Source organism: Pseudoalteromonas sp. 10-33, assembly GCF_001469195.1.
Taxonomy (GTDB): Bacteria; Pseudomonadota; Gammaproteobacteria; order Enterobacterales; family Alteromonadaceae; genus Pseudoalteromonas.
Window position 1 is genome coordinate 57,672 of sequence record NZ_LOFI01000023.1, and the last position, 57,671, is coordinate 115,342.

The window sequence follows — 57,671 nt, forward strand, 5'->3', positions numbered from 1 at the left end:
CAAAGCTGATTGAAGAAGGATATATTTTAATGCATTACCGTTCTAAGCGGCAGCTATGTATGTGTGCTGAAGGGCTGATTTATGGTGCAGCTTCACATTTTGGAGTTAATGTAGTTTTAGACCATGTTGAGTGTATGCACGATGGCTGCGATAAGTGCGTTATTGAAGTCAGATACGAGGCTTCAAATGGCTGAAGACGACTATAACTACAAAAAAGCGTATCTACGTGAAAAAGCAGCGAGAGATCAGCTTGAGGTTTTACTGGAAGACAAAACACGTGAGTTATTTTGCGCCAATCAAGAGTTAAAAGAAAAGCTGAGCATGCTTAAAAGCCAGCAGGTAACCATAATGCAAACCGATAAAATGGCAACACTCGGTACGTTATCGGCAGGCGTAGCACATGAAATAAATAACCCGCTTGCTTATGTAATGAGTAATGTAGAAAGCATTAAGTACTTTAAACCAACGCTTCATTCATTAATGCAGATATCTAAGCAGTTTATAGATAAGTCTATCTCTGCGTCAGAGCTTGAAGCACAATTGGTTAAGCTCGACCAAGAATCGAATATAGATTTTATTTTAGAAGATTTAGATGAACTGCTCGGTGACACTCATGAGGGGCTTCAACGCATTGCTGCAATAGTAAATAATTTACTTAATTTTGCCAGACCCAAAAATAACTTATTGGCTATGGCTGATATTACTGAGTCATTAAATGGTGCCATTAAGTTACTCGCCAATCAGCTAAAAAGTTGTCAGGTGGAATGTGATTATGAAGAGCTCCCATTGAGTTATTGTAATTTATCGGCAATTAACCAAGTTTTTGTAAATATATTGTTAAATGCAAAGTATGCGTGTGACTTAGTTGATGGCAAGCAAGGTAAAATAGTCATCAAGTTATTTTCAGACGAAAAAAATATTTATATTGAAATTACTGATAATGGCTGTGGAATGGACGAGCGAACTAAAAGTCATATTTTTGAACCTTTCTATACAACAAAACCAGTAGGAAAGGGAACGGGAATGGGGATGGCCATCGTTTACAACGTGTTAAAAGAGCACAATGGTTCAATTGAGGTAGAAAGCGAACTGGGCGCTGGTACGCTAATGCGCTGTACTATGCCAATTACATTAATGCCAGAATCATCGTTAAATTAATAACGGCGCCATTTAAAACTTAAGCACATTTAAACAACTATACATAAGGGCTATGCGGCAAATGCGTTTAGCTACTTACATTTTAGGCACTAATAATGACATTAAGATTTTTTGTAATAATAGGTACCCTAATTTTGATGTGCTTTGTAACTAGCTTATTGGTTAGTTACCGATACTTTTTTATGTTACCAACCATAAATGAAAACATTAAAGACTACCAAAATAGAGAGCTATTGAGCCTAGAAATAGCATTAAAAAGAGAGTTTGTTTTTTTAAAAACCCTAAATTATGATTATTCGGTTTGGGATGAATCTTACGATTACATGACGAGCTTTAATAAAGACTATATTGAGTCAAATTATGTGGACGATACTTTTAAATCACTCAAAATAGATGGTGTATTTATTTACGACATGAACTTTAAACAAGTTTATGCGCATACTTTTGATTACATTCAAGAGCAACCCTTTGACGTGCCAGAATTTGACCTAAAAACTCGTTTACCTAACCGTACTATCTTACCTTATGAAGAAAATACGTCAGAACGCTTCGGTTTTTTGAGTACAGAGCATGGTCCTGTTATGTTTGCATCGCACGCAATTCAACGAACAAACAAAACAGGAGAACCTGTTGGTAGTATTGTTTTTATTAAAAAAGTAAGGGAATCACAATTTGCTAAAATGGCAGAAATGGCACAAGTAAAGCTAAGCTACACATTAATAAACAAAAACAGCGCAACAAAAAGAGCGGTTGTTCTCAGTGATGGAATTCAAAATGAGGAAATAGCCACAGAGCGCCAAAGAACATTATTAGATATAAATGGTAACCCAATTTTGCTTATGAATATTAAGCATCATCATCAGCGTATCCCCGTTTTATTTGATCATTACTTAATAATTATTTTATTAATGTTTTTTATTGTCTCATTAATTGGCTTTTATATAGTTAACCGCTTTTTTATTACACCGTTAATTAATGGCGCATCAGCAATCAATTTAATGTTGCTTAATAACGATCTTCAACCGCTTCACTTTAAAAATCAGTTTCTAGAAATGCGTGTGCTTATAAATGGTTTTAATTCATTAATAAAAGAGGTTAAAAAGCAAAACGAACAACTAGAAAAAATTAGTAAAATAGACGAGTTAACACAAATTTATAACCGGCGTGCTTTTGAAGAGATTTACACAACGCAGTGGCAAGAGGCCCACAGACAAAAAACAACACTGGGGTTAATGCTAATTGATGTAGATTACTTTAAGTTTTATAACGACTTTTATGGTCACCAAGAGGGTGATAGTGCTTTGCAAGCAGTTTGCCGCGTTTTAAAAGAGACCGCCCAATCAAATAATGGGTCGGCAGCGCGCTATGGAGGTGAAGAGTTTATAATGCTGTTTAATCAGCTATCGGTTGAGCAATTTGAAGCAATATCCCAGCAGCTGCTGTTAAATGTAAAGGCGTTAAACCTACCTCATAAAGGCTCTAAAGTCAGTAATGTTTTAACTGTTAGTGTAGGTTGTGCTTTTGCAACTGTAAAAGCTATGGATAATGAAAAAGTAACCGCTAAGCTATTAATTAAAAACGCAGACGTTATGCTGTACGAAGCCAAAAATACCGGGCGAAATAGAGCTTTAATTAAATCAATTTAATTAAACCGCTACTGCTAAATTGTTATTATTAACGCAAACAGGTTTAATATACATTGCTTTACACTAAACTTCTTTTCCTCCATGTTGCTCGGCTAAATCATCAAGCTCGGCAATAGTATAATCGAAGCCAGTTTCGTCGTAATCGTAGCTTACTTTTACGCTATCTCCCCCATTAAAAAGGCGTGTTTTTACATCGTTCACGGACCAGTTTTTTAATTCATGTAAAAAACGGTTGGCAACTTGGGAAGATTCAAACTGATAGCTAATTTCTGTTTTCATATGTGGTCTCTGGCTGTTTAACCCCCGTAGTTTGTGCATTTTTGAACGTTAGTCAAGTTTCGATTACAAAAAATAAAAGGAAAAAATGTAAATTTTGTGTTTCAATTAATGCATTAAACTAAGTCGGTAATTACCTACTTAAACCAAAATATCATGGCGATTTAACATGCATTATAAATTAGTTTTGATAGCAAGCTCAGTCTTTTTTCTTAGTGCCTGCGGCGGTTCAGGCTCAAGCGATACACCTAAGGTTAATGGTAATAAGCTCCCTATACTAACGTTGTCTGATTTGCCAAGCGATATCAAAAAAAGCCAAACTATTGAGTTAACAGCAACAGCCAGCGATGCTGACGGCAGTATTGCCAGTGTGATTTGGCAGCAAGTTTCGGGGCCTGTTGTATTAAGTGAGCCAGTAAACGCAAGCTCAGTTAGCGTTAAATTGGCTGATGCATTAACTTACATGCCTTCAGAATATGCGTTTAACGTTACCGCGACCGATAACGAAGGGGCCACCACCGTTAAAACGGTTAACTTTTTTGCCCGCAATGGTATGGATGCATTTTCTGCAGCGCGGTTGTTGCATCAAGGAAGCATGGGGCCAACGCTTACAGAAATACAACGTGCGCAAGGGCAAAGTGAGCTGCAATGGCTCGATGCTCAACTAGCACTGCCCATTAACTATCATCGTGACTATATGGTGTTTACTAATGACGATGAAGATTTTAGGTATATAAGCCGAATAGACGCGTGGTGGAAAGCCGTCATGCAAAGCGACGACCAATTGCGCCAGCGCGTCGCTTTTGCGCTGAGTGAAATACTCGTTGTGTCTGATCTTAATAACGATTTACGCTCCCAGCCTGAGGGCATGGTGGCATATTACGATTTACTGCTAACGCATGCATTTGGTAATTTTCGTGATTTACTTGAGGCGGTAACTTTATCGCCAATTATGGGAACTTATCTTAGTCATTTGGGCAACGAAAAGGCCGATGAGACCCTAAATATTCGTCCAGATGAAAACTATGCCCGTGAGGTCATGCAGTTATTTACTATCGGGCTTGATGAGCTAAACCAAGATGGCACTGTAAAATTAGACGCTAACGGTAATACCATTGCAACGTATGGCCAAGCAGAAATAGAAGGCTTTGCTCGTGTGTTTACAGGGTGGACATTTGCAGGCAGCGAAACATTTAAGCGTAAAAGTCGCGATTATGTTGCGCCCATGCAAGCATTTGAAGAGTACCATTCACAAAAGCAAAAAACGCTATTAAACGGCGACGTTATTCCCCAAGGGTATGGTGCGCAAGAGTCGTTACAGCTAGCGCTTGATAATTTATTTAATCATCAAAATGTAGCGCCGTTTATTAGTAAGCAGCTAATACAACGACTTATTACATCAAACCCTACACCGCAATATGTAGAGCGAATTGCCAGCGTGTTTAATGATAATGGCGAAGGCGTAAGAGGGGATTTAGCTACAGTAGTCAAAGCTATTTATTTAGATGATGAAGCTCGCCATTATGGCAGCGTATTAAACTACCAAGGGAAAATAAAAGAACCGCTTCTTAAAACAGTCCAATTTTGGCGAAACTTAAACGCGAAGTCACCCGAAGGTTTTTACAAAACATGGAATTTAGTTGACCGATATGGGCAAGGGCCTATGCAGTCGAGTTCGGTGTTTAACTTTTTTAGACCTGACTACCAGCCTGCTCAGTTGCGAGCAGATGCATTAGTGGCTCCTGAGCTACAAATAGCGGGTGACGCTACCCTTATTGGCACCATGAATGAGCACTTTGCCGATTTAGTGTGGAGTACCGCAGAGGCGCACGCCGATTTAAATCCAAATGGCATTTATGTTTACATCATTAACGATATGAATACCTTGCAAAGCAATGGGATTAACTACTTACTCGATCAATACAGCGTACTGTATTTTGCAGGCTCTATGAGTAGTGACACACGCCAAGCATTATTAGATTTAGATGCCTATTTTGATGACGATCAATATCGCGAACGGGTATCGTATTTACTTTATATGATTGCTATTTCACCTGAATTTAATTTGCAGTATTAGGAGAGGCATAATGAGCATTAATAGAAGGCAATTTTTATCGTTATGTTTAAAAGGCGGTGTATCGGCAGCCGCACTGACTAGTTTGCAATTACAAGCGCTTACCGGCTCTGTTAATGCGGTAGAACTAGGCGACTACAAAGCACTGGTATGCATTTTTTTATATGGCGGTAATGACTCACTTAACATGTTGGTGCCCCTTGAGGGTGAGCAGCGCAGCTTGTATGAGCAAAGCCGACAAAATTTAGCTGTTGCATCGCCAATTACATTAAATACTGCCACCCAGTTTGCTGGTGGTGTGGGTTTGCATCCATCACTGTCGCCTATTCAAAATGTGTTTAATGAATCTAATTTAGCTTTTGTTGGTGGGGTAGGTACCTTACTTGCGCCAACAACTTTCAACGATTACAAAAATAATGCAGTGGCGTTGCCTAAACACTTATTTTCTCATAATGATCAGCAAGCGTCTTGGATGTATGGCCGTGAAAAACAGTCGCTCAATAGCGGCTGGGGTGCACGTTTGTTGGAGCGTTTAAATCAGCAAGAGCAGTTTGCTGCCAATGTGTCGTTAGATGGAACCAACCTGTGGCAAACCGGCAGCCAAACAAAAGCGTTTGCATTAAATAAAAGTGGGATTAGCCGTATAAATGCATTTGGCGGTTATAAACCACGCACAGACCATGTAACTAATATTATGAACCGCATAATGGGCAATACTAAGCATCCACTTAGTGACGCCTATGCAAAAAGTTTCAATTCGGCCATTAACAACACTCAAACCATGAACAACGCGTTAGAAACTGCCCCTGAGCTAGTAACAACATTTAGCGATTCAAGTGTTTCTCAGCAATTGGCTGCAGTGGCAAAAGCCATTAGTGTGCAGTCTACGTTAGCAACACAGCGCCAAGTGTTTTTTGTTTCAATGGGCGGGTTTGACACTCACGATAACCAATTAGATATGCATCCATTATTACTAAACTCATTAGCGCAAAGCTTGAATGAGTTCAATAATGCGATGCAAGAGCTAAATATGGCAGACAAAGTAACGACGTTTACAATGTCTGATTTTGGCAGAACGTTGACTTCAAATGGAGATGGCACCGATCATGGTTGGGCGGGTAATCAACTAGTAATGGGAGGGGCTGTTAAAGGAGGGGATATTTATGGTGATTTTTTAACTCAGCATTTAGATGGACCGCAAGACGTTGGCGGTGGCCGACTTATTCCAAGCGTATCTAACGAGCAATACTTTGCTTCGTTAGCGCAATGGTTTGGTGTTGCACCCTCTGAATTGAGTGATATTTTTCCTAATCTGACCAACTTTGATCGCACAACATTGGACTTTTTTGTGTAATTAGTTGCTAATGGTAAACCAAAATCAAGCACAAGCAGTATAAGTGCTGTTTACAAAATAACAATTACACAAAATGGAGCACACAAATGAAAGTTTTAGTCAGCTTGGTGAGTTTAATCGCCTTTTTACTCGTTGTATTACCTGGCCCTTTATACAAGTCTGGCGTTGTTGATTTAGGCCTTGCCTTTACCGGCTTCAGATACGGCGTATATGTAGGTGGTGCAGCGCTTGTATTGTTACTCGTGCAGCTAATATTTATGCGTAAAACCGCTTCATTCGGTAGTGCTATTATTGCCGTTATATTTTCTGTGGTTGCTATTGCTATGCCGCTTAACATGATGAACAAAGCGAAAAGTGTTCCGCCAATCCATGATATTTCAACCGATTTAGTTAATCCGCCTAAATTTGTTGCTATTGCACCGCTTCGTGCTGATGCACCAAACCCAGTTGAATATGCAGGGGAAGAAACCGCGGTACAACAACGAAAAGCGTACCCAGAACTAACAACACTTAACTTTGCACAAACGCAAAATGATTTATTGGCAGCAACCGAGCAAGCAGTTAAAAATTTAGGCTGGGAGTTAGTAAGCGCTAATAAATCACTTGGTTTAATAGAAGCAACAGACACCACAACCTGGTTTGGCTTTAAAGACGATGTTGTCGTTCGTATTGTCGATGAAGGCAGTGAACGTTTTGTTGATATAAGAAGTAAATCACGCGTTGGTCGCAGCGATTTAGGAAAGAATGCGGAACGTATTAATACCTTAATTGATGAAATAAACGCAGAACTTACTAAGTAGCATTTTTTAAACATTGCTATGTTATTGAGCCCAAATACTATTTGGGCTTTTTTGTGGCTGTTTTTCAGTTTGTATTCACTCCATAGAGTGCATACTCAATGCGTTTTAAATTTTTAAACAACTATGGAGTTATTATGAAAACAGTAGGATATGCAGCACAAAGCCAAGGTTCTGAGCTTACAGAGTTTGCGTTTGAACGCCGTGATTTACGAAATAACGATGTAGAAATTGAAATTTTATACTGCGGTGTGTGCCATTCAGATTTACACGCGGTAAGAAATGATTGGGGGGGTGTAAAATATCCACTGGTCCCTGGCCATGAAATTGTTGGTAAAGTTATTTCGGTCGGCAACGACGTAAAAAAATATAAACAAGGTGATACTGTTGGCGTAGGCTGCATGGTTGACTCATGTAAAAGTTGCGATCAGTGTGACAATAATGAAGAGCAATTTTGCCGAGAGGGCATGGTTGGCACTTATGCAGGTAAAGACAGAGAAACCGGTGAAATGACCCAAGGCGGTTATTCTAAAAGTGTGGTTGTACGAGAAGAGTTCGTGCTTTCAATACCAAAGAGTTTGGACCTTTCACGCGTAGCACCGCTATTGTGTGCAGGTATTACTACGTATTCTCCTCTCCATAAGTGGGGCGTTAAAAAAGGTAGCCGTGTTGCAGTTGTAGGGCTTGGTGGCTTAGGGCATATGGCGGTTAAAAATGCCGTAGCAATGGGTGCCGATGTTACTGTTATTGGTCGAAGCGAATCTAAAAAAGAGGATGCAGTTGAACTTGGTGCCCAGCATTACTTAGTTTCAACAAATGATGACGAAATGAAAGAGTCACAGTCGGCTTTTGATGTGATCATCGATACAGTGCCTGTGAAACACGACCTATCAATTTATACACCGCTATTAGACATAGATGGCGCATTAATTATTGTTGGCCAAGTTGGGCCCGTTGACGAGCTAAATACGGTGCCTTTATTAATGGGGCGACGTCAGGTTGCAGGTTCACTCATTGGTGGCATAGCAGAAACACAGAAAATGCTCGACTTTTGTGGCGAGAACAGTGTATTGCCTGAGTGTGAAATGATCAATATTGACGAAATTAACACCGCTTACGAACGTATGGAAAAATCAGACGTACGTTATCGTTTTGTCATTGATATGGCATCATTAGATTCGTAAACTTTTTTTTGTGTAAATGTAAAAGGGCGGCTTACAAGCCGCTCTTTTGGTATAGTGATTAGTTAACCGTTTTGATAGCTGGCGACTTATTCAGTTGTAAATAGCTAAGTAACCACATTCCTAAGCCACCTAAAAATAATACTGCAGCGACATAGCCTGTTTGATTTGGCGCAGCCCCGTTGGCAATCGCGATTCCACCTACCCACGGGCCAATTGCATTTGCTGTGTTAAATGCACATTGAACTAATGCGCCTATCATTGCATGCCCCTCAGGTGCTACATCCATTAAAAGGCTTTGAATTAACGTAGCTAAACCGACACTGCACCCTATGAAAAAAATAACCACATAAAGCACCCAAATATTATAACTTGCCGTAACATAGGCAAATGCAAAAATAATGGTACACACAAGCGCAAAGCCTGTGGTTTTTATTGCCGACTTGTCAGCGGCTTTCCCTAATACGTAGTTACCCAGTGTACAGCCAATGCCAAACATCACCATTGCCACCGAAATAGTATAAGGCGCTGTTTTTGTTACATCTAAAATTGTGTCGGCAATATAAGTGTATATGCAAAATACACCACCAAAACCAATAATAACAATCCCTAAAATTGACCAAACAAGTTTGTTTTTTAGCACGCCAAATTCATTTAATAAGTTAGAGGGCTTAGCGTTATCTATGTTTGGCACGACTTGATAAACTAAAATAAATGCGATAAAAGCTATCACTGCAGCACCTGCTAAACAGTAACGCCAACTTAAATTTTGGCCTACCAGCGTAACAATGGGCACACCAACAATAGTGGCAATGGTTAGTCCCATAAATACTTTTGACATAAAACTGGCTCGTTTACCTTGCGGCGCAATATCTGATGCAAGCAAAATGGCAGCACCAAAATAGGCACCATGGGGCAGTCCACTCAAAAACCTAAATATGATTAACTGCTCTAACGACGTTGCCAATGCGCTAAGCCCATTAGAAATACACATTAAACTTAAAAAAATCAGTAGTGCTTTTCGTTTTCGCATATTAGCCGTTGTTAGCATTAACACTGGCGCGCCAACCACTACGCCTATAGCATACGCGCTTATAGCATAACCACTTTGAGAAGGCGTTGTGCCAAATGTTTCGCTTATAAGGGGCAACATTGGCATCATCGAAAATTCAGATAAACCTAAAATAAAGGTGCCTAACGCCAGCACAATTAAAATAGCCGTTTTATTTAGCTGATTGGGTATAGATGTAACATCAGGTTTCATAAACCCCCTTTGAATTAGATGTTTAAATATAAAAAAGTAACGCCAAAGCCAAAAATGCAATGGGTTATAAATGCAAAAATTTTATGAGATGAATATAGAAAAACGAGAAGTAATTAGTTTAAGTGAAGCGAGAGGTTAAGTCATTAGGTAGTGTTAAATAAATACGATTTATATTATTTAATGTCAAAGGGTATTACTTTTGAATGTAATAAAAAATGGTGGAGGAATAATAAAAACAGTGGAGGTCATATAAAAAATTTCTTAGTAGGGAGGGGAAATGAGTGCCAGCATTTATGCTGGCACAATTTTATTAGCGTATTATTTTAGACTATCTGCAAAAAATTCAGCCATTTTAGTGTAGAAATCAGTGATGTTTTTAGGTTGATGAAATCCATGCCCCTCATCTCTCACCATTGACTCATATGGATAGCCTATTTTATCAAGCGCTGATGTTAATGCTTCATATTGTTCCATAGGAACCCTTACATCGTCCTCGCCATGGGCAATAAACAGTTTAGCCTTAATTTTATCAACATTAAATGAAGGAGAGCGAGCTTGCATATCTTGCATGTCGGTCCCATGAACCATGTCTAAATACTTTCGACCTGACTCTCTGGTGGGTATATCGCCGCTTTCTTTCATTTCTGGAATTGAATATACACCCACATAACCAATTGCACACTTATAAAGATCTGGCTCTCTAATAACGCCCATTAACGTAGTGTAACCGCCGTAGCTACCACCATAGATACATATTCTGTCTTTATCTATTATTCCCTCATTAATAGCCCAGTGAGTGGCATCGGTAACGTCATCTTGCATTTCACGTCCCCATTTTTTATAACCACTCTTCTGAAATTCGCTGCCATAGCCACCAGAGCCTCTAAAGTTTACTTGAAGCACAGCGTAACCTAATGAAGCCATGTACTGAGTTTCAGGGTTGTATTGCCAAAAATCTCTAGGTCCATGTGGGCCGCCATGCAAGTATACAATTGCAGGTAAGTTTTTATCAGCAGCTCCTTTAGGTATGGTTAAGTAGCCGTTTAGGTCAACGCCATCTCTTGCTTTTATTCTAAAAGGTTCCGTCATAGAAAGACTTTTTTTATCTATCTGAGGAGCGCTTGAGGCAATAAAAGTCGCTTTTTTATTTTTAGTATCGTACAAGTAAAAAGTAGTTGGCGAGTTGTCTGCTTCTACAGAAAACACAGAAAGACCTTTTTCTTTAGAGTGGCTTGTAAATTGTAATCGGTAATTTTTAAATGTGTCACTTAGCTCTTTAAATATTGCATTTTCACCCTTTGCATCAAAGTATTGATATTGAGGGTAATCAGGGTCAAACGTAGCCCCTATAACATCTCTGTTAGGGCCAAATATTGGCGTTGAAATATCAACATTGTCATTTGCCGCTAAAAGAGTCAGTTTTTCATTTTCAAAGTTAAGGCTGTAAATAGCAGTAGTTTTTCTGCCCGAGTCACTCATTAAGAAGGCCTCGTTACCCTCTAGGTTCATACCTAAAAAACCTAGCGCATCTCCTTTTTCAAATTTCAATTTAGCAAGGTTTAAAGACTGCCAATCGCTGTTCACTTTTTTCTTAAAATAAACACTTAAATCGCCTTTGCCAAGCTCTTGATCTTCATCTTCTTCATAATGAAATGCCAATCTAGGGTTACCCGAAATATCGGTAGTTATACCAAATACGTCGTCTTTGGGTTGGCCGCCTACATAATCCATTTTTCCGTTATAAATATTTAATTTATGAACATTAACGGCAAAGTCATCATTAAAGTGACCTTTGGCGACTAGAATGTTTTCTTTATCATTTGGAAGGGTGCTAATGACTTCTAAAACTGACGTGTTTGAAAATAAAATTTCACGTCTTTTAGAGCCATCGTAATTTGCAACAACATAATATGGGCGCCCACCTTTGGTATCTAAAAAGCCGACTGTTTTAGCTACTGACATCATAAATCTTTCGTCATTTAACCAAGTAACATTACGTATTTTTTGATTTTCGCCAAATGCAAATGCGGCTGTTGTTTTCCCTGATTCCCTTTCAAGAATAACCAGCTTTACTTCAGTATCTTCTCTGTAAGTGATTGAATAATATTTACCACTAGGTGAGATTTTAACCTGAACGTATCCGCTTTTATCAAAAAAATCTTCTAACGTATTTTTACTATATGAGTTAAAGCTTAATAACAATAAGCATAAAACTATAAGCCTTGTAATTAACATTTTATATCCTTAATTTTTAGAGTATTTATTAAATACCATAGCTACTTGTTACTTAATATTTAATAACGTTATTCTATTGTTATTTTTATCTTTTTAGAAGTACTGCTGGAAACATTTCACTAGAGATTTGTAACACATTGTAATGTCATTAAAACCAATCTTTATGTAAAGTTTATTTGACTCGGGGCTGTTTTTGTACAAATATAGTAAAGTGAACTTTACTTTTAAAGAGGGTTAAAAAATGCAAACACAATTAACGTTAAAACAGCGCCAAAAAATAAACACCACTAATTTAGCTAAATGGACGCTTATCTGGTTACTGTCGTTGGCGCTGTGTTCGTTTGGACCTGTTTTAATTTGGGAGCATAATAACGTGGTGAGTGGCTTTTTTATTGTCGTAAATGTTGTGGTAGGTATTGCGATGATTATAGCCAATAAGCGCAATTTACAAGGGCTTGATGAGTTACAACAAAAAATACATTTAAGCGCAATGGGCTTTACGCTTGGGGCGGTTGTGGTTGGCGGGCTTGCATATAGTAATCTGCAGCTAAGTGGCATTATCGACGTGCGAGCTGACATACCAGACATAATGTTTTTAATGGGCGCGGTTTATTTAATTAGTGCCTACATACTTAACAAATGCTACAGCTGTGATGAGGGCGACGAATGAAAAACCGCTTAAAAGTACTCAGGGCTGAACGAAATTTAACACAAGCCAAACTAGCAGAATTATTAGATGTATCACGCCAAACTATTAACGCAATAGAAAAAGGCAAGTTTGATCCCAGCTTACCTCTGGCGTTTAAAGCAGCGCGGTTATTTGAATTAAAAATAGAAGATATTTTTGATGATGAATAACGCCGTCGTATTTAAAATAAAATGAGTAAAGTGCGACAATTTGTCGCGCTTTTAATATGGCTACACGAATTATAATTAGTTCAACTATTACAGTGGCATAATTATAAAATGGCAGATTTAAGCACGACTCCAAGCACACATTTATTAACTCCCTTGGCTTTATTTATAAGCAGTATATTTTCTCCTGTAGTTTTTGCAGACGACACCTCCTTAGAAATTATTGAAATTCAGGGACATTCGCAAAATAAACATCTTGCACTTGGCTCAGCAGAGTCATTATTAACCAACTTAGGGGTAGACTTTTCTGCTGCGGGTGGGGTGTCAAACTTACCTATTTTAAATGGCTTGATGGGGGATAGAGTAAAAGTATTAGTAGATGGCGCAGATGTAACCGCTGCTTGCGCTAATCATATGAACCCACCGCTTTCGTATGTTTCTGCTAATCAAATTACCGCTTATCATGTTATTGCGGGTATATCTGCGGTTAGTGCCGGTGGCGATAATATTGCTGGTGTAATAAGCGTTAATTCTATTTCACCACAGTACAGCGACAGTAGTGACCTAGGGTGGCATTCGGGTTATGTATCGGCTCAATACAACAGCGTAAATAATGCACGAAAAGTGGGCGTTGGGGCGCGTATAACAAGTGAAAACTTGAGCTTTAATTACCAAGGTGCATTTAGTGATGCTAAAAGTTACGAAGACGGAAATGGAAATCTAGTATTTGATACTTTATATCGCGTTCAAAACCATGCGCTTTCTGCAGCGATACGAGATGAAAATCAACAGCTTGTTGTTAAGTTAACCCACCAAAAAATACCTTATCAGGGCTTCGCCAATCAGTATATGGATATGACTGATAACACAAGTTTTGGCGCTATTGCACAGTACAAACATGTATTTAAAAGCAGTGAGTTGGAGGCGCAGCTTAACTGGCATGATGTAAAACACGATATGGGTTTTTTTAGCCCAGAAAAAATCGGCATGATGCCAATGAGCACTGATGCGCGAGATATAAGCTCACAATTAAAATGGCGTTTAAACTTAAATAGTAATAGTAGTCTATTACTTGGACAGGCATTTTATGATTACCGAATTGATGATTGGTGGTCTGCTGTTGAAGGTTCCGCCATGATGGGGCCTAACGATTACATTAATATAAATAATGGTCAGCGTAAGCGTATTGCAGCATTTGCAGAGTATGAGAGCCAAATAAATACTAAGTTATGGTTAAATTCAGGTATACGTGTTGAAAATGTAAAAACACGTGCTGACGATGTTCAGCCTTACAATGATGGCATGGCAATGATGAATATGAACGCCATGCCAATGCAGCCGAATAACGCAAATGCCGCTGCTGCTTTTAATGCTATTGAGCACAATAAATCAGATACGGTGGTTGATATAAGTGTTTTACTTAATTACCAACTTACCCCCAATGACGAGTTACAACTGGGTCTTGCTCGTAAAAATAGAGCGCCTAATTTGTATGAGCGATACAGTTGGGGGGTAAGCAATATGGCAACTACCATGATTGGTTGGTACGGCGATGGCAATGGATATATAGGTAATCCAAATTTAGCGGTGGAAACTGCGTATACAGTAAGCTCTACTTATATTAAATCGGCTCAAAACGACGACTGGCGGGTCAGTGCTAACATTTGGTATACCGATACAACCGACTACATTGATGCAGACATCGTCAGGTCGTTTAATCGATTTGGCTTAGAAAATACGACACGCAATATACTTAAATTTACAAATACAGATGCGGTATTGTATGGCGTTAAATTAGATTTAACCGCGAATATACATGAATCTAAAGCACTCGGTAATTGGCAATTAAATGCCAATATTACCAATACGCGCGCAAAGCGAAATGATACAAATCAGCCGCTTTATCAAATAAAACCATTGCACACTAAGCTTGAAATAAGCCAACAACTGGGCCGCTTTGAAAATACCTTATCGTGGCAATGGAATGATACTAAAACACGCGTAGATACCACTCGATTAGAAAACCAAACCGACAGCTATAATATTGTCAATTTAGGCTCAAAAGCGTCATGGGGCGACTTAACGTTAAGTGCACATGTGAGTAATTTATTCGATGAATACTATCAGCTACCGCTTGGTGGAGTGAGCATTGCGCAGCTTAAAAAAGGGGAAAGTACTGGTTTTGAACAGCTCGCAGGGCAGGGGCGCTCGTTTAATATTGGGATGAGTGTCGCATTTTAATGTGATTTTATATCTATACCCAAGAGTCAGTTATTCCTGCTCTTGGTTATCATCGCTTTGAGTTATTGAAATTTGCTGCTCAAGCTTTTCTCGATCAGCTTTTGACACATACGCAGGCTTATTACTTTTATGTAATTTAGCATTAGCGCGTTTGTCTTTCTTTTGAAATTTAGTGACTATTTTTTTACGACGATTCACACAAATCTACCCTAGTTATTTTAAGCCATCTATTATACCGCTATCCAACTTAAAGCTGCCATATAAATATTGTCCTCAATAGTGTGTTAAATTACCGCAAAGCGCTATTTGTAATGTATGTCACACGTTATAATTAAAACTCGTAGTGACTCATTAAATGGATATTGTTTTGAAAAAGTTAGTTTTAGCCAGCTTTGCTTTATGCATGTTTAACACCCAAGCACAGTTAAATAAAGAGATAGATAAGATTGCCGATTACGCAGTAAATACCTACCAAAATGCCCAAGTTCATACGCTAACTAACTTAGTGGCTTTTCCTACGGTAAATACAGACTCAATACCCACACCACTAAACCCTGACTTTATAGCCTTCAAATCGCTGTTAAAAATAAAAGCTGCAGAGCTTGGTTTTGATTACCAAGATTTAGGACATACCGTGTTGATAGGTATGGGTGAGCAAAGTGAAAAAGTCACCGTAGTGACTCATGGCGACGTACAACCTGCAAACGCGAGTAAATGGAAGCAAAGCCCATTTATTATTGATACCTCAGAGCCAGGCAAGTTAGTTGGCCGCGGTACCGAAGACGATAAAGGGGCAATAGCCACTGCGCTTTATGCAATGAAAGCGATTAAAGATAAAGGTATAGAGCTTGATAATCGCATTGAGCTGATGATTTACTTAGCTGAAGAGTCGGATTGGGGCCCATTGACTGAATTCATGAAAACATACGAGCAACCAAAGTATGCAGTAACTATTGATGCATCATACCCAGTAGTGGTTGCTGAAAAAGGGTGGAGTTTAATTTCTCCTACATTTAATGCCATATCTGATCAAAAAGCTGTGTATGTAAGCGACCTTGCTGGTGGTGCATTTAAAAGCCAAATACCAGAAGACGCAAGCTTAGTACTGCATAATGCAAACGACGCACTAGTTAACCAATTAAAAACAAAAGCCAAGCAACTAAATCAAGTTGAATTTAACTTTACTGAACAAAATAACGCCATGATCATTAGTGTAAAGGGTATGTCTGCCCATTCTTCTGAGCCCGAATCTGGCGTGAATGCAATTGCACATTTAGCTGAGCTATTTAATGGAATAGCGCTTGAAAACAACAGCGATGGTCAACTCATTAAGTTTGTAAACCAACTTATTGGATTAGATCTTCACGGTAAGCAATTTGGTGATATTGCCTATAAACATGATTTTATGGGCCCAATGACCGTTTCTCCAACCGTCATTGAGCGCAGTGGGAATAAACTAACGTTAGCCATTAATGCTCGTCGCCCTGTTGGTAAAAATGAAGATGTTTTAAGGCAGCAAATAGAGACGGCCGTTAATCAGTGGCAGGCTAACAATAACGTTACACTCGAGAGTATAGGTACAGTGATAGGCAACCCTATGCTGTTAGATAATGCGCCGCATGCGCAAAAGCTACTTGATATATTTAAGCATTTTACAGGTGACGAACAAGCCGATTTTGTATCAATTGGCGGAGGCACTAACGCAAAACTATTTGATAATGCAGTATCGTTTGGCCCTTCAATGCCGGGTAAACGTTATACAGGCCACTCAGAGCATGAATTTATTACGCTTGAGCAATTGGAGCTTAATTTACGCATGTATACCGCGATGATGATAGAGCTAGGTAATATGTAAGCTATAGATTTTTTAATATAAAAGCCGCCTTGTATCACAGAAGTGACTTCAGCAAGGCGGCTTTTTTGTATTCATCTTAGTCATTATTATCGGTATAACTTGCAGCGAAATAATGGCTATCATTAATAAAGTCATACATCCAGATAAAACACTTCAATCTAGAAGTAAGTGAGCTAGGTTAACCGTTGAAAAAAGGTCAGTAAATAATAGGCTTATAATAAGATAATTAAAATAGATGGTCAGCTATTTACAAATCTTTATAAACCACAGGCTAATTATTATAAAAAACTTAACAAACTCTCTTCAAAATGGTAAAAATTATACTGTATAAATGTATTAATACAGATGGATAGCAGTAATATGGACTTTTTGAATTTAGCACTTACGTTTCCTACCATTATTTTCACGGCCCTGCTTTTGGTTGTAATCCTTTTTTGGGTGATCACTTTATTAGGGTTTGCTGACATTGATATGTTTGAATCTGATTTAGACATAGAGCCCAGTTCATCTAACTCAAATAGCGCTCATTCAGCGTCAAACTTTGGTTTTGGCAGTATTCCTATTACGGTATCAATTAGTTTAGTGGTTATGCTTAGTTGGCTAATTAGTATTTATGCACATAAGTTTTTTGCTTACCTACTTTGTGATGGTGTTTTATTTTATGTTTTTGGCTTAGTGATGCTGGTAGTAAGCGCGATTATTGCTTTACCTATTGCAGTTATTATTTCAAAACCATTACAACGTTTTTTCTCAAGTGTAGAAACTTCTCGCAGTAGCGACTTGTTAGGTCTTGAGTGTGTAGTGGTCACCGGCAAGGTGACGCAAACGTTTGGTCAAGGCAGAGTTAATTTCCAAGGCACTGAGCAACTCATTGAAATAAGATCGCATGACGAACACCCTTTCAGCTCAGGTGATACGGTTGTATTGCTTGAGCATATAAAAGAGCAGCATTGTTATATTGTTACTGCCAAACCTTGGTAACACAACGTCTTTTTTGCTGTAAATAACACATAATAAATTGATAATTACGTTAGGACATAACATGGAATTTTTAGATAACTTACTGCCTATATTAACGTTTGTAGGTATAGCGATAGCGGTCATTTTTGCTATTTTGTTAATTGTTGGCAAGTTCTATCGCAAAGTGGAACAAGGCCAAGCTCTCATTATAAATAAAATGAAAAGTGAGCCAGACGTCACTACTACAGGTGGCATTGTGTACCCTGTTATTCATAAAATGGAAGTGATGGATATTTCAACAAAGCGCATGGTACTTGAACGTAAAGATAAAGGCGGCTTGATTTGTAGAGACAATATACGTGCCGATATCGCCATTACGTTTTATATTCGTGTTAATGAAAACAAAGACGATATTTTACGTGTAGCAAAGCAAGTAGGTTGTGCACGTGCATCAGAGCATGAAACGCTGCAAGAATTATTTGAAGCTAAATTTTCAGAGGCACTTAAAACGGTTGGTAAGCGAATGGATTTTGTTGAGTTATTCACTCACCGAAACGAATTTAGAGACAATATTAAAGAGGTGATAGGGCAAGACTTGTCTGGCTACACACTTGAAGATGTTGCCATTGATTACCTAGAACAAACGTCAATTGAAAAGCTTGATTCACAAAATATCCTTGATGCAGAAGGTATTCGCCGTATTACCGAAATGACAGCAGCGCAAAATGTATTAACCAATCAATTAAAATGTGATGAGCGCGCAAAAGTAGAAATTCAAAACCAAGAAGCCACTGAGAAGTCACTCGAAATAGAACGCCAAAAACAAGATGCAATGTCGCGTCAGGTTCGTGAAATTGAAACCGTTAAAGCGCGTGAACACGCAGAAGCTGAAAAAGTACGCCACGAAGAGCGCTTAAAATCAGAGCAGGCTCGAATTCAATCTGAAGAATTAATTGGAATTAGCGAGCAAAACAAGCAACGAGAGCTTGATATTGCAGAGCAAAACCGACTGCGAGTACTGGGTATTGAAGAAGAAAAAGTTTTACGCTCTCGTGAAATAGAAGTGATTGAACGAGAAAGAGAGACTGAAATTTTACGTATTAACAAAGAAAAAGCACTTGAAGTAGAACGTAAAGAAATTGCTGATGTAGTGCGCGAGCGCGTAATAGTAGAAAAGTCGGTAGCTGAAGAGCAGGAACGTATTAAAGATGTGCAGGTTTTAGCGGGTGCAGAACGTGAAAAAGACGCCATTATTATTCGTGCAAAAGCAGAAGCAGAAGAAGCACTAGTTAAAGATATTGAAGCCGCTAAAGCGCAAGAGCAAGCCGCTGAATTTAAAGCTCGTGAACTTGAAACAATGGCTAATGCAGAGCTACGTATTGCTAACCAGCAAGCTGAGTCTAAAAAGATACTTGCCCAGGCACACCAAGTAGAAACCGCTGCACAGGGCTTAGCTGAAGCTGATGTTATTACTGCTAAAGCACAAGCGAATGCAATGCAAGGTGAAGTGGATGCTAAAGTGTTGCGTCAAAAATTAGAAGCCGAAGCACAAGGTAACCGTGAAATAGGGCTATCTCAAGCGCAAGTACAAACCGCCATGGCTGATGCAAATGAAAAACAAGGTGAAGTTGAAGCCATTAACCTTGAGCGTAAAATGCTTGCAGAGGCCAAAGGCCTTGAAGAAAAACTACAGGCGCTTAATGCGATGGATCAAGATGCCCGTGACTATGAAAGCTTTACACTGCAACTAAACCAGCAAAAAGAATTAGTGCTGGCTAAAATTGAAGCAGGTAAAGATATAGCAGAGCATCAAGCTCAAGTGATGAGCAAAGCACTTGGCGATGCCGATATTAATATTATGGGCGGCGATGGTCAGTTCTTTAACCAGTTTATGAGTGCTATTAGCTTAGGTAAATCGATAGATGGTTTAGTGGATGAGAGCAAAACAGTACAAACTGTATTTAAAGATCACTTAAATGGGGATCGTAATTTAATTGAGGATTTAAAAGGGGTCTTGGCAGGTGCTAACGGCTCAGCTGAAACCATGAAAAACCTTAATATGAGTAAATTACTAAAGCAATTGAGTAACACCACAGCTGCAGAAAAAAGCCAGTTACTGAGTATGCTAGGGGGCAATATGGGCAGCGGCCTTGACGAGAAAATAAAACTCGATCCGCAAGACTAACTCCCTCTCAATCTATAGCCGTAATTTATTTACGGCTTTTTTGATCACTCATACAAAAGTAATACTGCAGGAAAGGTTTAATGACGGACTCAACACAACATGCTTTAGAACAGGGATCGTACGATTTAATTAAGCGTCGTTTAAATAACTTTGGCGCAACACTTAAAACGCAAACAGATAAAGTTAATGCCTCGCGTATTAACGAGTTTGGTAGTACAGAGCTTCAGGTTAAAGGGCGCGTGCGTGCGCGAACTGAGCAAAACTGTACGCCACGCGATATTGTTATTGTGGGCGACAAGGTTATTTTTGCTTACAACGTGTTTTTGGGTCTGAAAAAAGAAACCTCAATTGATGATGTATTTAGTGTGCACAAATTGGTTCAGCAAGAGGACCATTTTGAGATTGAACCCTATCCAGAAAAAACTTTATTTTTAACCGATACTCGTTTTATTAGAGATTTTGAAGAGTTATATACTTATTACAAACAAACTAAGCTGCAGCACCTATATCAGCAAAACGGTAAGTTATTTGCGCTGTTTCAGATTGGTGAAAAGCTCTCTGATGTACGAGTGTTTAGATGGGAAATACACCCAGATAATACCATTCATTATATTGATAATCGCGGTGAACGCGATATAAAGCACGCACACGATTATGATTTTGAATGGCAAGAAACAGACCGCAGTGATCATGTTGAAGGGCGTCACGGTCATATAAATATTGCTGATACCGTATTTGTTGAAACCATTGGTGGCACGCTCACCATAAAAATAGAAAACAGCACCGAAACCGGTGAAGGTATTCATCAAGAACCCGTTGAAGATAAAAACCAATCACTTGCTGATAGCGAGGTTGAATACGCGCAAGTGGGTGACTTGATTTTACTTAAAATTTTGCCATACCGTGAAAAACAGTGGCGCTATTTTATTTTTAACAGCCGCACTTTGCAGGTTATGCGTCAAGATGCCATTGGTAGCGCATGTGTCACGCTGCCAGAGGACCACGGTATCATTTTCCCCGGTGGTTACTATTTGCAGTCGGGACAGGCTCGCTCATTTGAAGAGCAAATTGATGATTTAGAATTTCATCGACAAGTTAAATCGCCCAATGGCGAAGATGTATTGTATGTATTTTATGAGCCAAGCGAAGGACGCTATGCTTTGTTTGCTTACAATATTATTGATAAAAACCTACAAAACCCAATTTACTGTCACGGTTATGGTATTTACAACGATGGCATCGCGTTAACCTTCAAAGCCGATAACGAACAAGCTGAGCGCGTACACCCAATCCAAATATGGCAAAGCCCATTCGTATCAGCTGAGTTTGCCGCCAATGCACCTGCTTTAACGAGTTTTTTTGGAAAAATTGGTAACCCCGATTTAGTACGTGGTATTTCAGATTTATACAGTGTATGCAAAGCGATTAACGAGCAAAGCCCAAGTTTGTTTCACTACGAAGACATGATATCGCTGAGCCGTAATATTTTTGATCGCTACCATTGGCTCAACGAAAGTGAGTTTGCAGAAATAGCGCAAAGCTTACACAGTATTTTTGAGACAGCTGAACAAGTACTTGATGAATTTGAAAAAGTAACTGAAATACAGAACAAAGCTAAGCAAGCACTTGCAGATATAACTAAACAGTACACAGAAGTAACACGAGAGGTTCGCTCCGATAGCTTTAAAGCAGTGTCTGAATTTGTTACGGCAATAGACGCGTTAAAAGTACTAAAAGGGCAAATAATCAGCCTTGAAGATATTAAGTACATAGACACCGATGCACTTAACCAGTTACAAGCTGATGTAGATGAGCATTTGAGCGGTGTAAGCCAGGCTACTGCAGCTTTTTTGCAGCAATCAACAGCACTCGAGCCGTATCATAAAAAGTTAAAAGAGCTCGAAGAGCTGAGCAGGAAAAGTGAAAGCGTAACCGAACTTAAAACCTATGTTGCCGAGCTTGATAAACAAAGTGTGGAACTTGATTTACTTAACCACACAATGCTTGATTTAGACATAGACGATAGCCGTATTCGCACTCAAATTTTAGAAGATATTAGCGGTGTATATGCGTTAGTTAATAGGGCAAAAGCAGGCATAGAAATACGTCAAAAAAGCTTAGGCAGTGTTGAGGCTAAAGCTGAGTTTGCCGCTCGTTTTAAACTATTTTCACAAAGTATTACTAATGCATTAAATAATGCAAAAACCCCTGAGGCGTGTGACGATCAATTATCACGTTTGCTAATACAGCTAGAAGAGCTCGAGTCGCAGTTTAGCGATTTTGATGAATATCTCAGCGAAATAATAGCAAAGCGAGACGACGTTTACGAAAGTTTTGAAGCGCATAAGCAAAGCCTAATTGATGCGCGTCAGCGACGTGCGCTTAATTTAGCAAATGCTGCAGAGCGTATTTTACAGGGCGTTAATCGACGTTCGCAAAGCTTCACTGAGTTAGATGCGTTAAACACCTACTTTGCAGCTGATCCGATGATCAGTAAGTTACGAGCACTTACGCAAGAGTTAAAAGATATTGGCGACGAAATACGTGCCGATGATATTCAGTCAAAACTAAAAGCAAGCAAAGATCAGGGCATTCGCTCATTACGTGATAAACAAGATATATTTACCGATGGCGGTAATACGGTAAGTATAGGTAAACACGCATTTAGTGTTAATAAGCAATTACTTGATTTAACGTTACTGCCTCGCGATGAGCAGCTAATGCTGCATTTAACAGGGACCGATTATTTTGAGCCAATTACCGATGCAAAAAGTATTGAAACATTAGCGCAAAGCCGTCACTTGTGGCAGCAAGCGCTCGTGTCTGAAAACAGCACTATTTATCGAGGTGAATATTTAGCGGCGCAAATTTTATTAGCGTGCGAAAATAGTGAGCATGCACTTACATTTACACAACTGCAGCAAGCTAAAGACAACAGTACGCTTTTAAATGTAGTTCAACAATTTGCAGAGCCCCGTTACCAAGAAGGTTACGAAAAGGGCATACACGATCATGACGCTAGCGCAATAATAGAGTCTTTACTTAATCAAAAAAGCACCCTTGATTTACTCATTTACCCAGTGAGTTGTAGGGTAGTTGCACAGCTTTACAGCGCGCAATTGTCAGCAGAGCAGTTGGCTACTTTTTATCACCAAGCAAAAAATGCATTGTTGATGGAAACGCACTTTGGCGCAATTAACTTTATTAGCGCTTTAACATCTCAACTGAGTGAATATATCAGCGAGTTTTTAAATACGATACCTCGTATGCTTGTGCACTTTAGTGATTTATCAAGTGAGCTCAGCGGAGCATATTTAATTAAGCAATTGGCGCAGCAAAAAAGTGCAGATGAACCCCTGTTTATAGTATCTCAGCAAGCTAAAAATCTCGCCGAGCAGTTTAATAGTGATGCAAATAGTAAGGGGTTTAGTAAAGAGCTAACCCAGGCTAACACCACACTTAATAGCGCAGATGAACGCGGGCTACTTTATTTTAGTTGGCTAAATGCCTATTGTTTACAACACAGTAATATTAGCACTGAAGTTCAAGCTGAAGCAGCGAATTACCTTCATTTAACAGCCACTACTTCTTTCAAATACAATGTTTTAGATGTAAATACTGATAACACTGTTAGTGGATTAATGGGGCAGCATAAGCAAATAAGTGAGCAAACACTTCAAGTTGATTACGCGTCGTTTTATGCACGTACGCGTGAGTATATTACTGGGCAAGTGCCTGCTTTTGAGCAATACCATTCTCTACGTAGTGAAATTTTAGCTGAGCAAAAAGAGCGCTTACAATTAGATGAATTTAAAGCCCGACCTCTGAGCTCATTTGTGCGAAACCAACTTATTAATAAAGTGTACTTTCCAATTATTGGCGATAACTTAGCAAAACAAATTGGCTCAGCCGGTAAAAATAAACGTACCGATTTGATGGGTATGCTATTACTTATATCGCCGCCAGGGTATGGTAAAACCACGTTAGTTGAATATGTGGCTAACCGCTTAGGCTTAACATTTGTAAAAGTGAATTGCCCATCAATAGGGCACGACCAAGTATCGCTAGATCCATCTCAAGCCATTAACGCAACTGCCGAAAAAGAGATTGCTAAAATCAATCAAAGCTTTGAAATGGGCAATAACGTAATGCTTTATTTAGATGATATTCAGCATACAAACCCTGAGTTTTTACAAAAGTTTATTTCACTATGTGATGGCTCGCGCCGAATTGATGGCGTGTGGAATGGCAAAAGTAAAACGTATGATTTACGCGGGAAGAAGTTTGCTGTGGTTATGGCGGGTAACCCCTATACCGAATCGGGTGAGAGCTTTAAAATACCAGATATGCTTGCTAACAGGGCCGATATTTATAACTTAGGTGATACGTTGGCAGGGTGCGAGCAAGAGTTTGCAATGAGCTTTATAGAAAACGCGCTAACGTCTAACTCAGTGCTTGCACCGCTGGCAAACAGAAATATGGACGACTTATACAAATTCGTGCGTATTTGCCAAGGCGAGGATATACCATTAAACGAGCTTGAATATGGCTACTCACAAGCTGAGGCCAACGAGATCAAAGCGGTTATTAATAAGCTAATAACTATCAGAGACACCGTATTAAAAGTCAACGCGCAATATATTGCTTCAGCTGCTCAAGACAACAACTACCGTACAGAGCCGCCGTTTAAGCTGCAGGGTAGCTACCGTAATATGAATAAAATGGCTGAAAAAGTGGTTGCAGCTATGAATGACGAAGAGCTCGAGAGTTTAATTTGCGACCACTACCGAGGTGAAGCGCAAACACTCAGTAAAGGATCTGAAGAAAATTTGCTTAAACTAGGTGAACTGCGTGGTACCGCTACAGTGCAAGAACAAGCGCGTTATGAGCAAATTAAAGGTGACTTTGTTAGGTTAAATAAACTTGATGGTGCTGGTAGCCCGGCAATGATGGCGGTTGAGCAAATGGGATATTTGCATGAGGCGTTAGAGGGCATTGCAAGTAAGCTCAGTAAAGGTAATTTAAGTTATGATTACAATGCATCAATTGGCTCGGTTGGCGAAAGTTTGGCCAATTTAGATAATCGTAAGGGCTTTAATGTACTTAATGAAACACTTCAAAGCTTATTTTACCAAGCGCCAGATAAGAGCAGTGTTGCAGAGCTAATTAGTGTCATTGAGAAAAGTAGCGCACATTCTCAGTTAAGCGAACTCAATAAAACACTAAACGCTAATAATCTTAATCAAACAATTACCATATTTGGGCAGCAGTTAGGTGAAGTGATTGCACAAAATAGCAATCAGGATGAGATTAAAGTTTTAACTGAAACCTTAAACCAGGCAATTGCTAGTAATGATGTAAAACAGCAATTAACCCAATTAGTGCAGGCATGGTCAGGTAAGCAGTAGGTTAGACTTAATAGATTAATGCCGCTTTACAATACGCGGCATTAATCAAGCTTTGTATAAATTTAAGGTGTGCGATTATTCTCTACCTTAAAAATCTAGGTTCACATTAGGTAAGCACTCAAAGCCAGGCTTTGCAAATAAGTAACCTTGCATTAATTCAACCCCCGCGTGTTTAAGCCACACGTATTCTTCTGCTGTTTCTATTCCTTCAGCCAGTGCTGTAATATTTAAATCGCGAAACATGTTTAAGCAATGAGTTACTATTAATTGGCGTTTTGTGTCGTGGTTAATATCGCGTATTAGCGCCATATCTAGCTTAATAATATCTGTTTGAAAGTCAGCAAGTAGATTTAGACCAGAGTAACCTGCGCCGAAGTCATCGGTCGCGGTTTTAAAACCAAGCGATTGGTAATAATCAACAACGCGTTTTATGTGAGCGGTGTCTTCTACTTTTTCTACCTCGGTAAACTCAAACATGATGTTTTGAATAGGAAAATTATACTTTTTAGCTGCCTCTAATGTAGTACGTATGCAGCGCTCAGGCTTATAAATAGCATTGGGTAAAAAGTTGATGCTAAGCATTGATGTAATGCCTAGTTCTGAGGCTAGCTTAATGGCTTTAATACGACAAAGTTGGTCAAACGTATAACGGTTTTCCTCGTTCACTCTTGAGATAATAGAATAAGCAGATTCGCCGTTTAGCCCCCTCACTAATGCCTCGTAGCCAAAAATATGGTTGGTTTGGCAATTTATTATAGGTTGGAAGGCCATTGAAAAATCAAATTCAAGTGTGTTTGCATCCTCACAGTTACTGCAGGTAACTTTTGCGCAATTTGTTGATTTTTCATTCATTTAATTCAGCCTTTGTAACATATACATTAAGGTTAGTTTAAATCCGATTTTAACACAAACAAGTTAAAGTATGAGTTTTTATATTTTAACTAGTTATAAGTGATTAATAAGTAAGCCCTAATTGATGACACTTGTCATAATATTGAGTGACTTTTAACAGCTGTATTTGCTGTGTTTATGTTTAAAAATAACCTCATACATAAAGAGGAGAGTAAACATGAATACAACCACATTTTTCGAAAACCTAAAACGTTATTTAGCTGTATTAACATTATTAACAGCAATAAATTTAATTACATCGCCAAATAATTTATGGGTAGTATGGCCTGCGTTAGGTATGGGGATTGCGCTACTTAACGATTTATTAGATTTAAACAACTCAAAAAGGGTTGGGTAATAAATGCAAAGCCAAGTAAAAACTTACTTGGCTTAGATTACCTACTGTTGAGCATCGGTATTAGTCGGTTATGAGACGCTCTCGAGTGTTGCGTTAAGTGATATTTCGGTATTAAGCAGCTTTGAAATAGGGCAGCCTTTTTTAGTTTGCTCACACAATGCTTGAAATTGCTCGTTAGCAATATCTTTAATACGTGCGTTTACTTCAAGAGCTATATGCGTCACTGCAAAGCCATCGTCTACTTCATCAAGGCTTACCGTTGCTTTTGTATCAATTTTATCGGCCGTAAAACCAGTATCACCTAATGCAAGCGACAGCGCCATGCTAAAACAGGCACTGTGCGCCGCACCTACTAGCTCCTCGGGGTTGGACCCTGGCTCATCTTCAAAGCGGGTATTAAAGCCATACGGTTGTTTATCAAGTGCGCCACTTTGCGTAGAAATACAGCCTTTGCCTGTTTTAATGTCACCAGACCACGTTGAGTTTGCCGTTTTTTTAATCGTCATCATCTTCTCCTTGTTTAAATGTAAGTTTTTCAGATTAGGTAAGCGTTATTTACAAAAAAGCTTAAATAACGGCTGAAAAGCACTGATTTCTGATGATGTTGCAAAATAGACGCCAGTAAATTTCAATTACTCTTTATTTCTTTTACACCGCTCTGAGCAATAAATTACATTGTCCCAATCACGCTGCCACTTTTTACGCCACGAAAATGGCTTGTCGCATACTGGGCATATTTTGTGAGGTAGGTTTAGTTTTTTATGCGCCATAGTTACTTAACCTTAGTGTTATTTTTAGTGGTGTTTTTATTTTTTACTTTGCTTGTGTTTGGTGTGATTGCAACATGCTTTCTAAGTATTTTTCCTATGGCACGTTTAACGTCAGGGCGCTCTCGGTATTGCCATAATCGCTCGCGGGCGTCTTTTGAGGCGAGTGTCAAATCAAGCATAGGCTCGGGGTAATCTTCACCCAGTTTAAAATCGTTAAAAAGCGCTTCCATTGGTGTTTGCTCCCATGGCTCGTGTAAGTATTCAATAGGGAGCTTTTCAAGTTCAGGGCACCACTTTTTTATAAAGGCGCCGGTAGGATCTTGATCTTCAGATTGTTTTATCGGGTTGTAATGACGAATAGTATTAATGCCCGTAACCGATGCTTGCATTTGAATTTGCGGGTAGTGAATACCAGGTTCAAAATCTAAAAAGTAATTCGCCAGTGGCAAACTTGCTTGCTGCCAACTTATATTTAAATGATGCGTTACAAAGCTCACAAGCATAGCGCGCATTCTAAAGTTAATATAACCGGTAGCCTTTAAGCAGCGCATGCATGCATCTATTATAGGCACGCCTGTTTGCCCCTGCGCCCAACGCTCAATATCATGCTTTACATGTTTATCGGTACGATACGGAAATGAATGATAGCCCGGGTTTAATGCTTTAAACTCCATGGTGCATTCGCTTTCAAATTTTTGCATAAAATGGCAATGCCAATGCAAACGAGATACAAAAGCAGCAAGCGGTCGCTTCCAACCTTTTTTATCGGGATGGTTTGAATGATAAGCGTCTATCGCAGTTTGATAAACTTGCCTAAGGCTTATATTTCCCCATGCTAAATATGGCGATAGTCTAGAGCAATGGGTACGGCTTAAGCTAGGGCTAGATATTCCTTTTTGATAGCCTTTACCGCGCTGGGTAAAAAAACTTTGCATAACTTCTCTTGCATGAAGCGGGCCGCCCTGCTGAAAATTGTCATCATCTTGCGTGTAGGTTTTAGGTAATTCTGGATTTTTATAATTTTTAAGTTTGACGGTATTAACATTCTTCCAATTTGGTATAGCAAGCGGAGCCTGCATTGTTTTTTGCCAGCGTTCGTTCCAATTATCACGGTTTTTTTTACCACGAATAACAGCGCCTGTTGGCGATTCTTGCCAGTTAATATAATTATGGTGGCACCAAGCTTTAATTGCTAAGTCGCGTTCAAAGGTATTATTTAGCCCTATTTCTTGGTGGCTAAAAATATGTGATATTTCAAACTGGTTATTGAGCCTATCAAGCAGTGTTTGCATGTTCTCATTAAATATATACACCTTTGCATTAAAGCGCGCTAATTGAGAGTTTAAATCAACAATAGACTGGTATACAAAGCGCCAGTGTCGTTCATTATAATGCGCATCCTCAAGCAGAAGCGGTTCAAAGTTGTAAATTAGTAAGGTAGGTATGCCAGTATCAAACGCACTTTTTAATGGCTGATGATCGCTTAAGCGTAAATCGCGTTTAAACCACACTATATTTATTTTTTCACGCATTTAATTTACGACTCGTCGCTTAAAGTTAGTATATTAGTGTTCACGTTATTTGTGTTTTTTGTTTGCGTATTAACTAGTTGGTATTGGTTGCTAGATAAAACACCATAAAATACAAAACAGTTAAAGTTGTTAATACGTAAAGGTTTTAAATTTCGATTTAGTTTTAATAATAAAAAGGAAAAACATGTTTTTAGATTTAACTAATAATGCCAATCACAATGTGTATTCATATTTAGTGGGTGGTATAAGCCCGCGACCTATTGCATGGATCAGCACGTTAAGTGAGAAGGGAATTGCGAACATTGCCCCTTACTCATTTTTTACCGTAGCAAGCTGTAACCCTCCTGTATTAAGTGTTACTCAGGTAAACCCGCGAGATCAAGCCAACAAAGACACCTTAACTAACTTACTGGCGACTAAAGAGTGTGTAGTCAATATTGTTAGCCATAACTTAGTTGAACAAATGAATCAAAGCTGTGCTAATTATCCAAATGACGTGAGCGAGTTTGATGAAGCAAATATACAACAGGCGCCAAGTTTGTTAGTGAGCCCGCCAAGTGTCGAGGCTTCTAAAGTACGCTATGAATGTACCTTGCGTGAGGTAATTACTGTTTCAGAGAAAGCCGGTGGCGGAAAAATGATGTTATTAGATGTAGTAGGCATTTGTATTGATGATGCAATATTAGTAAACGGTTATATTGATCCTGCTAAGTTAGAGGCTGTAGGGAAAATGGGTGGCGATTATTTTAGTACAACAAAAGATAAATTTGTTCTTAAGCGCCCTCAGTTATAGAATACGGACCTGATTTAAAAACATAAAAATAAAAGGACTTTTGATGCGTAAACTTATTGCTGCTGCATTGATCACGCTTATTAGCTTTAGTACTCTCGCCGCACAAGATAAAAAATTGCCAATAGAAGCCTTTGCGGGCTTAAAAGACTTTAGCCAAATTAAATTATCTCCCAATGGTGAGAACCTTTCCTTTGTTCGAAACCACAAAGGAACCTTAGTGTTAATGGTTAAAAATCTCAAAACAGGAGATACAAAAGCAATTTTAAATGCAGACAACCGCACTGTATTTTTTGATTGGTATAGCTGGGCTAATGATAACGTTATTTTGTTGGGTGCTAGGTTTATTAAGTACCAATTTGGCGGGGCTAAATATACATCTACACTTTTGTACTCGTACAATCTCACAAATAAAGATGGGATTAAATTAGCGTTTAGAGCTGTCCCTTCTCGAGATGAGCGTCAGCCACAATTTGCAGACCGTATAGTGAGTTTTCTACCAGGTCAAGAAGATAAAATTTTGGTACAGGGTGATTTTACGGTGCCAAATAACCCTGCTGTATACGAGCTAGATCTTAATACATTGCGCAAAAGTAAAGTACAAAGACAGCGCAATAACGTAACAGATTGGTTTGCCGACAGGCAAGGTAATGTTCGTATAGCTAAAAAAATGGACGAAACACAATTTACTTATGAATTACTTAACGCTGAGACCGGAGACTGGGACACGTTATTTGATTACGAAGTATTTAGTGAGCAAAGTATTTCTATATTAGGGTTTGATAAAAACCCTAACCTTTTATATATCTCGGCTTTGCACAACGGGCGAGATGCATTGTTTAGACTTAACCTAACTACTAAAGAGCGCGAGTTAATTTACAGCAATGATAAATACGACTTTGATGGTTCTATTTTTTATTCTAGCAAAACAGGTGAGGTTGCAGGGTTTACTGATTCTCACATAGAGGACGGGGTAAACTACTGGGATGCAGATTTAGATAAACTTCACCGTTCTTTAAGAGTATCGCTTCCTAAAGACGACTACGATATTGATATTTTAAGCACCACTAAAGATCAACAAAAATACATACTTTACGTTAGTTCAGCAAAGTCGTCTGGTAGTTATTTATTAGGAGATAGAACAAAAAACCAGGTCAGCGCAATTGCCGATGCCTATCCGCAAATTGATGAAACAGTATACGGCGGTAAAGAACGCATTAGTTACAAAGCGAGAGATGGATTAACCATTGAAGGTTATTTAACGTTGCCTGTAGGGTATAAAAAGGGCGACAAATTACCCACTATAATATTTCCGCATGGTGGTCCAATGGCGCGAGATTACGCTAACTTTGATTATTGGACTGCATTATTGGCTTATCATGGTTACGCTGTATTACAGCCAAACTTTAGAGGTTCAAGCGGATATGGTTATGAGTTTTTAATGCAATCTATTCAGGGTTTTGGTTTAGCCATGCAAGACGATTTACAAGATGGCGCCAATTGGCTTATTGAACAAGGTATTGCACAACCTGAAAAAATTTGTATTGGTGGCGCAAGTTATGGTGGTTATGCAGCGTTAATGGCGGTTGTTAAGCACCCTGAAACATTTAAATGTGCTGCCAGTTTTGCAGGCGTAAGTGATTTAGAACACCTTGTTTTTAAAGCGCGTTACTTTACCAATAAAGAAATAGTCAGAAAGCAGTTTGGTACAGACGACGATATGCTAGAAGCTAACTCTCCTGTAACGTATGCAAAGCAGATTAACCGACCTATATTATTAGTTCATGGCAGTGATGACAGTGTAGTGCCTGTTTACCATAGCCGGGAAATGGAAGATGAATTAGACGATGAAAATAAAGACGTTACTTATATTGAGTTAGACGATGGCGATCATTATTTATCGCATCAAGCACATCGCGTTAAAACGCTGCAGGCTTTTTTAGATTTTTTTGATAAACATTTAAAAAACTAAACAATACAAAGGCGACTTAGGTCGCCTTTTTTGTACAATTTTTTAAGTAGGTGCACATTGTTTGCACGTTTAGTTGTTAAACTTATTTAAATATGGCCAAGTTATAAATGGCGGTTTAATTTTAAAGTGAACGCTTGCTCATGAAAATTCACAATAAACTTTTTTTAATTTTGTTTAGCTTTACCTTTAGCATTATTGCGGGGCTGGTGGTGCTTATACAATGGAGCATAGGACAAGGTGTTATTGATTATGTGAATGCAAAAGAAATAAAAGCACTTGAGCCGCTTGTAGCAAAGCTCGCAAAGCAATATGAAAGCAGTGCCTCGTGGGACGAAGTCATCCATGACAATAAAAGTTTTAGACGCCTTGTTGAAGCCGAGTTACAAAGCAGCCAATTTTCTGAATTTGCAGAGCGCCCAAGTCCTAGAGGCCGGTCAATGAGGCCTCCACCACCTGAACGCGGTCGCTTTGATATGAAAGGCCCTCCCAGACCAAACGATATTGCTCATTACGCGTTACTTGATAAAAATAAGCAACCGATAAGAGGGCGTTATCTCGATGAACTCACTTATATCAATACGCCGATTACTGTTAACAATATAGTTATTGGCTATTTAGCTGTTTCAAAAAGAGATAATTTAGTTGATGGCTACGAGCTTGATTTTTTAGAACAGCAAACCAACTACTTATGGCTTATTGCTATAGCCGCTGCTTTATTTACCTTGTTGTTAACTTTTTTATTATCACGACACTTAGTCGGCCCCGTAAAACAAATTGCAACAGGTATGCACCAGCTAACCCAAGGTAACTTCACCACTAAGCTTACCCTTGATCGAAAAGACGAATTAGGCCAATTAAGTGAAGATTTTAATACACTCGCCTTTACACTAGCTAAAGATGAGCAGGTACGTAAACGCTGGTTAGCTAATATTTCACATGAACTAAGAACACCAATGAGTATTTTACTGGGTGAACTTGAAGCAATGTTACTTGGGGTACGTGAGCCTAACACCCAAAATATTAGTTCAGCCAATGATGAAGCGATGCATTTAAAGCGGTTGATTGATGATTTACATATGCTAAATAGTGCCGAATTAGGGGGGATGCACTACACCATGCAGCCAACCGATTTAACAATACTGTTAAATACAATCGAGCAAAAATATCAGGTTATATTTGAGCAGCATACAATCAAACTTTATCTATTAAATAGTGCTCAATACGCCAATGTTGAGGCTGATAAAACACGGCTACTGCAGTTGTTTGATAATATTTTAATGAATGCAGTTCATTATGCTCAGTGCACGACTATTTCAATAACTGCTAAAAACATAAGTAAAAAAGGGCAGTCATTTATTGAGCTGAGTATTGAGGATAATGGCGTTGGGGTAGAGTCTTCACATTTAGCGCATTTGTTTGAATACCTGTATCGAGTTGATGGTGCGCGTAACCGCCAAGAAGGTGGTTCAGGCCTTGGTTTATCAATCTGTAAACATATAGTTGAAGGTCATAACGGTGAGATAGTCGCAGAAAAAGCGGACCTAGGTGGTTTAGCTATTATTATACGCCTGCCAACCATTTAACAATGTTTAAACCTAATCTTTAAATTGCCTACTTTATTAAGTGGTTTGAATTTACGTTACGAATAGAGGTGCCAATGAGTGAACACATTTTAATAGTTGAAGATGAAGAAAAATTATCTAATTTAATGAGTGATTTTTTAATGAATCATCATTTTAATACTCATCAAATACACCATGGGAATGACGTACTTCCATGGCTTGAAATTAATAGGCCAAGCCTTATTTTGCTAGACGTAATGTTACCAGGTCAAAGCGGAATCGAATTATGTAAAGCGATTAGGCGTTTTTCTAACGTGCCTATTATTATGGTATCGGCCAAAGTAGAAGAGATAGATCGCTTGCTAGGGCTTGAGTTAGGCGCAGATGATTATATTTGTAAGCCGTTTAGTTACGCAGAGTTGGTTGCGCGGGTAAAAGCTATTTTAAGGCGTCTCAACGTTTCAGCAGTACAAACATCGGTAATGCAATTAGATGAAACCACCTATAAAGTAAAATACCAAGATAACGACATCGAGCTAACTAACTTTGAGTTTCAGTTGTTTAAACCTTTGTTTAATAACCCGAGTAGAATTTATTCACGAGATAGCTTAATGGATACCATGTATACCGATCAGCGTATTGTGAGTCATAGAACGATTGACAGCCACATAAAAAAATTGCGTAAAAAGCTGGATGAATTAACTAAAACAGAGAGTGTGATTCAATCTGTTTATGGGGTAGGTTATCGCTTTGTACACCCGCAATAAGGGAACAAAGCGATTAACAAAAACGTTGGCGTTTTATTCTTCGTCTGAAAAGTTAATGCGCGCTAGTCGCTCTTGCTCTTCATCGGCTGCAGCTTGTATCTCGTCTAGTACTGAATCAACGTCAGCTTCTTCGCTGTCATCTTCAAATTCACCGGTGAGTATAGAATTAGGTGTAAGTTTTGCCTCTTCAAATAGCGCCCACATTTCTTTAGCGTATTGGGTAGTTAACAACTCAGGTGCAAACTCACTATAGTAACGACGCATGTTGTTTACGTCACGAGCAAACATGGCTTCAGCGCTATTGTTAGCAGACGCATTTACAGCTTGCGGTAAATCAATAATCACAGGCCCTTTGTCATCCACAAGCACATTAAACTCTGATAAATCACCATGAATTATACCCGCGCACAGCATAAGCATAATATAGTGCATCATCAGTGTATGTTGTTTTATAGCTTCTTCTTTACTCATACTTACATGGCCTAACTGCGGGGCTACATCGCCATCGCTATCAGACACAAGTTCCATAAGTAATACACCATCAACACAACAGTATGTGTCGGGTACGCGCACACCGGCCCTAGCTAATCGAGAAAGTGCATCAACCTCAGCGTTTTGCCAAATTTCTTCTTCTAACTGGCGCCCATAACTTGAGCGCTTCCCCATGGCACGTGCTTGACGACCACCGCGAACTTTACGGCCTTCTTGGTATTGTGCGGCTTTTTTAAAGCTGCGTTTAACGGCATCTTTATAAACCTTGGCACACCGGATGTGTTCACCACATCTAACCACAAATACATCGGCTTCTTTGCCGCTCATTAGTCGGCTAAGTACTTCATCAATTAAACCGTCATCGATAAGGGGTTGTAAGCGTTTTGGTGTTTTCACAGCTTGCCTGCTAAGTAGAGTTGGTTATTAATCATTATTTATAAAAGTGCTCTGTAATTAGTTGTTTTATATGCCCAAGCAGTATATCAGCTTTGAGAATTAAGGGCAGTATTACGCGCATTTGCACATGTTTGCGTTAGCTTATCTGCTGATTGTAAATTGGGCAACCAGAACGCCCTAGAACACATCAATTTTTAAATTATTTAATGCTTCCTTACTGTTTGCACATTTTTTGCGTTTTTAAGGTGTAAGTTTACGGTATTAACATGTACTGAATATAAGGTTATTACTATGAAGCATTTAACATCAACGGCAATAATTGTATTACTTAGCATTGTTTTTTCGGCCAATATTGCTGCAAAAGGAAGTAATAACAAACCACCTAAGCCAGACTTCTCAACTCTCGACAGCGATGGCAATGGTGCAATTAGTTTTGATGAATTTAATACTAAAAGACCACCTCACGGTGACGCACAGACTATTTTTGATGAAATTGATGCTGACGGTAATGGGGAAATCAGCGAGCAAGAATTAAGTGAACATAAACCACCTCGTCGTGAACGTTGAAAGGAAACTAACATGATCAATTCTATAAACAATAACGCTACTAGTTTTATCCCGCAGCAAAAAAGCCAAGCTGTATCGCTAACATCAGAACAAAGTGATTTTGTAAAAGAAACGCTAGCGCAGTTTGATCCCGAAAGCTTAATATCTGAAGATGCAAAAAGCATTCAAGCTGCGTTTGAAGAGCAGGGTATTTCACCCACTAAAGAGCTGGCAGAATTAATGAGCGAGCTTGAATTTGACGCTAAAAGTATTGGTGATGCTGGCCGCCCTGAAGGGCAAAGACCGCCTCCACCGCCACAAAATTCACTAGAGCAAGTTAATACAGAAGATGTAGTAAGTTACCTCGATGAATTACTAGAGCAGTATTCAAGCCAAATAAACGATGAAGATAAAGACGCTATACTATCGGCTGTTCAAGAAAAGTTTGGCTTGTCTGAATCTGATTCGTTACTCAGTATTAAAGCGTAAATATGTGTAAAAGCTGACACAAAAAGCCCAGTAATACTGGGCTTTTTGTGTAGGTGGTTAGTTTAAGCGGGTTTTAATTTTACTGGTGCCATCTTCTTCGGTAAATTTAAATACAAAGTCTTTTTTACCGTCTTGGTTAATGTCAACTAACAAAATATCTTTACTTTTATTAGGTAGGGTTAATTTTATTTTTTTACGCTTTTTGTTCAGCAAATTGTTCTCATCGCCGTAGTAAACATAGAGCGTTTTTTTGCTGTATTTATATACCGCATCAGTTTTGTCATCCCCGTTTATATCGCCTATGTATAAAGGTGGGGTTGCATCGCCATTGCTCATATTTATTTCCATCTCAAGGTCAATTTCTATACTTGATTTACTAGCAAATGAGCCATCGGTTTGTTGCTTATAAATATTCATTTCTACATCTACGTCAGTTTTACCACCGCCCATAGCCATAGAGGCAATAGTGCCAAGGCCAATGTCTAAGTCCATTGTTTGCAGGTCTATTAAGCCATCGTTATTAAAGTCTGTTTCAAATACAAGCTGACTAGGGCCGCTGGTATTTAACAATTTAATAGGTGTTTGACTAAACCCTGTTTTATTACCCAAATAAAGGTTATGCGCTATGTCAATATCGAGCGAATCCATGCCTTCCACTGGTTTATATTGTTTGGTAATAAAGTCTAAATAGCCATCGTTGTTTATATCAAGAAGCTGCTTTATTTTGCGTTTTTCACCGTTACTAAGCTCGCCCAACTCAATATTAAAATTTACGTCAGCCATGGTTTTATTGTAACCATTAGCATTAGCGTAAAGTACATCGGCGCCTTGCTTATTTAAAAATACCAAGTCGTTTAGGCCGTCGTGGTTAAAGTCGGTAATAGTAGGCTGGTTATTAATATCAACCTCAAGAGTGAGCCCTTCTTTTGAAAAATTACCGGTAAATAGCGCTGTTTTTTCAAAAATATGAGGAGTAAATTGGCCGTTAGTATTTTGAACATACAGAGTTGTTTGCTTTAAGTCAGGGAGCAAAATATCACTCAGTCCATCTTTGTTTGCATCAATAATAAAGTTTATTTTTTCAAACTCGGTGACTTCTAGCTGGTTTATTACTGATGTGTATGTAAATAACAGTGAAGGTGTATCTTTGCCTGCTCTGTAAATGCCATCGCTTGCTACAACAAGCGCTTGTTTACCACTCGAATTAGCAAGTGTTGCCACGTCAAAACCAATTGCATTGTCAGGCAGAACGAGCTGAGTGTATTGCGCCGATAGTAAATCAATGCGCTCTAACTGCTTAAGCTCTTTGTTAAAAGCAAATAACGTTGTCGAGTCGGTTGTTACTAACCCTTCAGTGGTTTTAATCGACATGGTTTGCGCTAATAAAGTACTAGGTGCAAGCAATATAAGTAATGCACTAAACGGTTTTAACATGGTAAATCCCTTTGTATAGTTTTAAGTAGGCGAATATTTAACTCTTTTCAGCCTACGGCAAAAACTAACGTTAGGGTGTAAGTAATTGTAATAAAATGTTTATGCTAGTTAGCTTAATTAACCTAAGCGCTGAGCATACCTGCTAAAGATAGGTTTATTGTCCAGTATTCAGGTTAATCAAGTAAGTTGTTTTAGGTATTAGTGCAAGTTGATATGGTTAGGATTACTCTATTTTAGGTAAAAATAATGCACTAATAGCGCCACAAAAACCAAGCAGGCTGTAAAGCAAAATAAGTTCAGCGGTAGATAAAAAGCTTTCAAGTAATCCAATGCTGCCTAACATGAGTAAAAGCACGCCAATAACCGTGTTACTCACTGCAACATAGTCGGTCCGTTTGTTTCCTTGTGCCATATCGACTAAATACGTTTTGCGGCCAAGGCGAACACCTTGGTGAGCAACAGAGAGTAAAAAGTAAAGCGTAGGCAGTAGCCACCATGCACTCAACAAATGGTTAAACCACGTTGCAATAACAAATACCGCTAAACCATTGAAAGTGACTAGCATGGCACTAAGCACTAAAACTCGCTGGCTTGATAGGTCACTTAATCGCCCCCAAATTGGCGCCGACACTAAACTAGCGAAGCCCGATACAGCAATAAATGTCGCAAGTAACGAAAACTCAAACGATTGGCGACTTGCTAAAATAATATAAAATGGTGCGCTTAAGGCTGAGCACAACAAAAAAGCCCGTGTGACAACAAAGTGGGCAAATTGCTTATCTTGGTAAAGGAGTTTAAGTTTTGTAAATGCGTGCAGTAACCCGTTTTTTCCACCGTCGGTAGCCCCTTTGTATTCATTTATGCGGCTATAATAAAAGGCCGCCACAATCCACATTACTGCGCCTAATACCAAAGCAATTAATACCGTGTTTTGTTCCTTCTGCTGTGAAAAAAACCACATCAGTAGACCAAAGGTTAGGGTTGCCAAACCTGCAATACTTGCTGCTAAGCCGCTAATATTGCCTCGCTGTTTTTTAGGGATCACTTTTCCCAGTACATCTTTTGCTGCTACTGAATTAAAGCCCCGCGCTAAACTAAATAATATTAACAAACCTAAAATAGCGAAGCCTGCTTGTTTTCCCTCTAATACAAAAGCAACGCCTACCATCGCAAATATACATAACGATTGCGCAATAGCGCCAATTACCCATACCCATTTTCGAACAGATAGTTTGCGGATCACATCGGCAATGGCCAACTGCGGAAGTAAAGAGCCAGATTCCCTTATTGGTACAAGCCAAGCTATAAAGCTGCTAGGCACATTTAGGCTTTGCATTAACCAAGGGAGCGTTACTTTAGGGTTGAGTAGTGCATCTGCAAATTTACTAAACAGCTGGCTCAGTAATAAAACAATGAAGTTACCGGGCACCTCTTTACATGCAGATTCATCAATTTCTTTGCAGGCTTTAGCATCTTCTTCATTATTAAGGTGTTTATAAATTTGCTCTTTTGTTAGTTTGACCACGGTGTTTTCACAAATTTTGAAGTAAGTAAATTTATACTAGGTTGATATGATTAAATATTCTACTCTCATTTAGGGTGGTGTGATCACTTTAGCAACGCCATATTAAAATTGAACATAAAAAACCAGCATTTAAGCTGGTTTTTTGAAGCGTTAGCAGCAGTTTATTTAAAGTCGTCTGCGCTATGTCGTTCGGCTAACTGGTCTTCTTCGGGGCCCCATGTGCGATTAACACGACGACCTCTTTTAACCGCTGGACGCTCAGCGATATGTTTGGCCCATCTAACAACATGCGTATAAGAGGCAACGTCTAAAAACTCTGCAGCATCGTACAAGTCGCCCAAAACAAGCGAGCCATACCAAGGCCAAATAGCGATGTCGGCAATTGAATATTCATCGCCCGCCATATAATCATTGTTACTTAAATGCTGGTTAAGTACATCGAGTTGGCGTTTGGTTTCCATAGTAAAGCGGTCAATAGGGTATTGCATTTTACTTGGCGCATAACTATAAAAATGGCCAAACCCGCCGCCTAAGTAGGGTGCAGAACCCATTTGCCAAAATAACCAGTTACGACACTCGGTTTTTGCTACAAGGCCTTTAGGTATAAATGCGTTAAATTTTTCACCTAAATATTGTAAAATAGAGCCCGACTCAAATACACGAGTTGGCGGTGTTGTTGAGTGATCAAGTAACGCAGGAATTTTTGAATTTGGATTAATGTTAACAAAGTCAGAACCAAACTGATCCCCCTCGCCAATATTAATTAGATAAGCATCGTATTGCGCATCATTGATACCAAGCTCTAAAAGTTCTTCAAACATAATAGCGGCTTTTTGGCCATTAGGCGTTGCTAGCGAGTAAAGCTGAAATGAATGTTCACCAATAGGCAAGGTTTTGTCATGAGTTGCCCCAGCTATGGGCCTATTAATACTGGCAAACTTACCGCCACTTTCACTTTCCCACGTCCACACCTTGGCTGGTGTGTAATCGTTTTTATTGCTCATAAATAACCTCACTGTTAGATTGATTTACTTAAAATAGTTTTTTCACAAACCTTTTTGTCTATCTGCTTTTGCTAATTTATAACCCAAAAACAACCCACTTAAGGCTCCGAATAAGTGGCTTTCAAACGAAATATGAAAACGTTGCGGCAATACGCCCCAAATAAAACCGCTATAAAGTATGGCAACGACTACAGCGATTACGATTGATTTTAGCGAACGCCTAACCACGCCATAGCATAGAATAAAACCCCACAACCCATATATTACGCCGCTCAAACCAACATGAAAATTACTGCGACCAAATGTCCATACAAGTAAACCACCTACAAGCGCAGTAAAAACAAACACGGTGTAAAATCGTTTAACACTGTATTGGCAAATAAGCCAACTGAGCACCGCAAATGGCAGCATGTTACTGGCAAAGTGCCACCAACTACCGTGTAAAAAGGGAGCGCAAAGTATGCCAATTAAACCTTGAATGCTACGCGGATAAATACCTAAACCATTGAGGTTTATTCCTGGGAGGCTATTAATAACTTGAAGTACAAAGCAAACAGCAACAATACTAAATATTGTAAATCGTGTAGTAGTAACTAATGACAGAGACTGGGTTGTCATATATTTTCCCTAATGAGCTTAAGTAGTTGCTAGTATAGGAATTGTATTGAGTAATGAAAAGCAAATAAAAAGCACAGCTCAAATGCTGTGCTTAATCAAGGCCGTATTGGCCTTTAGTGTATAATTGTTATTAACCTAATTTAGTTAATAGTTTTTTAGCAGCAAGCTCCGAACTTGCAGGGTTTTGACCTGTGATCAATAAACCATCTTCTAAAGCAAGCACACCCCAATCTTCAGTTTTTTGGTAGTCGCCGCCTTTTTTGATCAGCTCGTCTTCTACTAAAAATGGGACTATGTCGGTTAGTTGTACGGCTTCTTCTTCACTGTTGGTGAAACCAGTTACTTTTTTACCTGCTACCAATGCGTTGCCATCTGCATCTTTAACATTTAAAAACACAGCACTAGCATGACATACGCCAGCTACTGGTTTTTCTTCTTTGATAAAATTTTCAATTAGTGATACTGAATCGGTGTTATCTACTAAATCCCATAATGGGCCGTGGCCGCCTGGATAAAATACTGCGTCGTAATCACTTGAGTTTACTTCATTTAGTACTTTAGTATTTGCCATTAGAGTTTGTGCTGCGCTGTCTGCATCGTAACGTTTAGTTGCATCGGTTTGAAAATCAGCAAGTGTACTTGTAGGGTCAATTGGCGGTTGGCCACCAGCTGGAGACGCAAGTGTTACTTCAGCGCCTGCATCTACAAATGCATAGTAAGGTGCTGCAAATTCTTCAACCCAAAAACCGGTTTTTTCACCAGTGTTACCAAGGTCCGAATGTGAAGTAAGTACCATAAGTATTTTTTTAGCCATAACAATATTCCTTCGATAATTGAGTTAATCAGTATTTGGTATTTACCAAACTCATGCATTTACTATATGCATTTGAATTGCTTTAAACAACGATGATAAATTTGACTTTATTGATTTAATAATTGATACAATGTATGGGTTGAATTGTAAATTAGGCGGAAACAACCATGAAAGTGTCATTCGAACAATTAAAAAGTATGGTGGTGTTTGCACAAATTGTAGAGCAAGGAAGTTTAACTGCCGCCTCTAAGCAACTAGGTTTAACGCGAGCTGTGGCAAGCTATCACTTAAAAAAGCTAGAAACCCAGCTTGAAGTTACGCTTTTAAACCGCTCTACTCGCACAATGACACTCACTGAGGCCGGTATAGCGTATTACGAACGCTGTCGCGTTATTACTGAGCAAGCCAATGCCGCAAATCAACAAATAGAAAATATAAAAAGCGAGCCGCAAGGTTTACTTAAAGTGAGTTGCCCCGTTAATGTAGGCATGCAATTAATTGTACCCGCTATAAATACGTTTAAGCGTCAATATCCAAAAATTGACATCGACCTACAATTGACAGACGACGTAGTAGATATAATAAAAAATGGCTTTGATATTGCCATTCGTGGTGTTGCGTTAAGTGACTCAAACTTACAAGCGACAAAACTAACCACAATGAGCACCTGTATTTGTGGCTCTTCAGATTACTTTGATTATTTTGGTAAACCTAAAAACCCAGCGGAGTTAAAAGCGCACAAGTGGGTCGTGTATCAATTAGGAAGTAAAACATTAACACTTCAAAAAGATGGTAAAAAACACGACATTACAATGCAAGGTGGTTTAAGTACTAATAATGCGGCAGCTAGAACGGCATTTGTAGAGGCGGGGCATGGCCTTGGTCGTATTCCTCTTTATGATGCGTGGCCTAAAGTACAAGCAGGGCTACTAGAGATCATACTAGACGATTACAAAACTAAAGATATTGAGCTTTATGGGGTGTTTCCGCCAGGTGCCACAGGCTCTAAAAAACTTAGGTTATTTATTGATTATTTAAAAGCGTACTTTGTTAAGCAGCATACCGCGCTGGGTATGCTGAAAAGCGTTTAAATAGCTTAATGGCTTTGCATTAAAGCGTACGGTTAAATAGCGCCACCGCTTGTTGGTACATTGCTATTGCTAGTGCACCGTCGTAACGCTCACCTTCATCGCGCATAAAGGCATGTTGTGCGTTAACTTCTTGCCACTGGTAATTAATACCGCTGCTAATACATTGTTGGTAAATTTTACTGCGACCTTCTTGAGGTACATGAGGGTCTTGCTTACCCCAAATAAAATGTATTTCACCTTGTATGTCGGCCATACGCTCAAACGAGTTATTTCCTTTTTGAGCTGGTAGTGTATCGCTATGAATATCGGTTGCGTATAAACAAAACGCCGCTTTTATTTGGGGATTAAGTGCAGCTCTGTATGCTAAATGTCCGCCAATACATACGCCCATTGCACCCACTGTACCTGAGCAGTATTGTTGCGATTTTACAAAATCGATTAATGCTTGTGTGTCGCTATCGTGATGCTCAAGCGGTTTTTCCCACTTATCAGCATTGCCTTTATCTTTACCTGCATCGTCGTAGGCAAGTACAGTTCCGATAGGATTTAACTCATGAAATACTTCAGGTACTAACACAACAAAACCATGGCTTGCCAAAAGTGCAGCACTACGGGCAATGGGGGCGGTTTGCTGAAAAATCTCAGAGTAAAAAATAATAGCAGGAAACTGCCCATCGGCTTGTGGACGATACACTGTGGTTCGCATTAGGCCTGTTGGTGTTGGTAAATCAGCATTATGGTGTTGGATGATCATAAAAGCGCTCAGTTAAAAAGGTTTAGACTCTTTCTTTATGGTAACTGAGCGCAGCAGAATAAACGACCGCTGAAATGGTTTTTTAAATGCTGGCTGGCATTTTATTACAGCTTGCGTAGTAGCTTACCGTGGCTGGCCAATCAGAAAATATACCCATTACACCCACTTGTTTTGCTAACACATCAACGACAGTCATCATATCGCCATCGTTATTGATTACATCAGCAATTGATTGATAGTAATAACCACCCCCTTCATTTAGCGGCCCTGAGCGCTCAAGGCTCCATGCTATGAGCTTCAAACCTGCCGCTTTTGCGTCAATTGCGTATTGTGAAGGAACTATATTATTATCGTTATCGATGGTTAACATCATCCAAATGGGAGGGGCGAGTATTTTAACGTCGTCAGCAACCAGTTCAGCCATGCTTGGTTGCCATGTTGCTGGATTGCTCGGATCAAAACCTGCTTCGCTATCGCGGCCATCTAAATAAACACTTTGTTCTGCAAATTCAGGGTTGGTGTTAATCCAATATTTTACATCGTTTAAGTTAAATGATTGTGGATAAACCTGATTTGCTGGTACATCTAATTGCGTGTATTCATCCAACATTTTTTGTGCGTATTGTTCTTGGCTCATACCATCAAAAGGCATGCTAACTTGAGGCGACTTAAGCTCTGGGGTCATTTTTACACCCAACTCTTTAAATAACTCAATACTTTGCTTGTGGGTTAATAGCGTTCCTGTTTTTGAGTATAAATCGGTACGCCAATTTGGGGTGCCGTCAAGGTATTCTGCCACTGTGGTGGCTTTAGGATTCGCACCATCCATTTTTCCTTCAAGGGTCAAAAATTCGCTCAGGCTAATATCGCTTGTACAGCACTTTGCTGAAGCGGGAGCCCCAGTATTTTGATTGGCAGGGGTAAATGGCACACTGCATTTGGCGGCAAGTTCTGGGATAGCTAAAATATTAGTGGTGGAATGTAAGTCACATTGTGAATGGCGACACACTAGTTCTTTATCGTTTGTAAACGTTACATCGCACTCTACAATACCTGCGCCCATTCGCGCTGCTGCAACGTAAGACTCTTTAGTATGTTCAGGGTATTGCATTGGCGCACCACGGTGCCCAATTGAAAAGTCTGTTGTATAAAATGGGCCATCTTGGCAAGAGGCTAATTGTGTTTTTAGTTCGCTTGGCGCCATGTCGTTAATTAAATAATCAGGGCGAGTACCTAGTTGAATATTGCTTCCTTGTGCAACTTCTACAACCACAGGGGTCGGCACTTCTACAATTTCAACGTTAGTGTTCGTTACTACCACGTCTTTTTCGATTATTTTAACTTCGTCGTCACAGCCCGCAAGTGCAACAAATAGAAGGCAGCTGGCAGATAAGGTAATGCGTTTCATTGTTTATCCTTAAAAAATAAAAGTTGCACTACTTTAGTGACTCTTAATGACAATTAAACGACAGGAAAGTGAACTTATTTTTTCGCCATTATTTGATTAACCACTAAAGCTAAAAGCATTATTGCTGCACCAATACTTAGCCTAAAAATATCGGCATCTCTATTCCAAATAACAATATTAACAATAATACCGGCAGGGATGAGTAAGTTATTCATAACCGCCAAAGCCCCCACATTGACAAGCGTTGCGCCTTTATTCCATAAAAAATAACCTAGGCCAGAGGCTACAGTCCCTAAATAAATTAAAATTCCCCATTGTGTATTTGTGCTTGGCAGCTTACTTGGGTTACCAAATAATGCGTAACATAAGCCGGCAATAATAAGCGCACCAATAAAAAACCAGCTAAATGCCGCTTTGCCGTCAAGCTGCTTGCCTTGCATTAGTCGTTTGTAAGTAACTTGCCCGGTTGCAAAACTTAAATTGGCTCCTTGCACAAGCAACAGCCCTAGCCAAAAGTCATTGTCGAGATTTTCATAACGAATTGCGACAGCACCCAAAACGGCAATTAAAGCGACAATAAAAAATTGCGGATTAAACTGTTTGTTAAGTGCGTCGTTTAATAAAGTGATATAGAGCGGCGTCATAACCGTAAAAAGCAATACTTCAGGGACGCTTAAAAATAAAAATGAGTGATAGTAAAAACTGTACATAACTCCAAGTTGCACAGCGCCTATTAACATAAGCTTGATTGCGGTGGCGGGAGGAAGGCGTTTAAGAAAGGGTAAAAATACCAATGTGGCTAGCGCAACACGTATTAATACGCTAAACCATGCATCAACCTGCCCAGCTAAATATACGCCAATTAAACTAAACGAAAATGCCCAAAGTAGGGTCACTGCAAATAAATAGCCCATAACCATCATTTTGTAATAACTAATTGGCTAAGTTTATCTGTTATAAATTAAGGTATAAACAATAAAAGCCCGCAAGCGGGCTTTTATATTAAAAATAATAAGTTAAGTTATTATTCTACTAAACCACGGCGCTTAAGTAGTGCGTCGGTTGTTGGTTTTTGACCTCTAAACTCAATGTAGCTTTGCATTAAGTCGCGGCTATTACCTTTTGATAGGATTTCTTTACGGAAGTTATCACCGTTTTCACGTGTTAAACCGCCGTTGTTTTCCATATGTGCAAACGCATCGGCCGCAAATACTTCAGTCCAAAGGTATGCGTAGTAACCCGCAGAGTAACCGCCGGCAAAAGTATGGCTAAAGTAGTTTGATTTATAACGTGGTGGTACAGGGTAGTAATCAATACCATGAGCTTTTAGCGCTGCGTTTTCAAACTCTTGAACATCATTGATTTTCTTATCTGAACCAAATGAGTGCCATTCCATATCCAATAAAGCAGCCGCTAAATATTCAGTCGTACCAAAACCTTGGTTGAATTTTTGCGATGCTAATACTTTATCAAGTAATGCTTGTGGAATTGGCTCACCTGTTTTGTAGTGCTTAGCGTAATTAGCAAGTACGCTAGGCTCAATCATCCAATCTTCATGTGCTTGAGATGGAAATTCAACAAAATCACGCGCTGTTGCAGTGCCTGCAAGACTTGGGTATTTAACATCTGAGAATAAACCGTGAGCAGCATGACCAAATTCATGGAACATAGTCGACACTTCGTCAAAGGTCATAAGCGTTGGCTCGCCTTCAGCGGGTTTTGGAATGTTTTGCGCGTTATAAATAACCGGTTTAGTGCCTTTTAAGCCGCTTTGGCTTACGTAAGCACTCATCCATGCGCCGCCACGCTTGCCTTCACGTGCGTATGGGTCCATGTAAAATAAACCAATTGCACTGCCGTCAGCGTTAAATACTTCATAAACGGTTACATCTTCGTGGTAAACCGGTAGGTCTTGACGTTCTTTGAACGTAATACCGTACAATTTATTCATCGCAAAAAATAAACCATCGTTAATTACTGAGCTCATCTCAAAGTAAGGTTTAACTAACGCAGGGTCTAGGTCGTACTTTTCAGCACGTACTTTTTCAGCGTAAAATGCCCAATCCCAAGGTTTAAGTTCAAAGCTTTCGCCCGAATCATTAATTACTTTTTGAATAGCAGCGGCTTCAATTTTTGCTTTTTCTACTGCTTTAGGGGCAAGGTCATCTAAAATGCCATATACATTTTCAGTTGTTTGCGCCATACGCGACGTCATTACATACGAGGCCCAATCTTTGTAGCCTAAAAGCTCTGCTTTTTGTGCACGTAAGTTTGTTTCTTCAATGATGATAGGGCCATTAGTTTGTGCTGCACGGTTTGCTGATGCAGTAAAAATTTGCTCACGTAATTCGCGGTTTTCAAGGCTTGATAAAATAGGCTGTTGCGTGGTGTTCACAAGCGTGATCATGTAGCCATCTTTGCCTGCTTTTTTAGCTGCAGCTGCTAGGCCTGCAATTTCACCTTCAGAAAGGCCTGCAAGTTTAGACTTGTCAGTAACAACAATCACGTCTTCTTTAAACGATTTTAAAACGTTTTGCGAAAATGCAGTAGATAAGTTAGCAAGCTGTGCGTTAATTTCACGCATTTTTGCTTTTTCTTCGTCGCTTAATTTAGCGCCGGCTTTTACAAATTGCTTGTAGTAAAAATCAACAAGGCGTTGGTCTTCAGCGCTTAGTGTTGCTTGGTTGTCGTATATTGTTTGAACGCGCTCAAATAAAGCGCCATTTAAATAAATGTCATCAGAGTGAGCCGATAATACTGGCGCCATTTTTTTACTAATGCGCTGGTATTCGTCATCTGAGATTAAACCAGATAAGTTATAAAACGCCGTAGATACACGGTTTAATAATTCTCCAGATAGTTCCATTTCAACTAATGTGTTTTTGAATGTTGCTGGCTCTGGGTTATTAGCAATTGCTTGTATTTGAGCTGTATGCTCTGCAATTCCTGCATCAAATACGGCTTCGTAATCTTTAGTACCAAATTTATCAAACTCAGGTGCCATGTATTGTAAAGGACTTGGTTTGAATAACACATTGCTTGCGTTTACGTCTTGCACTTGTGCTGCGCTTTCTTTTGCCATTGTTTGTGTTTCTGATTTATTTTCTGAACAGGCAGATAGTAATAATGCACTAGCAATTGTAGTGGCGATTAGGGTTTTACGCATAATAACTCCATAGAAAGATTAGCCGGAATAGGCTTTTCGAGTCGAAAAACCCACTTAACTTACCAAATTTTGATTTATATACAATAAAGTTTATCGAGATTAAGCTGGATTTAAACGCAAATTAGCTAAAAATAGGAGTTTAGGTAGGTAAAAGTAGTTTGAGCTGTTTATTTTGATGCCCTTTTTTGGAGCCATAAGTGCTGTAAAATAACAAAACGCAATGTTTAAAGTCAGTTAAATTGCATTGTGGCGTGCTAAGGTTAGTTAATTAAAACACATTCACCTTATAATAAAGTTAAAGACTCCCTGATTGGAAAATAAATGAATTTAGAACAAATAAACGAAATCCTTTCTTTTGTTGTGTTTAGTTACAACGACATCCAACTAACAGTGGCAAAAATAATTCAGGTGCCGCTTATTCTGTTTGCAATGTGGTTTGTGGTTACCCACATTGGCAAGTTAATAAAAAAAACCTTACTTGCCAAAAAAATAAGCCAAGATGCTGTTCATTTATTTACGCGTATTTATTTTATTTTAAGTATCGCCATTTTAGTTTTCACCTCGCTGGAAGTATTAAATATCCCATTGACGGCATTTGCATTTGTATCTGGTGCTATTGCAATAGGCGTGGGGTTTGGTGCGCAAAATATAATTAATAACTTTATAAGCGGTTGGATATTAATGTGGGAGCGTCCTATTCGAATAGGTGACTTTTTAGAAGTAGGCAGTGCCAAAGGTGTCGTCGAAACTATCAACACACGCTCAACGCGTATTCGTCGAAATGACGGAGTACATATGCTAATACCTAACAGTCAATTATTAGAGAACACAGTAACCAACTGGACGTTAATTGATGGTAATGCACGTTCATCGGTGAGTGTGGGGGTGGCGTATGGGTCAGATGTGGTATTAGTTAAAAAGCTCATTCAGCAGGTTTTAGATGAGCATGACGCAATTTTAAAAACACCAAAATCGGCAGTGTTGTTTGATGACTTTGCCGATAGCTCGCTAGTTTTTAACGCTGTTTTTTGGGTATGTGCTGAGTCTGAAACCATGCTTAGAACTGTGCGCAGTGATATTCGCTTTAGTCTTTATGACATATTTGAGCAACATAATGTGGTGATTGCGTTCCCTCAACGTGACATTCATATCGATGGTGAAATAGCCATAAAGCGTACTTGATAAAACATTGAAAAAATCCGCCTTGTGCGGTTTTTTCTTGGTCAGCAAAAAGCGTACCTAAGTTAGGTTTTTAAGTTAAAACTTTAAAACCGCTACTTTATTTGTAGTTTCACTGATAAGGACATATGTCCTTATAATTGGGTCTTTACATCTAAAAAGTAATAAAAAGTCGCTATCTTGTGGCTAAATGTTGCAAAAAAGTTTCATAAATTGAAAGGTTTTATGCAGTAAATTTATCACACAGTGGTATAATCTCATACGTTCGTTCAGCCTTATTATTTCGTTTTTGTACTCTCGATAATAAGGTCCGCGCGCATATAGCCAAGTCGCGAAAAATTGTACGAGCCCGCAATGAATACATTGCGCAACACAAAAAACCGTTGAACAAGAGTGCATACAAAAGGTTAAAACCCGACATGAAAGCAATTAAAAAATCTGCAATAGCGACAATCATCAATGCCGCACTACTCTCTGCTGCTGGCACTTCTGTTTCTTCATTTGCTGCTGAAGAAGAAACGGCTAAAAAAAGTAATCAACTAGAAGTTATCCAAGTTACTGCACGTAAACGTGTAGAAAATGCTCAAGAGGTGCCTGTAGCTGTATCTGCATTGCAAGGTGATAACCTTGATGCTTACAGTTCTGCGGGTATGGATATTCGTTTTATGAACGCGAAAATTCCAAGCTTGTCTATCGAATCTTCATTTGGTCGTTCTTTCCCTCGTTTTTACGTACGTGGTTTAGGTAACACAGATTTCGATTTAAATGCATCTCAACCTGTATCTTTAGTTGTTGATGAAGTTGTTCAAGAAAATGCGATTTTAAAAGGCTTTCCTGTATTTGATATTGAGCGCGTAGAAGTACTACGTGGTCCACAAGGTACTTTATTTGGCCGTAATACGCCTGCAGGCCTTGTTAAGTTTGATTCAGTTAAACCTAGCCAAGAGTTTGACGGTTACGGTGCTGTTTCTTACGGTAGCCGTGGCGCAGTAGACACTGAAGGTGCTGTAGGTGGTGCGCTAACAGATCGTTTATCTGCTCGCGTTTCATTATTATGGCAAGATAAAGATGATTACATTGATAACCAAGCACCTAATTTTGAAGCTAAAGATCAGCAGGGCGGTTATACTGAAAAAGCTGCACGTATTCAGTTTTTATATGAAGGCGATGATTTTTCTGCGCTTTTAAACTATCACACACGTGATTTAGATGGTTCGCCTATTGCGTTTCGTGCAAACGTAATTGAATCTGGCTCTAACGAATTGGTTGATAACTACGAGCATGATGTTGTATACCAAGATGCCGGTGCTCGTTCTACTCAACAAGTAGAATCTGAAGGTATGAGCCTAAGACTTGAGTGGGAACTTAAAAACCACACTATAACGTCTATCTCTGCATGGGAAAGCGCTGAAATTTACTCTCGTGGTGATATTGACGGTGGTTACGGTGCTGTTTTCCTTCCTGATTACATGGGCCCTGGCTTTATTCCATTCCCTTCAGAAAGTGCCGATGGTATTCCTGAGCAAGATCAAATTACTCAAGAACTTCGTTTATCAAGTAACTTTGACGGCGACTTAAATTATCAAGTAGGCGTTTTTTACTTTGATGAAGAACTAACAATTGAAAACTTTAGCTACGACACATTTTCATCACCAAATGCTGGCGCCTTAAACGGGTATGTAAAACAGCAGCAAGACACAACAGCATGGGCAGTATTTGGCTCTGTTGATTATGTTGTATCTGATGATTTAAAAGTAACAGCGGGTCTTCGTTACTCTGATGATGAAAAAGATTTCTCTGCAGATCGTACACTTAGCCCTGTTGGCGGTGGTGCTTTATTTATCGAGCAAGATGTTAGCGATAGCCATGTAAGCTGGGATTTATCTGCAAACTACAAAGTAAACGAAGACGTAAACTGGTACAGCCGTGTAGCTAATACATTCCGTGCTCCAAGTTTGCAAGGTCGTATTTTATTTGGTGATGAAGTAACAACAGCTGATTCTGAAACCGTAACTTCATTTGAAACAGGTATTAAATCAGACGTGTTAGACGGACAAGGTCGCGTAAACGCAACTGTGTTCTACTACACAATGAGCGATCAGCAATTGACTGCTGTAGGTGGTGGTGCAAACTTTAACCGCTTAATCAATGCAGATAAAACGACGGGCTACGGTTTTGAGTTAGACACTGAGTGGGTATTAAGCGATGAGCTTAATGCAACATTTAACTTAAGCTATAACAAAACTGAGCTTAAAGATAATGACCTAGCTGTAGCTGTGTGTGGCCAGTGTACTGTGACAGATCCAACTTTCCAAGTTGCAGGTCCTTTTGGTCCTGAAGCTCGTGCAATTTTAGACGGTAACAGCTTACCGCATGCACCAGAGTGGATTTCTAACTTTACACTTCGTTACACTAAAGAGCTTGAAGATGGTGATTTCTTTGCAAATGGTGACATTTCTTACCGCAGCAAAATCAACATGTTCTTATATGAATCTGTAGAGTTTGAAGGCAAGCCTTTAACTGAAGTTGGTCTTCGTGCAGGTTACAGATGGGCACAAGGTGACTACGAATACGAAGTTGCTGGTTTTGTTCGTAACTTATTTGATGAGCAACAAGCAATAGGCGCAATCGACTTTAACAATAACACGGGTATTGTTAATGAAGAGCGTTATGTTGGTGCTGAATTTAAAGTTAAATTCTTCTAATTAGTAGATTAGAAATATGCATTTAAAAGCCTGCCATGTGCAGGCTTTTTATTTTGTGATCCCTTTTAGAGCTGTTAAAGTAGCGCATAATTGGTTTATTGATAGAGAAATAGAATGGCTGGATTTTGGAATTACCGTGTAATTTTTTGTGAAGCAACAAAAGATGAAGCAGCGCAATATCAAATACACGAAGTAGAATATAACCTTAATGGTAAAGTAACTAATTGGTCTGAAACAGGTGCAGCACCGTTTGGTACAACGCTTGATGAATTAAAAGATGACTCGGCGCGCTTAAAAACCGCTTTTGAAAAACCCGTGCTTAAGGTGGTTCGTAAAGCGCGTGGCTATGAGTTAGTTGATATTGAAACCGGTGAAGAGGCTTTTGGTGAGCCGCCTGCTGGTTTAACGCAATAACCATGTAATAACAAAAAAGGTGCTGAAGCACCTTTTTTTAGCACTATAATTTAAGGAGAAATCATGAGTTTACAGGCCGTTTTATTTGATATGGATGGCACGCTAGTCGATTCAGAAGCAATGCACTTTGTATGTTGGAGCACACTGTTAGCGCCATTTGGAGTAAGTTATTTAGAAGATGAATTTTGTCAGCGATTTTCAGGGCGTCCTACACTTGAAGCGGCAATTGAAATTAAAAGTGAGAATAACTTATCAGTCAGTGCTGAGTTTTTAGCCGCAGAGAAATACCGATTATTTGGTGAATACGTAAAAACGAATTTACCGCCCCTTATGCCTTTTGTGGTGCAAACATTAAAAGCGGTTAAAAATAGCGGCTTAAAAATGGCACTCGTAACAGGAAGTGCAACAAGTGAAGCTATGCCAATTCTAAAAGGGTTGGAGTTTTATGAGCTGTTTGATAGCGTTGTTACCAAAGATGATGTGATTACCCCCAAACCGGCAGGCGACCCATATTTACTCGCTTTAAAGCAAATAAACATAAAGGCAGAAAATGCGATAGCTGTAGAAGATACGTTTACAGGCGTAAGCGCTGCAAATAATGCGAGTTTAAGGGTGGTTGCTATTGCAAATAGCCACACCAAAGAGCATGACTTTAGCAAAGCGACCTATTGCATGGGTAACCTTGATGAGTTTTGGCAATGGGTGCAATCTCAACTATAGTTTAAGTCACTATTAACTAGCTTGGATGCGCTAATGATTGCTATAAAATGGATGTTATTAATTACGGTTATTTTGTTTAGCTGCTCGGCTTATACTGCACAGCCTTCTGTATTATTAGCCAAAGTGTATGATGAAGAAAAGCACGACGATATTAGCGCCTACTTAGTCAGCGAGAAATTTGACGGTGTAAGAGCCATATGGACCGGCACACAGTTTGTTACTCGCAAAGGTAATGTGATTAATGCACCGCCTTGGTTTACTTCATCACTGCCTAGTATATGGTTAGACGGCGAGCTTTGGACTAAACGGGCACACTTTGCTGCATTAAGCGGTATAGTAAGAACTAAAATACCAAATAACCAAGACTGGCAAACTGTCACTTACAAAATATTTGATATGCCAGATAAAACCCTACCTTTCAGTGAGCGTTATAAAAATTACGCTCAACTTGTTACACATATTAATCAGCCCCACATTCAAGCAGTTAAGCAGGTTCAATTTAAAAATAACAAACAACTTTCTGATTACTTCAATAGCATAACGGCACAGGGTGCAGAAGGCGTTATGCTGCACCTAGCTGATGCAAAACATAAAAGTGGGCGAAGTGGTGCTTTGTTAAAGCTAAAGCCTTACCTTGATGCTGAGGCGGTTGTTATTGCTCATTTGCCGGGTAAAGGTAAATACACGGGGATGCTTGGTGCGCTGCGCGTTAAGTCAGTCTCTGGGCAGTTGTTTTCAATTGGTACAGGGTTTAGTGATGCCCAACGGCAAAACCCACCGGCCATTGGTAGCACAGTAACCTATCGTTTTCACGGGTTAACTAAGAATGGTCTTCCACGCTTTGCTAGTTTTTTGAGAGTAAGAGAAAGCATATAGCAATTTAAAAGTAATCTTAAGTATGCTAAATTGCGCGGCCTTTTTGGTAATGTGTGGTGGCATATGTTTGTAGGTTTTGATTACGGTAGTTCTAATTGTGCTATGGGTGTAATGAACGATAATAATGTTCAGTTAGTGCCTTTAGAGCAAGGCAAACATTACTTACCTTCTACACTTTATACGCATCATAGTGCTTTGGTAGTTGATTTTGTGGCTAAGCATTTAAAAGCCACCGCACACGAGCAAGATTTTAATTCTCAGCGCCAAGCACTCTTAAATTCATTGCCTCGAATTAAATCAGACCTTGATTTACAACCTTCAGATGAAACCTTATTTATTGGCCGAGAAGCAATTAGTGAATACGTTCAATTCCCTGAAGAAGGGTACTTTGTTAAGTCACCCAAATCGTTTTTTGGCGCAACCGGTTTAAAGCAAGGGCAGATCAACTTTTTTGAAGACATTGCAACGGCAATGATTTTAAAAATAAAACAACGTGCAGAGCAATCTTTAGAAAAAGAGCTTACTCAAACTGTTATTGGCCGCCCTGTAAATTTTCAGGCGGTGGGTGGTGAGCAATCGAACCAGCAAGCGGTTGGTATTTTAGAGCGAGCAGCAAAACGAGCTGGTTTTAAAGACGTTGATTTTTTATATGAGCCGCTTGCAGCCGGTATCGACTACGAAAGTGATTTAACACACGATCAGAAAGTGTTGGTTATAGACATTGGTGGAGGCACCAGTGACTGTTCATTTGTGCAAATGGGCCCCAGTTTTAGAGGAAATAGTCAGCGTGATAACGACTTTTTAGCTCACAGTGGTAAGCGTGTTGGTGGAAACGATTTAGATATTGCATTGAGCTTTCATGGTTTAATGCCTTTATTGGGGCTGGGTAGTACATTTAAATCAGGATTGCCCTTGCCAAATCAGCCGTTTTGGCAAGCCTGTAAAATTAACGATGTTAATTTACAAAGCCAATTTTACAGTGAAAGTCAGGCGCGTGAGCTTAATGCACAATTACGCGATGTAAGTGCACCAGCGCTTTATAAGCGCTTAATTCATTTACAGAAAAATAAGCAAGGACATCAACTTGTTCAACAAGGTGAAGCCGCAAAAATAGCACTATCGTCAACAAATGATTTTAACTGTGACTTGCGCTTTTTAGATACCGAACTTAATAAAAATTTATCAGTTCATGATTTGTCGTTAGCTGTAGAAAGTAGTATTAGCCAAATAGTCACGTTGGCAAAACAAGCAATAAGTGACGCGCAAACAACTCCAGACGTTATTTATTTAACGGGGGGCAGCGCGCAGTCTCCACTAATTAAAGCAGCACTTAGCGAGCACTTAGGTAATATTAATATGGTTAATGGTGATCACTTTGGTAGCGTAACTGCTGGCCTGACTAAATGGGCCAGCATGCTGTATAAGTAGTTTAAAAAGCTTTATAGACTTATTTGTCGGGTTGCGAGGTATTTTTCGTAATCTGGCAAAGTGCGCTCAAGCTCGGTGTCCATTAAAGGAGAGCTTAGTAACATATCAGCACTTACCTCATTACACGCCACGGGAATATTCCAAACAGCAGCTAAACGCAGTAATGCTTTTACATCAGGATCATGAGGCTGTGAGGCTAAAGGGTCCCAAAAAAATATTAAAACATGAATTTCATGTTCTGCTATTTTTGCGCCTAATTGCTGGTCGCCACCCATTGGGCCACTTAAAAGCTGAACAACATCAAGCCCTGTACTTTTTTGAATTAAATGCCCCGTTGTACCTGTGCCATATAAGGTGTGTTTACTCAGTGTGCTTTTATGTTTGTCACACCACAGCTTTAGCGCGGCTTTTTTGCCATCGTGAGCAACAAGGGCAATATTTTTTTTTGCAGGAAGCGATTGTGTTTTTTGTTCCATATTAATTCTTTTTATTTGTGCCTAAATGCTCATAGTTACACCAACTGTTAGCAAAATTAGGAAAGTTATAATAGTAGATTAATAGCTAGGGCAATAAATATTATTCCCGTTACTCTATCAATCCAAAGTTGACTATTTGGATGCTGCCTAAAAAACTGTGCGATTTTGTCGCCAAAATAAATATACGTGCAGTCTATTGGAAAAGCAAAAATAGGGTATAGCAGGCCAAAAAATGCGAGTTGAAAAGTGGCTGATGATAAGTTGGGGTCTACAAACTGTGGAATAAAAGCAATAAAAAATAAAGCGACTTTGGGGTTAAGCACTTCGGTCATCATGGCTTGAAACATCACATTAGACTTTTTAACTGTGCTTATGTGTGGCTTATCTTCACTTTGGGGTTGTGTGGCAGCTGTCGTGTTTTTTAACGTGCTTTTTATCATCATAAAGCCCAAATAACACAAATAAGCGGCGCCGGCATATTGAACAGCACTATAGGCCGTAGGGGATGCTTTTAAAATTGCACTTAAGCCTATTACGGCAAAAAAGGTATGCACAACACCGCCTAATGCAAAACCAAATGCACTTTGCATACCTGCGGCGCGGCCATTGGCAAATGTTTGTGCCATTAAAAATGCATTCGAAGGGCCCGGAGCAACCGCCATTAAAAAACTAGCAATTAAAAATGAGAAAAGAAAATCGGGGTTAATCATCATATACATGAATTAATCAAAGGTAGTGGATGATACCAATCGTAATGATAAATAAAAAGCAGTCAATGGCTTACTGTATCAATGTTGTAGCGCTTGATTAACCTCTCATTACGCCAGTTTCACCTGCCGCTTTTTAAGCATTGTTATTAAAGTAAGCGTGGGAAAATAAGCAACATTTTCCCACTAATAATTCGTGTTAATAAGGTGAGTTATGAAAACTGTGCTTTGCGAAACAACAAATAGCTAAAAGGCACCAATAATAAAAAGTGGACGCCAATTAATATCGGGGTCGATAATTGTAAAAATTGGGTAATGAACACCAGCAAACTTGCTCCACTCATTTGCATTGCACCAAGCAGCGCTGAAGCTGTTCCTGCTTGTTTAGGAAAGAGGCTTAATGCTCTTCCTGCTGCAGAGCCAAGGGTAAGTGCAAAGCCAAATGCAGCAACAAACATGGGGATCATTAACGCGAGTGCCGATTTATATTGGCTAAACACGAGCATCAATAAACCAGAGCTAACCAATAGGAGTAACCCTATTTTCAAAGCACGTTTGGGGTGGCGCTTTATGTATAGCGGCATAACAAAGCTGGCAATAATGCTTAAAACGGCATTAAGTGAAAACCAAAATGTAAAGTTAGCTACGCTGCCGCCAAGTTCAGTAATGATCCATCCTGGCGCTAAAGTGACAAATACTAAAATGACCGACATTGTGACCATACAAAGTAAGCTATTAAATAAAAATAGTGGCGTAGAAATAATGGGTATAAAGCGTCTTAAGTCGAGAATATGCCCCTGATACACGCTATCGGCTGGTCGTGTTTCTTTAAAAAAGAATAGCGTTACAATAAAGCCTACTAATGCAAACCCAGTTAAAAATAAGAAGTTCATTTCCCAGCCAAACTTAACCGTTAACCAAGCACCTAAAATGGGCGCCAACGCAGGAATAAAGCACACAATGCCATTTAAGTAGGTAATAATTTGGCCGCTACGCTCACTACCAAATTTATCTCTTACAATAGCAAAAGCAACAACAAATGTGGCGCATGCGCCTAACCCTTGTAATGCACGCGCAGAAAGTAATACTTCAAATGAAGGGGCATAGTAAGCAAGTAGCGCAGAGCCTGCATATAAGCTAATACCCACTAATGCGACAGGCTTTCGGCCAAATCTATCAGCTAAAGGCCCTGCTATTAATTGACCTAATCCAACAGTTAACATAAAAATGGCAACAGTTTGCTGCACTTGTTGCTCAGTTACCAAAAATTGCTCTGCTATGGTAGGGAAGGCGGGCAG

The 57,671-nt window shown here is 39.3% G+C and carries 49 protein-coding genes (2 of these 49 cut by a window edge); 28 read left to right on the forward strand and 21 right to left on the reverse strand.

Annotation, left to right across the window (positions count from 1 at the left end):
- The 3 genes from ATS76_RS11175 to ATS76_RS11185 all read left to right on the forward strand — a co-directional run.
- A protein-coding gene (locus tag ATS76_RS11175; protein ID WP_058552205.1) for a heme NO-binding domain-containing protein crosses the window boundary here: on the forward strand, positions 1-194 show its 3' end. The gene continues 358 nt to the left of window position 1, outside the view; the window shows 194 of its 552 coding nt (coding positions 359-552); the start codon falls outside the window, past its left edge; it ends in the stop codon at positions 192-194.
- Positions 187-1,158: a sensor histidine kinase gene (locus ATS76_RS11180; protein WP_058552206.1), complete on the forward strand. Its 972-nt coding sequence runs from the start codon at positions 187-189 to the stop codon at positions 1,156-1,158. The genes ATS76_RS11175 and ATS76_RS11180 overlap by 8 nt, the downstream gene beginning before the upstream one ends.
- 95 nt (positions 1,159-1,253) lie before the next feature.
- Positions 1,254-2,804, forward strand: coding sequence for a sensor domain-containing diguanylate cyclase (locus ATS76_RS11185; protein ID WP_082664342.1), 1,551 nt, complete (start codon positions 1,254-1,256; stop codon positions 2,802-2,804).
- A 63-nt stretch (positions 2,805-2,867) separates the two neighbouring features.
- Here ATS76_RS11185 and ATS76_RS11190 read toward each other — a convergent pair whose 3' ends face one another.
- The gene (locus tag ATS76_RS11190; protein ID WP_058552207.1) at positions 2,868-3,083 is read right to left on the reverse strand and encodes a hypothetical protein; all 216 of its coding nucleotides are present in this window, start codon (positions 3,081-3,083) and stop codon (positions 2,868-2,870) included.
- A gap of 166 nt (positions 3,084-3,249) precedes the next feature.
- Between ATS76_RS11190 and ATS76_RS11195 the strand changes: the two genes are divergently transcribed.
- The 4 genes from ATS76_RS11195 to ATS76_RS11210 all read left to right on the forward strand — a co-directional run bounded on the left by ATS76_RS11195 (position 3,250) and on the right by ATS76_RS11210 (position 8,489).
- Positions 3,250-5,157, forward strand: coding sequence for a DUF1800 domain-containing protein (locus ATS76_RS11195; protein WP_058552208.1), 1,908 nt, complete (start codon positions 3,250-3,252; stop codon positions 5,155-5,157).
- A 10-nt stretch (positions 5,158-5,167) separates the two neighbouring features.
- On the forward strand, positions 5,168-6,508 hold the full coding sequence (locus ATS76_RS11200) for a DUF1501 domain-containing protein (protein ID WP_058552209.1): 1,341 nt from the start codon (positions 5,168-5,170) through the stop codon (positions 6,506-6,508).
- Positions 6,509-6,594: 86 nt separating this feature from the next.
- Positions 6,595-7,308 (forward strand): DUF1499 domain-containing protein, encoded by a 714-nt coding sequence (locus ATS76_RS11205; RefSeq protein WP_058552210.1) that lies wholly within the window; start codon positions 6,595-6,597, stop codon positions 7,306-7,308.
- Between the two features lie 134 nt (positions 7,309-7,442).
- Entirely contained in the window at positions 7,443-8,489 is a 1,047-nt protein-coding gene (locus tag ATS76_RS11210) for an NAD(P)-dependent alcohol dehydrogenase (RefSeq protein ID WP_058552388.1), read from the forward strand.
- Positions 8,490-8,547: 58 nt separating this feature from the next.
- Here ATS76_RS11210 and ATS76_RS11215 read toward each other — a convergent pair whose 3' ends face one another.
- Together ATS76_RS11215 and ATS76_RS11220 are read right to left on the reverse strand one after the other, a co-directional pair.
- On the reverse strand, positions 8,548-9,750 hold the full coding sequence (locus ATS76_RS11215; RefSeq protein WP_058552211.1) for an MFS transporter: 1,203 nt from the start codon (positions 9,748-9,750) through the stop codon (positions 8,548-8,550).
- Positions 9,751-10,068: 318 nt separating this feature from the next.
- Positions 10,069-11,985 (reverse strand): alpha/beta hydrolase family protein, encoded by a 1,917-nt coding sequence (locus ATS76_RS11220; RefSeq protein WP_058552212.1) that lies wholly within the window; start codon positions 11,983-11,985, stop codon positions 10,069-10,071.
- Positions 11,986-12,226: 241 nt separating this feature from the next.
- Here ATS76_RS11220 and ATS76_RS11225 point away from each other — a divergent pair, with 241 nt between their 5' ends.
- From ATS76_RS11225 to ATS76_RS11235, 3 genes are all read left to right on the forward strand, one after another.
- Entirely contained in the window at positions 12,227-12,655 is a 429-nt protein-coding gene (locus tag ATS76_RS11225; RefSeq protein WP_058552213.1) for a hypothetical protein, read from the forward strand.
- On the forward strand, positions 12,652-12,843 hold the full coding sequence (locus ATS76_RS11230; protein WP_008132333.1) for a helix-turn-helix transcriptional regulator: 192 nt from the start codon (positions 12,652-12,654) through the stop codon (positions 12,841-12,843). Before ATS76_RS11225 ends, ATS76_RS11230 begins: the two co-directional genes overlap by 4 nt.
- A gap of 108 nt (positions 12,844-12,951) precedes the next feature.
- Positions 12,952-15,081, forward strand: coding sequence for a TonB-dependent receptor (locus ATS76_RS11235; protein ID WP_058552214.1), 2,130 nt, complete (start codon positions 12,952-12,954; stop codon positions 15,079-15,081).
- Positions 15,082-15,111: 30 nt separating this feature from the next.
- Here the strand turns inward: ATS76_RS11235 and ATS76_RS19065 are convergent, their stop codons facing one another.
- Complete coding sequence (locus ATS76_RS19065) at positions 15,112-15,279, reverse strand: DUF2986 domain-containing protein (protein WP_082664343.1); 168 nt, start codon at positions 15,277-15,279, stop codon at positions 15,112-15,114.
- A 169-nt stretch (positions 15,280-15,448) separates the two neighbouring features.
- On the opposite strand from ATS76_RS19065, the gene ATS76_RS11240 reads away from it, so the two are divergent.
- From ATS76_RS11240 to ATS76_RS11255, 4 genes are all read left to right on the forward strand, one after another.
- Positions 15,449-16,936 carry a dipeptidase gene (locus ATS76_RS11240; RefSeq protein ID WP_058552389.1) on the forward strand — a complete coding sequence of 496 codons (1,488 nt, stop codon included), beginning with the start codon at positions 15,449-15,451 and terminating at the stop codon, positions 16,934-16,936.
- Between the two features lie 345 nt (positions 16,937-17,281).
- A complete protein-coding gene (locus ATS76_RS11245; RefSeq protein WP_235590930.1) occupies positions 17,282-17,917 on the forward strand; it encodes an OB-fold-containig protein in 636 nt (211 codons plus the stop codon).
- Between the two features lie 61 nt (positions 17,918-17,978).
- Positions 17,979-20,081: an SPFH domain-containing protein gene (locus ATS76_RS11250; RefSeq protein WP_058552216.1), complete on the forward strand. Its 2,103-nt coding sequence runs from the start codon at positions 17,979-17,981 to the stop codon at positions 20,079-20,081.
- Between the two features lie 80 nt (positions 20,082-20,161).
- A complete protein-coding gene (locus tag ATS76_RS11255; RefSeq protein ID WP_058552217.1) occupies positions 20,162-25,489 on the forward strand; it encodes a DNA repair ATPase in 5,328 nt (1,775 codons plus the stop codon).
- 87 nt (positions 25,490-25,576) lie between these two features.
- On the opposite strand, the gene ATS76_RS11260 is transcribed toward ATS76_RS11255, so the two are convergent.
- The gene (locus ATS76_RS11260) at positions 25,577-26,341 is read right to left on the reverse strand and encodes an EAL domain-containing protein (RefSeq protein WP_058552218.1); all 765 of its coding nucleotides are present in this window, start codon (positions 26,339-26,341) and stop codon (positions 25,577-25,579) included.
- Positions 26,342-26,558: 217 nt separating this feature from the next.
- On the opposite strand from ATS76_RS11260, the gene ATS76_RS11265 reads away from it, so the two are divergent.
- Positions 26,559-26,738, forward strand: a complete 180-nt coding sequence (locus ATS76_RS11265; protein ID WP_058552219.1) for a 2TM domain-containing protein — start codon at positions 26,559-26,561, stop codon at positions 26,736-26,738.
- Positions 26,739-26,806: 68 nt separating this feature from the next.
- Here the strand turns inward: ATS76_RS11265 and ATS76_RS11270 are convergent, their stop codons facing one another.
- The 3 genes from ATS76_RS11270 to ATS76_RS11275 form a co-directional block, all read right to left on the reverse strand.
- Positions 26,807-27,244 carry an OsmC family protein gene (locus ATS76_RS11270; protein ID WP_058552220.1) on the reverse strand — a complete coding sequence of 146 codons (438 nt, stop codon included), beginning with the start codon at positions 27,242-27,244 and terminating at the stop codon, positions 26,807-26,809.
- Between the two features lie 126 nt (positions 27,245-27,370).
- Positions 27,371-27,508 (reverse strand): DUF2256 domain-containing protein, encoded by a 138-nt coding sequence (locus tag ATS76_RS19070; protein WP_082653623.1) that lies wholly within the window; start codon positions 27,506-27,508, stop codon positions 27,371-27,373.
- A gap of 2 nt (positions 27,509-27,510) precedes the next feature.
- A complete protein-coding gene (locus tag ATS76_RS11275) occupies positions 27,511-29,040 on the reverse strand; it encodes a cryptochrome/deoxyribodipyrimidine photo-lyase family protein (protein WP_058552221.1) in 1,530 nt (509 codons plus the stop codon).
- A gap of 184 nt (positions 29,041-29,224) precedes the next feature.
- On the opposite strand from ATS76_RS11275, the gene ATS76_RS11280 reads away from it, so the two are divergent.
- The 4 genes from ATS76_RS11280 (at position 29,225) to ATS76_RS11295 (ending at position 34,131) form a co-directional block, all read left to right on the forward strand.
- On the forward strand, positions 29,225-29,833 hold the full coding sequence (locus ATS76_RS11280) for a flavin reductase family protein (RefSeq protein ID WP_058552222.1): 609 nt from the start codon (positions 29,225-29,227) through the stop codon (positions 29,831-29,833).
- Between the two features lie 43 nt (positions 29,834-29,876).
- Complete coding sequence (locus tag ATS76_RS11285; RefSeq protein WP_058552223.1) at positions 29,877-31,802, forward strand: alpha/beta hydrolase family protein; 1,926 nt, start codon at positions 29,877-29,879, stop codon at positions 31,800-31,802.
- A gap of 140 nt (positions 31,803-31,942) precedes the next feature.
- A complete protein-coding gene (locus ATS76_RS11290; protein ID WP_058552224.1) occupies positions 31,943-33,385 on the forward strand; it encodes an ATP-binding protein in 1,443 nt (480 codons plus the stop codon).
- A 74-nt stretch (positions 33,386-33,459) separates the two neighbouring features.
- Positions 33,460-34,131 carry a response regulator gene (locus tag ATS76_RS11295; protein ID WP_006791444.1) on the forward strand — a complete coding sequence of 224 codons (672 nt, stop codon included), beginning with the start codon at positions 33,460-33,462 and terminating at the stop codon, positions 34,129-34,131.
- Positions 34,132-34,164: 33 nt separating this feature from the next.
- Here ATS76_RS11295 and ATS76_RS11300 read toward each other — a convergent pair whose 3' ends face one another.
- Positions 34,165-35,019: a PA4780 family RIO1-like protein kinase gene (locus tag ATS76_RS11300; RefSeq protein ID WP_058552225.1), complete on the reverse strand. Its 855-nt coding sequence runs from the start codon at positions 35,017-35,019 to the stop codon at positions 34,165-34,167.
- Positions 35,020-35,310: 291 nt separating this feature from the next.
- Between ATS76_RS11300 and ATS76_RS11305 the strand changes: the two genes are divergently transcribed.
- Together ATS76_RS11305 and ATS76_RS11310 are read left to right on the forward strand one after the other, a co-directional pair.
- Positions 35,311-35,586 carry an EF-hand domain-containing protein gene (locus ATS76_RS11305; RefSeq protein WP_058552226.1) on the forward strand — a complete coding sequence of 92 codons (276 nt, stop codon included), beginning with the start codon at positions 35,311-35,313 and terminating at the stop codon, positions 35,584-35,586.
- A 12-nt stretch (positions 35,587-35,598) separates the two neighbouring features.
- The gene (locus ATS76_RS11310; protein WP_058552227.1) at positions 35,599-36,054 is read left to right on the forward strand and encodes a hypothetical protein; all 456 of its coding nucleotides are present in this window, start codon (positions 35,599-35,601) and stop codon (positions 36,052-36,054) included.
- A gap of 57 nt (positions 36,055-36,111) precedes the next feature.
- On the opposite strand, the gene ATS76_RS11315 is transcribed toward ATS76_RS11310, so the two are convergent.
- The 5 genes from ATS76_RS11315 to ATS76_RS11335 form a co-directional block, all read right to left on the reverse strand.
- The gene (locus tag ATS76_RS11315) at positions 36,112-37,488 is read right to left on the reverse strand and encodes an FG-GAP repeat domain-containing protein (protein ID WP_058552228.1); all 1,377 of its coding nucleotides are present in this window, start codon (positions 37,486-37,488) and stop codon (positions 36,112-36,114) included.
- Between the two features lie 223 nt (positions 37,489-37,711).
- The gene (locus ATS76_RS11320) at positions 37,712-39,013 is read right to left on the reverse strand and encodes an MFS transporter (protein ID WP_058552229.1); all 1,302 of its coding nucleotides are present in this window, start codon (positions 39,011-39,013) and stop codon (positions 37,712-37,714) included.
- Between the two features lie 161 nt (positions 39,014-39,174).
- Positions 39,175-40,017, reverse strand: a complete 843-nt coding sequence (gene yghU, locus ATS76_RS11325) for a glutathione-dependent disulfide-bond oxidoreductase (protein ID WP_058552230.1) — start codon at positions 40,015-40,017, stop codon at positions 39,175-39,177.
- A 42-nt stretch (positions 40,018-40,059) separates the two neighbouring features.
- Positions 40,060-40,635 (reverse strand): rhomboid family intramembrane serine protease, encoded by a 576-nt coding sequence (locus ATS76_RS11330; protein WP_058552231.1) that lies wholly within the window; start codon positions 40,633-40,635, stop codon positions 40,060-40,062.
- 130 nt (positions 40,636-40,765) lie between these two features.
- Positions 40,766-41,449, reverse strand: coding sequence for a type 1 glutamine amidotransferase domain-containing protein (locus ATS76_RS11335; protein ID WP_058552232.1), 684 nt, complete (start codon positions 41,447-41,449; stop codon positions 40,766-40,768).
- Between the two features lie 167 nt (positions 41,450-41,616).
- On the opposite strand from ATS76_RS11335, the gene ATS76_RS11340 reads away from it, so the two are divergent.
- Entirely contained in the window at positions 41,617-42,540 is a 924-nt protein-coding gene (locus ATS76_RS11340) for a LysR family transcriptional regulator (protein ID WP_058552233.1), read from the forward strand.
- Positions 42,541-42,559: 19 nt separating this feature from the next.
- On the opposite strand, the gene ATS76_RS11345 is transcribed toward ATS76_RS11340, so the two are convergent.
- From ATS76_RS11345 to ATS76_RS11360, 4 genes are all read right to left on the reverse strand, one after another.
- Complete coding sequence (locus ATS76_RS11345; RefSeq protein ID WP_058552234.1) at positions 42,560-43,294, reverse strand: dienelactone hydrolase family protein; 735 nt, start codon at positions 43,292-43,294, stop codon at positions 42,560-42,562.
- A gap of 82 nt (positions 43,295-43,376) precedes the next feature.
- Positions 43,377-44,702, reverse strand: a complete 1,326-nt coding sequence (locus ATS76_RS11350; RefSeq protein ID WP_058552235.1) for a glycerophosphodiester phosphodiesterase family protein — start codon at positions 44,700-44,702, stop codon at positions 43,377-43,379.
- 74 nt (positions 44,703-44,776) lie between these two features.
- Positions 44,777-45,625, reverse strand: a complete 849-nt coding sequence (locus tag ATS76_RS11355) for a DMT family transporter (RefSeq protein WP_058552236.1) — start codon at positions 45,623-45,625, stop codon at positions 44,777-44,779.
- A 101-nt stretch (positions 45,626-45,726) separates the two neighbouring features.
- Complete coding sequence (locus ATS76_RS11360; protein WP_058552237.1) at positions 45,727-47,868, reverse strand: M3 family metallopeptidase; 2,142 nt, start codon at positions 47,866-47,868, stop codon at positions 45,727-45,729.
- A gap of 321 nt (positions 47,869-48,189) precedes the next feature.
- On the opposite strand from ATS76_RS11360, the gene ATS76_RS11365 reads away from it, so the two are divergent.
- From ATS76_RS11365 to yegD, 6 genes are all read left to right on the forward strand, one after another.
- Positions 48,190-49,050: a mechanosensitive ion channel family protein gene (locus ATS76_RS11365; protein ID WP_058552238.1), complete on the forward strand. Its 861-nt coding sequence runs from the start codon at positions 48,190-48,192 to the stop codon at positions 49,048-49,050.
- A gap of 416 nt (positions 49,051-49,466) precedes the next feature.
- A complete protein-coding gene (locus tag ATS76_RS11370; RefSeq protein ID WP_058405051.1) occupies positions 49,467-51,752 on the forward strand; it encodes a TonB-dependent receptor in 2,286 nt (761 codons plus the stop codon).
- Positions 51,753-51,866: 114 nt separating this feature from the next.
- Entirely contained in the window at positions 51,867-52,166 is a 300-nt protein-coding gene (locus tag ATS76_RS11375; protein ID WP_058405052.1) for a hypothetical protein, read from the forward strand.
- Positions 52,167-52,229: 63 nt separating this feature from the next.
- Positions 52,230-52,886 (forward strand): HAD family hydrolase, encoded by a 657-nt coding sequence (locus ATS76_RS11380; RefSeq protein ID WP_058552239.1) that lies wholly within the window; start codon positions 52,230-52,232, stop codon positions 52,884-52,886.
- A gap of 33 nt (positions 52,887-52,919) precedes the next feature.
- Complete coding sequence (locus tag ATS76_RS11385; RefSeq protein WP_058552240.1) at positions 52,920-53,762, forward strand: DNA ligase; 843 nt, start codon at positions 52,920-52,922, stop codon at positions 53,760-53,762.
- A 63-nt stretch (positions 53,763-53,825) separates the two neighbouring features.
- Positions 53,826-55,190: a molecular chaperone gene (yegD, locus tag ATS76_RS11390; RefSeq protein WP_058552390.1), complete on the forward strand. Its 1,365-nt coding sequence runs from the start codon at positions 53,826-53,828 to the stop codon at positions 55,188-55,190.
- Positions 55,191-55,201: 11 nt separating this feature from the next.
- On the opposite strand, the gene ATS76_RS11395 is transcribed toward yegD, so the two are convergent.
- From ATS76_RS11395 to ATS76_RS11405, 3 genes are all read right to left on the reverse strand, one after another.
- The gene (locus tag ATS76_RS11395; RefSeq protein WP_058552241.1) at positions 55,202-55,666 is read right to left on the reverse strand and encodes a methylglyoxal synthase; all 465 of its coding nucleotides are present in this window, start codon (positions 55,664-55,666) and stop codon (positions 55,202-55,204) included.
- A 65-nt stretch (positions 55,667-55,731) separates the two neighbouring features.
- Positions 55,732-56,376, reverse strand: coding sequence for a LysE family translocator (locus ATS76_RS11400; protein ID WP_058552391.1), 645 nt, complete (start codon positions 56,374-56,376; stop codon positions 55,732-55,734).
- A gap of 209 nt (positions 56,377-56,585) precedes the next feature.
- A protein-coding gene (locus tag ATS76_RS11405) for a multidrug effflux MFS transporter (RefSeq protein ID WP_058552242.1) crosses the window boundary here: on the reverse strand, positions 56,586-57,671 show its 3' portion. It continues 90 nt past the right edge of the window; the window shows 1,086 of its 1,176 coding nt (coding positions 91-1,176); its start codon lies off the right edge, out of view — the gene reads right to left on this strand; the stop codon is at positions 56,586-56,588.

Excerpts from the sequence above, each read along its gene's own strand:
- ATS76_RS11215 (WP_058552211.1), bottom strand. The coding sequence starts at position 9,750 with ATGAAACCTGATGTTACATCTATACCCAATCAGCTAAATAAAACGGCT.
- ATS76_RS11400 (WP_058552391.1), bottom strand. The coding sequence starts at position 56,376 with ATGATTAACCCCGATTTTCTTTTCTCATTTTTAATTGCTAGTTTTTTA.
- ATS76_RS11385 (WP_058552240.1), top strand. The coding sequence starts at position 52,920 with ATGATTGCTATAAAATGGATGTTATTAATTACGGTTATTTTGTTTAGC.
- ATS76_RS11285 (WP_058552223.1), top strand. The coding sequence starts at position 29,877 with ATGCGTAAACTTATTGCTGCTGCATTGATCACGCTTATTAGCTTTAGT.
- ATS76_RS11180 (WP_058552206.1), top strand. The coding sequence starts at position 187 with ATGGCTGAAGACGACTATAACTACAAAAAAGCGTATCTACGTGAAAAA.
- ATS76_RS11195 (WP_058552208.1), top strand. The coding sequence starts at position 3,250 with ATGCATTATAAATTAGTTTTGATAGCAAGCTCAGTCTTTTTTCTTAGT.
- ATS76_RS11330 (WP_058552231.1), bottom strand. The coding sequence starts at position 40,635 with ATGACAACCCAGTCTCTGTCATTAGTTACTACTACACGATTTACAATA.
- ATS76_RS11225 (WP_058552213.1), top strand. The coding sequence starts at position 12,227 with ATGCAAACACAATTAACGTTAAAACAGCGCCAAAAAATAAACACCACT.
- ATS76_RS11235 (WP_058552214.1), top strand. The coding sequence starts at position 12,952 with ATGGCAGATTTAAGCACGACTCCAAGCACACATTTATTAACTCCCTTG.
- ATS76_RS11380 (WP_058552239.1), top strand. The coding sequence starts at position 52,230 with ATGAGTTTACAGGCCGTTTTATTTGATATGGATGGCACGCTAGTCGAT.
- ATS76_RS11370 (WP_058405051.1), top strand. The coding sequence starts at position 49,467 with ATGAAAGCAATTAAAAAATCTGCAATAGCGACAATCATCAATGCCGCA.
- ATS76_RS11265 (WP_058552219.1), top strand. The coding sequence starts at position 26,559 with ATGAATACAACCACATTTTTCGAAAACCTAAAACGTTATTTAGCTGTA.
- ATS76_RS11335 (WP_058552232.1), bottom strand. The coding sequence starts at position 41,449 with ATGGCTAAAAAAATACTTATGGTACTTACTTCACATTCGGACCTTGGT.
- ATS76_RS11315 (WP_058552228.1), bottom strand. The coding sequence starts at position 37,488 with ATGTTAAAACCGTTTAGTGCATTACTTATATTGCTTGCACCTAGTACT.
- ATS76_RS11355 (WP_058552236.1), bottom strand. The coding sequence starts at position 45,625 with ATGATGGTTATGGGCTATTTATTTGCAGTGACCCTACTTTGGGCATTT.
- ATS76_RS11340 (WP_058552233.1), top strand. The coding sequence starts at position 41,617 with ATGAAAGTGTCATTCGAACAATTAAAAAGTATGGTGGTGTTTGCACAA.
- ATS76_RS11210 (WP_058552388.1), top strand. The coding sequence starts at position 7,443 with ATGAAAACAGTAGGATATGCAGCACAAAGCCAAGGTTCTGAGCTTACA.
- ATS76_RS11305 (WP_058552226.1), top strand. The coding sequence starts at position 35,311 with ATGAAGCATTTAACATCAACGGCAATAATTGTATTACTTAGCATTGTT.
- ATS76_RS11290 (WP_058552224.1), top strand. The coding sequence starts at position 31,943 with ATGAAAATTCACAATAAACTTTTTTTAATTTTGTTTAGCTTTACCTTT.
- ATS76_RS11260 (WP_058552218.1), bottom strand. The coding sequence starts at position 26,341 with ATGAATGAAAAATCAACAAATTGCGCAAAAGTTACCTGCAGTAACTGT.
- ATS76_RS11375 (WP_058405052.1), top strand. The coding sequence starts at position 51,867 with ATGGCTGGATTTTGGAATTACCGTGTAATTTTTTGTGAAGCAACAAAA.
- yegD (WP_058552390.1), top strand. The coding sequence starts at position 53,826 with ATGTTTGTAGGTTTTGATTACGGTAGTTCTAATTGTGCTATGGGTGTA.
- ATS76_RS19070 (WP_082653623.1), bottom strand. The coding sequence starts at position 27,508 with ATGGCGCATAAAAAACTAAACCTACCTCACAAAATATGCCCAGTATGC.
- ATS76_RS11245 (WP_235590930.1), top strand. The coding sequence starts at position 17,282 with ATGGATAGCAGTAATATGGACTTTTTGAATTTAGCACTTACGTTTCCT.
- ATS76_RS11275 (WP_058552221.1), bottom strand. The coding sequence starts at position 29,040 with ATGCGTGAAAAAATAAATATAGTGTGGTTTAAACGCGATTTACGCTTA.
- ATS76_RS11230 (WP_008132333.1), top strand. The coding sequence starts at position 12,652 with ATGAAAAACCGCTTAAAAGTACTCAGGGCTGAACGAAATTTAACACAA.
- ATS76_RS11220 (WP_058552212.1), bottom strand. The coding sequence starts at position 11,985 with ATGTTAATTACAAGGCTTATAGTTTTATGCTTATTGTTATTAAGCTTT.
- ATS76_RS11250 (WP_058552216.1), top strand. The coding sequence starts at position 17,979 with ATGGAATTTTTAGATAACTTACTGCCTATATTAACGTTTGTAGGTATA.
- ATS76_RS11365 (WP_058552238.1), top strand. The coding sequence starts at position 48,190 with ATGAATTTAGAACAAATAAACGAAATCCTTTCTTTTGTTGTGTTTAGT.
- ATS76_RS11350 (WP_058552235.1), bottom strand. The coding sequence starts at position 44,702 with ATGAAACGCATTACCTTATCTGCCAGCTGCCTTCTATTTGTTGCACTT.
- ATS76_RS11200 (WP_058552209.1), top strand. The coding sequence starts at position 5,168 with ATGAGCATTAATAGAAGGCAATTTTTATCGTTATGTTTAAAAGGCGGT.
- ATS76_RS11255 (WP_058552217.1), top strand. The coding sequence starts at position 20,162 with ATGACGGACTCAACACAACATGCTTTAGAACAGGGATCGTACGATTTA.
- yghU (WP_058552230.1), bottom strand. The coding sequence starts at position 40,017 with ATGAGCAATAAAAACGATTACACACCAGCCAAGGTGTGGACGTGGGAA.
- ATS76_RS11310 (WP_058552227.1), top strand. The coding sequence starts at position 35,599 with ATGATCAATTCTATAAACAATAACGCTACTAGTTTTATCCCGCAGCAA.
- ATS76_RS11190 (WP_058552207.1), bottom strand. The coding sequence starts at position 3,083 with ATGAAAACAGAAATTAGCTATCAGTTTGAATCTTCCCAAGTTGCCAAC.
- ATS76_RS11360 (WP_058552237.1), bottom strand. The coding sequence starts at position 47,868 with ATGCGTAAAACCCTAATCGCCACTACAATTGCTAGTGCATTATTACTA.
- ATS76_RS11395 (WP_058552241.1), bottom strand. The coding sequence starts at position 55,666 with ATGGAACAAAAAACACAATCGCTTCCTGCAAAAAAAAATATTGCCCTT.
- ATS76_RS11295 (WP_006791444.1), top strand. The coding sequence starts at position 33,460 with ATGAGTGAACACATTTTAATAGTTGAAGATGAAGAAAAATTATCTAAT.
- ATS76_RS11280 (WP_058552222.1), top strand. The coding sequence starts at position 29,225 with ATGTTTTTAGATTTAACTAATAATGCCAATCACAATGTGTATTCATAT.
- ATS76_RS11185 (WP_082664342.1), top strand. The coding sequence starts at position 1,254 with ATGACATTAAGATTTTTTGTAATAATAGGTACCCTAATTTTGATGTGC.
- ATS76_RS11205 (WP_058552210.1), top strand. The coding sequence starts at position 6,595 with ATGAAAGTTTTAGTCAGCTTGGTGAGTTTAATCGCCTTTTTACTCGTT.
- ATS76_RS11270 (WP_058552220.1), bottom strand. The coding sequence starts at position 27,244 with ATGACGATTAAAAAAACGGCAAACTCAACGTGGTCTGGTGACATTAAA.
- ATS76_RS11345 (WP_058552234.1), bottom strand. The coding sequence starts at position 43,294 with ATGATCATCCAACACCATAATGCTGATTTACCAACACCAACAGGCCTA.